The following is a 57671-nucleotide window of genomic DNA, read 5'->3' as shown; positions in this document are numbered from 1 at the left end:
TGCCTCATTTTCGATTGTATTAAGTGTATTGATTAAAAAGAGTGTCGTCTGGTGCAACATGTTTGATAAACAACAAATCTTCTTCCGTTACATCCGGCACAAAAAATTCAGTTCCCCAATGCTCTGAAGAGAAAACATGTTGCTCTCCATTACTTAAAAACACGGAAAACCATGCCAGCCTCTTTTCTCGATTCATAGGGCGCGTGATCAAAAATTCGGCGATTTCAACTGTTAGTACACCAGTAAAAATAGTCATGCCTTCTTTTTTAGTGATTTCAAACAGTCCTGGCACATTTGACGTAAACTCTTCAATGGCGACCACTTCTTCATTCCAACAATGAATTTCAAAACTATCGGATTTGGCTATAAAATACTCCATCAGCAAGAGCCAATAATCATAGTTGCCAATAGCCGGTATTCGTTCTTCTCCTCGATCGTCTGCAAACTCTGTCAGTTCAAACTGCAATTGTGTTTTAAGTTCCATACATTGATTCACCTGCCCTTTTCTTTCTGCAGCTTATGGATGCTATTATTCATTGTTTTTTAGTTGTTTATAATAACTCAAAGCCTCAAGTAAAAATTCTTTATCATAATGTGTTTTTTCATGAATTCTTTCTATCCAATCTTCTAACGTCTCAAAAGGTAAATCAAGATACAGCCCTGTATTCGTACTTAAAAAGCTTTGCCAATTGTCAAATTCCCAATGGACGGTTTCACCTTTTCCCTGTAGTCGAACTTCTACTAGCGGCTCCGGACGGATATGATGTTGCGAATATTCGGCTGCTTCCCAAAAGTATTCACGTTCAATGGGTTCTGTCATATAAACTTGACTAGATTTTTTGCCATTCGGTCGAAAATACACAATCTCAAATCCTTTTTCAACCGGCCGTACTTGCACTTCCGCTCCCGGGAAAAAACCCGTCTGTTTATTGCTATCAAACGCTTCACTCGTAAAGTCGATTAAGATCGGTTGAATCCATTGGTCCCCCAAATCACATAAAAATCTCCGACCAGACTGATCTTCAGCTAGTATGGCTGCATGAGCTTGTTCCGTTTTCAAGTGGCTGCCTATTGGATATGCTTTTATCCCGGCCGCATCAAAAGCTGATAGCAACCAAATCGCCAAATCAAAACAATTTCCTGTAATCTTGTACTGATGGTAATGTGCCTGCATTTGTTCCACGCTACGTTGTTTATTTTTGCCTGAGCGCTGGTAGTACCAAGCCTTGGTCAACGTCTCCATTGGAAAGCCATCAAACTGGTGCCATACCGTAAGAATTGCTGCTGGTGCTTCTATCATTTCCACCTTCTTTTTCTTATTCGCTTGGCTATTACTTCTATTTTTTCTTTAGAAATTCCTTCTCGCAAGGAAAACCACTTTCTATCTAATTTTATGAAACAAAAAAGAACAGGCACATGGCCTGCTCTTTTTTGAGGTGGTGAAGTTAATCCTCCAATAAACTTTTACGTTGACGAATTTGATAATAGTTTAGTTGCTTGAATAACTCTGAAGATGCTCCTTGGTTCACAGCAAATTCTACTCCGCATTCCACTACATCTACTCCTGTTGCTTTTCGCACAATGGATCCTTCAAGCAAAAAGTCTTTCTCTAGTAATTCAAAGCTACAACTTACGCTTTCTCCTATTGGGAGGTTTAGAGGAGAAGAAAATACTAGCCCCCCTGCACTTACATCATAAATCTGAATCGGTAAAAAACTACCACCATATACTGAAACTTTCCCACTCAAAGCTTGATTGAAAATAACTCGAAAAAATTCTCGACGATTTTCCGACATTTCGCCCTCTCCATCCTTGCTCACATATATAAGTTAATGAGCAAACCTTTGATTTCTCCAACTAGATCTAAAGTACCGATACCTTCTTTTTCATTATCCAATATCTGGTCTTGAATATCAATTAATTTTTTATCTATTATTTTTACAATTTGTTGCGGTCTAATACTACCACCTGGGGTATGGCTTTGTTCATCTGATAGATGCAGGCCATATTGAACAGATTCGCTTACAAATTGTTTTACGGCTTGTTTGTAACTGATCAAGTTTTCAAAAGTCCGCTGATTTGCTAGCTTCTGCCCTTGTTTGTCTACATGGTCCATTAAGCGGTTTAATGAGTCGTGATGTAATTTTGACTGAGACTTGTTCATAGCGGTTGAGAAAGGCGTATTCGCTTTATTGCTAGTTAGTTGTTTGGAAATTCTCTCATTCTGAATGGCAGTTTGGCTATCAATGCGCAATTACAACACCCCGTTTCCTTTGTAATTGCCCCGCTTCATGCTGTTCATATGAACAATAAGATCTACTTTGCCATAATCAATTTGTAGCACTTTAGCAATTTGCTTAGAAGAAAATCCTTGTTTAGAAAGTTGCATAATTTTGTCTATCTCTATAGAAGTTTCATAGGGCATGGCTTTCTCAAGAAACGTTGAAACATCTCTTTTTTCCAATTGTTTGATCCGTTCTGATAGTTGCATTTCACTACTTTTTATATAAGTAATCAATTTATCGTAAAGTTCATTGTTTTCTTCTTCGAGTTGCGTTACAAAATTGGCCATGCTTTCATAGACTCCATCTGAGCCCTCATCGGTTCTCTTACTTTTGACTGTCAGCATCAACAAGAGATTTAGCAACAACAGAAAAATACTCGCGGCAATTAATAAATATTCCATTGTCATCACTTTGGCCCCCAATCTGTTTTTTACTTTTAATAATTGTCATGTACAGATAAAACTGAAGCGTGTAATCGAAGCATCGCTTTTGAGTGCAACTGAGACACTCTAGAAACGCTAACGTTTAGAATTTCAGCGATTTCAGTTAACTTCATTTCTTCAAAGTAACACAAAGACACTGTAATTTTTTCTTTTTCAGGCAGTCGTTCAATAGCGCGGACCAACGACTCTTTCATCATTTGTTCTGATAAATGTCGTTCTGGTGAATTCACATGGTAATTTACAAGCTTTCCTTGGTCTTCAAAATTCTCATCGTCCATTGATATCATTGTTGATAAAGCCGCTTCAGAAACGGTTTTATTGAGCTCTGCTTTCGTAATTCCTAAATAAGAGCTAACTTCTTCATCAGAAACCGAGGCGCTACTTTGCTGCTCTAATAACAGAAAGGCTTTTTCAATTTTTTTCACTTTGTCTCTAACAGACCTGGGTAACCAGTCACTTTGGCGGAGTCCGTCAATGATGGCTCCTTTAATGCGCCAAGAAGCATAGGTTTCAAATTTCAAGTCTCTCTCAATATTGAATTTGCTGAGAGCATCAAGCAATCCCTCATAAGCATAACTGCGAATGTCATCTTTTTCGACAGTCTTGGGCAAACTGATCATGAATCGTTGAATCACGTAATCGACCAAAGGAAGATACTGTTCAACTAAGTATTCACCGGCATCTGGGTCACGGTGTTGTTGCCAGTCACTCCAACAGACGAGCTCTTCTTTTGATAATTTATGATTCAGCATGATTTTCACCACCATTTCCAAGCGGTAAAGCCGCTCTTATTTAAATAACATTTTCATGATAAACCCCTTAAGCCCCAATTTATAAGGCATCCGAAGTTGCAGGAATTCACCGGTCATTTGGCGGATTGCTATTGCCGACTCACTAGATGGGTAGGCTAGCATGAGCGGTTGCTGCTTTTTCACTGCTTCTGGAATGTGGGAATCGTTAGGAATAGATCCTAAGGTTCCAATTTCTTTCCCTAAAAATTGCTCAGCTGCTTGCTTGAAATTGGCAGCTGTTTGCTGTCCTTCTTTCAAACTAACGCATTGATTTACCACTAGCTTCATGTGAACATTGGGATCTTTTCCATGGACCATTTTAACAATCGAATAAGCATCGGTAATCGAGGTTGGCTCAGGGGTTGTTACTAAAATCACATCATCCGCAGCCAAAATATATCGAAGGTTCTCATAAGACAACCCTGCACCTGTATCCAATATGATGTAATCAACCTGACCTTGAAGCGTCCCTAATTCTTGGAAAAACTTTTTAAGTTTCAAGTCGTCCATTCGAAACAACTCATTAAAGCCGTTCCCGCCTGAAATAAACAGCAAGCCATTAGGTCCTTCTTCAATGATGTCGTAAACCGTTAAATCTTTTTCAATCATTGAAGCAATAGTTTCCCGTGGCATCTGTCCGAGCAACACATCAATGTTGGCAAAGCCAAGATCAACGTCAAAAATCAGTACTTTTTTATTTTGTTCTACTAGACTTAAACCAAAGTTTAACGCGAAATTGGTTTTTCCCACTCCGCCTTTACCACTCGTAACAGCTAATACTCTCGTTTTTTTAATGGGTTTCAATTCAAGCAATCCAGACTTCTTTTTCAGCATTTTTTCTCTTAACTGGCTCACTTGGTCAAGCATGATTTTCTTCCCCCATGACAAAATCCGCTACCAATTCAGGAGTGAGTGCCAATAAATCATCTGGCACATTTTGTCCATTCGCAATATAACGGATTGGAATATCGTAATGACAAATCAAGTTCAATATGGCTCCCGAAGAGCCCGTTTCGTCTTTTTTAGTTAGTAGCAACTCATTCGTAGAAATCGATTGGAAATTATCTATAATCTTTTTCATGTCTTCATACTTAGCGGTAAGGCTGAGCACTAAGTGCACTTGCACATTGCTATCAGCCGGCAATAGATTCTTTAACTCTTCTACATACTCCGTTTGTTGATAATTGCGTCCTGCAGTATCAATTAAAATAATGTCGCAATCCTGGAAATCCTCAATTGCTTTTGTTAAATCCGCTGACGATTCAATCACCTGGACCGGAATATTCAAAATGCCACCGTAGGTTTTCAGTTGCTCAACTGCCGCGATACGATACGTATCCGCCGTTATTAATCCAACTTTTTTATCGCTATTTAATGTGTGACTCGCTGCAATTTTAGCGATTGTTGTCGTTTTCCCTACACCCGTAGGCCCAATAAAACACGTAATTCTTGGGTTTTCGGTGGTAGGTTGCGTTTGGTTTTCCGCTATCATGCTCATTAGCTTTTCGCGAGCTACTTGCCACGTATTCTCTGTAGCAGGCGCTGTCTCTGACTCGTCTCTCGTCATTAACTTTTCAATTAATTTTTCTTGAACATCAGCTGAAACTTCTTGTTGCGTCAATCGCTCTTTCACTACTTGCAACTCTTTTGGAAGGCTTTCTTGTTTGATTTGGTGCACCATAAACTGCTTAATGTTCTTTAGTTCGTTGATCAAGTCAGCCGAGGTATCTTGTTGCACGTCTAAATCTGTAGGTGGTTCTGCTTCTACTTCTTCAACCTGCTTGCGTTTTTTTGCTGCTCCTGGATCGATAGCAGCCGTAACTTCTAGCTTGTTTTTTTTGAAAAGTCCTAGAAATCCACCCGTTTTGATCTTTTTCGTATTTAGTATTAACGCGTCTTCACCTAAATCCCGTTTGATCATTGGAATTGCTTCAGCCATTGTGCTAACGATATATGTTTTTAATCTCATGAGATGTTCACCACTCCAACACTTTGAATTTCGATTTCCGGTTCTAATTCATTATAGGACAAGATTGGCAGGTCCGGTGCAAAACGCTCAACAAATTGTCTCATGTATATGCGAATTGCAGGAGACGTCAGTAAAATTGGCTGGACGCCGTTTTGCTGAAGCTGTGCTGCTTGTTCTGTGATTCTCTGAAATATCGTCTGGGAAGATTCCGGATCAATGGACAAGAAATTACCTTGCTCTGTCCGGTGCACCGAGTCAGCGAATTTCTTTTCTAGGCTTGCTCCTGCTGTAATGACTTGCAGCGGTTCTTTCGGTGTTGCGTATTGTAAGGTGATTTGGCGGGATAGGGCTTGGCGAACATACTCGGTCAACAAATCAGGATCTTTTGTTTGCGAGGAATAATCGGCTAGTGTTTCCAAAATCGCTAATAAATTGCGAATCGATACTTTTTCTTTTAATAACTTCATGAGTACTTTTTGCACTTCACCAATGGTCATCAAGTTGGGCACTAATTCTTCGACTACCGCTGGGGCTGTTTCGCGCATATTTTCAATAAGGGATTTCACTTCTTGTCTGCCGATTAATTCATGAGCATGACGTTTGATCACTTCGGTTAAATGAGTGGACACAACAGACGGTGGATCAACAATAGCGTAACCCGCCATTTCCGCTTCTTCTTTCATGTCTTCATCAACCCATAACGCGGGCATGCCAAAGGCCGGTTCAACGGTTTCAATGCCTTCTACTGCTTCGTCGTCAACACCTGGGCTCATAGCCAAATAATGATCCAGCATAATTTCACCTGATGCTACCCGGTTGCCTTTAATTTTAATAATGTATTCATTTGGTTGCAGTTGGATATTGTCACGAATGCGAATAACTGGAACAACAATCCCAAGCTCCATCGCACATTGGCGACGAATCATGATGACGCGGTCGAGTAAATCGCCACCTTGATTTTTATCAGCAATTGGGATGAGGCCGTATCCAAATTCAAACTCAATGGCATCGACATGCAGTAAGTCGATAACACTTTCTGGACTTTTCATTCCCTCTATTTCTTTTTCATCTTTGCTTATTTCAACTTCCTGCTTTTCTTCAGATTTCAATGCTTTCTGCATCTGGAAAGCACCGTAAGCGATAACGCCTGCAATCGGACCGACTAGCATTGGACTGATGGGCGTAAATACGGCAAACATCACTAAAGTACCAGCAACAATATAGAGCATTTTTGGATAAGCAAAAAGTTGTCTCGTAATATCTGACCCTAAATTACCGTCTGATACTGCACGTGTCACAACAATACCCATCGCTGTTGAAATCAAGAGAGCTGGAATTTGTGAAACCAATCCATCTCCAATAGATAACAGTGTAAACAACTGAGCAGCTTCTGCGAACGGCAAACCATGGACCATGACACCAATTAATAGACCACCAATAATATTGATGATGGTAATAATGATACCGGCAATGGCATCTCCTTTAACAAATTTACTAGCACCGTCCATAGCCCCGTAGAAGTCTGCTTCTGAGCTAACTTTTTCACGGCGGTTTTTAGCTTCTTGATCTGAAATCATACCAGCGCCAAGGTCAGCATCAATACTCATTTGCTTACCAGGCATCGAATCGAGTGTGAATCGTGCAGCAACTTCGGCTACTCGCTCAGACCCTTTTGTGATGACAAGAAACTGGATAATAACCAAAATCAAGAAAACTAGAATCCCGATAATAGCACTACCACCGACTACAAAAGAACCGAATGTCTCGATTACTTGTCCACCGGTTTGATTGGTTAAAATTGAACGCGTCGTTGATACGTTTAATCCTAATCGGAACAACGTTGTTAACAATAGTAAAGTAGGGAAAATAGAAAATTGCAGTGGTTCTTTTGTATTCATTGCCACCAATAGAATGGTTAAGGCAAGACTGATATTGATCATGATTAATACATCTAACAAGAGCGGCGGAAGAGGGATGACCATCATCACCACAATCATGATAACGGCTACCATGATGGCATAATCTCTGAATTTCACGCGGGTCCCCTCCTCTATCCTTTATTATCGAACTTTTCCTTTTAACCGGTAAATATATGCTAAAACCTCAGCCACGGCCAAAAATAATTCTTCTGGCACCACGTCTCCAACTTCAACTTGAGCATAGAGCGCTCGTGCAAGAGGTTTGTTTTCCATCGTCACAATGCCAAATTCTTTTGCTTTTTCTTTAATCTTTAACGCTAAGTAATCTTTCCCCATTGCGATGATGACCGGAGCCTCCATCGTTTCAGCATCGTACTTAATCGCTATTGCGTAATGCGTGGGGTTGGTGATTAATACATCTGCACTTGGCAAATCTTGAATCATACGGTTCATACTCATTTGGCGTTGCTTGTCTTTTATTTTGGATTTGATCAGCGGATCGCCTTCTGCTTTTTTGTATTCATCTTTGATGTCTTGTTTTGACATTTTAATGCCTTTTTCAAATTCGTATTTTTGATAAATGTAATCCAGGATGGATAAACTCAACAAGATCAGTCCTGCAATCAAGCCCATTTGGAAAACCAGTGAGCCAATAAATGAAAATGAATAGCCAATGCTTTTCTGCGATAAGGTGAACAATTCATCTTTGCCAACCCAGAGTACGCCGAATGCAGCACCTCCGATAATGGCAATCTTCAAAAGCGATTTCCCCAGCTCAACTAAAGCGCGAAGTGCAAAAATTCGCTTAGCCCCTTTTATCGGATCTAGCCGTTCAAACTTTGCCATGATGGGGTCTGTCGTGAAAATCGCGCCTACTTGGATAAAGTTCCCCAGAAAACCAAAGACCATCCCGACTAGCATAATCGGCAACATCAACAAAAATGCATTCATTGCCATTTGCTCAAACAAAGTTCGAATCGTGGCAGGTGTTATTTCCCAGGAAATATATTGCGTAAAATGGATGCGGTAAATAGCTAAAATCCGGTCCATCATCCAGCCACCCATTGAATTCAGCAATATAATTCCACCAATAATAATCATAGCAGCGGCGACTTCCGGACTTTTTGCTACTTGGCCCTTCCGCTTAGATTCCTGACGTTTTTGCGGCGTCGCTTTTTCAGTTTTCTCACCAGCAAAAAATTGCAGATCTAAGGGATATCGGTTTACCACTTACGTTCCTCCTAATAAACTGATCAGTTGAGCCATGCTCACCAAGAGTTTCTCAAAGAGAATCTGCAGGATATAGAAAAACACAGGCATGGTTAGAAAAAGCATGATAAAGCCCACAAAAATTTTCAACGGCAACCCAACAGCAAAAATATTCAACTGAGGCACGGTTTTCGCTAAAATACCAAGCGCAATATCTACTAAAAATAACGCGCCCACAATTGGCAACGCAATTTGTAGCGCAATCATGAACATTTCTACAAATAAGCTTGTCATAAACTGTGCGATATCCCCAGCTTCTACCGAAATGGCTAAACGTTCTACTGGAAATACGCGTAAACTCTGCATAACGCCGTCAAGCATTAAATGATGACCGTTTACAGTCAATAAGAACAACAGCGCCATCATGTATTTGAAATGACCGATAATCGGTACTTGTGCACCCGTCTGTGGGTCCAGTACGTTTGCCATCGAAAATCCCATTTGAAAATCGATAAATGCGCCTGCAATCTGAACCGTATACAACACGAGTGCTGCTGTAAAGCCGAGTGCCAAACCGGTTGCTAGCTCTTTAATAATTAATAAGAAATAAGAAGAGTCCAGTAAAATCGTTTCTCCAATTGGTAAGGTCGAAACAGCAACAAATGCTAAAAAAGCAGCGATTCCCACTTTAAATTGGGTCGGTACACCTCGCATTGAAAAAACGGGAGCTAGTAAGAAAAAGCTTGTCAAACGAACAAGCATTAGTAAAAAATATGGCAGTATGTCAAAAATTTCATTCATATTCGTTTACCCGATTATTCTTGGCAGCTGCTCAAACAAATCTCGTGTGTAATCTAGCAGCAAGGTCAACATCCACGGTCCAAAGACCACCAGTGAGATAAAGACCGCCAATATTTTTGGGATAAACGCCAGTGTTTGTTCTTGAATTTGCGTCATGGCTTGGAAAACACTGACTAATAACCCGACAGCTAACGCAATTAGTAACATCGGAGCAGATATAAGAATAACAGTAAAAATCGATTGTTCGGCTAGTTTGATTACCATATCTGGAGTCATCGTTTTCTTCCTTTCGTCAAAAGCTGACCAGCAGCGATTCGATTATTAAATACCAGCCATCCACTAAGACGAACAATAGAATTTTAAATGGCAACGAAATCATAACTGGCGGCAACATCATCATCCCCATCGCCATGAGTGTACTCGCTACCACCATATCGATAATCAAAAAAGGAATAAAAATAACAAAGCCAATCTGGAAAGCGGTTTTCATCTCACTAATGGCAAATGCCGGAACTAAAGAAGTGAGTGGAATCTCTTCAATGCTATCAGGTTTTTCTAGCTCTGCGTATTTAAAAAACAGGGCTAAATCTTTTTCCCTAGTATTTTTTGCCATAAATTCTTTTAATGGCACAACCGCTGTATCTAGTGCTTCCTGTTGTGCCATATCTCCATCCAAATAAGGTTGAAGTGCCGTCTCATTCATTTCCACTACTATAGGTGACATGATAAAAAATGTTAGAAAGAGTGCTAAGCCAACCAGCACTTGGTTTGGCGGCATCGACTGTGTACCGAGTCCAGTTCGGACAAATGATAAGACGATAATAATACGCGTAAAACTAGTCATCATGATCAGAATGCCTGGAGCTAATGATAAGACAGTTAACAACGCAAGCAGCTGGAGCGTCGATGAGACATCTTCAGGTGACTCGGCACCAAAGTCAATGCCCGGAATATTGATAGAAGATAAAATTTCCGGAATCATAACCGACGTCCTTCCTGCTCGTACAATCCTTGCCCAAATTCTTTCTCAAGTGACTGCTGTTTTGTTTTTTGTTTGTTTAAACTTTGACTGAACAGCAGTTCTAAGCCTTCTTCATGATCGCTTTTAAGATTTTTGCTCTTTTTCTTTCTAAAAGCGCGAAGATTTTTAGAGAGCCCAGATTGCTGCTCAAAATCTTGTTCAATAGTGGTAATCTCTGATGCTTCCGAAAACTCCTTGATCAACGTGACTTCATCACCCACACCGATCAAGTAGATTTGGCCACCTACTTTTATCAATTGCAATGATTTGTTGTTACCAAGAGGTGTTCCGCCCATTAGCTTGACTGCTTGATTAGGTTGAAGATTTTTTTGACGTGCTGCTAAAAACTTAATGAGTCCATAAATCAACACTACGATCAATAATGTATAAAGTGCTAACTGACCGATAATGCCTCCTAGACTGTTTTCTTTTACAGTTGTTTCCTCTACAGACTCCGCCGGCACTTCTTCTGTCGGTGTTTCGTTGTTTAGCCATTCCACAACATTGGGGCTGGCTTGAGCAGATAACGGTACCGACAATACACTAAAAAGTAGAACTGCCATAAGTAGCGACATGTAGACATAGAATAATTTGTTCACTCTTAGTAAACCCCTTTTATCAGTCATTACCGCAGTTTTGAAATTCGTTCAGCTGTGCTCAGTACATCCGTTACACGCACACCGAAATTCTCATCGATGACAACGACTTCTCCGACCGCAATTAGCTTGTTATTGATTAAAATATCGACGGGTTCTCCCGCTAATTTATCCAACTCTATGATGGACCCTTGTGAAATTTCCAGTATGTCTTTAACCATGCGTTTCGTACGTCCCAACTCCACTGTAACTTGAAGTGGAATATCCAGTAGTAAATTTAGGTTGTTTGCTTCTGACGCTGCAATATCTGTGTTGTCAAAGCTCGAAAATTGAACATTTTGTACTGTTGGTGCTTCTGAATCTTGTTCGCCTAGTTGACTGCCTGACACTGACTGCTTTGACATCTCACCTGCCTCCTTTGTTTCTAGTTCTTCTTCGTCAAACGGTTCATTCAGTATAGATACTAAAAGCTTAACAAATGACACTGGCAGGTAAAGACGCATACGAATGTTTTGATTACTGCTAACATTTATTTGGAATTCTGATTCTGTAAACCACTGTTCTTGCGTAAAGTTAGCTGATGAAAAATCTTCACTTTGGTTAATAACGTCTATACCCGTTAAAGAATGGACCATCGCTTTGTCCATTAATATAGACATCGACTGTGCTACAGCTCCAAACATTTGTTCAATCAATTCTTGAACTGCTTTAAATTTAGTATCTTCTTCTGTAATATCCTGACCCGTTGCCAATGCAATATCGAGTTCTCTTTTTGCAACGGATAAAATTTGCATTCCATCAGCAGCTCCGCTATATTCTCCAAGTGCCACATAACATGGTGCTGTTATAGAAGCAAAAATTTCGTCTCTTTCTTTAATAGTCAAAGTTGGTGACGTCACAAAAACTTGTTCAGAAAGCAGTGTAGACAGCTCTGCCGCAGAACTACCGAAAGAAGTGTTTAACAACTCGATCACTGCCTCTTTTTCTGTTTTCGACAATGAACTTTCTGGCATAGTCTTTCCTCCTGTCTCCTCTTGATTCAACAAACTTGCAATTTCCTCTAGGGAATTCGGGTTATTCGTCATCGGAAAAAATTCCTCGCGTTGAGACTTCTGTTACTTGTATTGCCATTCGTCCTTTTGAAACGCCGGGTTGTGCATAAAATTTCAATCTATTATCTACTTGAAGTGTTACAGGGGCATCATATGATTCGTCTAACCGAATGACGTCTCCTTTTTTCAAATTCAAAAAATCTCCAAACTCGATCATGGATTGTCCTAGTACTGCTTTGATCTCCATTTTGGTACCATGTAGTTTTTCTTCTAAAGCTACCAATTCGTGTGCTTCGACCGCTTTCTTTTGATTGGCTAACCAATGTTTTGCAGATAGTTTAGGTAATATCTGTTCTAATACAACGTGGGGCAAACAAATATTGATAATTCCTTCTACATTGCCAATTTTCGTGTTTAATTTTACCAAAATAACCGTTTCATTTGGCGGGGAGGTGGTCAGAAATTGTGAATTGACTTCGATTTCCTTAAGCTCTGGAGACAGTTTCACTACCGATAACCAAGCCTCTTGAAAACAGTCAAGTGCTTTCGAAAACACCCGTTCAATGACGCTGATTTCGATCTCGGTCAACTCATTTTCTTTTTCCATGATATTTCCTTGTCCACCTAGAAGGCGATCGAACATGACATGTACCACGTCCGGAGAAAACTCCATCACCATACTCCCTTGGAGCGGAGCTGCTTCGAAAACACCCATCGTAGATTTTAGCTGAACATTTCCGACAAACTCTTGATAAGAAATCTCTTCGACAAGTTCTACACCAACCTGTACATATGTACGAAGCTGCGCTGAAAAATAAGAAGACAATAAGCGAGAGAAATTTTCATGAATACGAGATAAGGTACGAATCTGATCTTGCGAGAAACGCAAAGCTTTCTTGAAATCGTATGTCTGAACATTCCTTTTCTTCTTGATTGCTTTCGGGCTTTGTTTCCCTAAGGTTGAAAGAATGGTATCCATATTTTTGTCTGATAAAACATCTGTCAACTTGTTCGCCCCCTCATTCGTCCAAGTTCGGCTCATGCAAACGAGGCAAAATGTTCAGTTTCCGGTAATAACCAGTTACTTTATCCATTACTTCCTCTACTGTTTCCAATACATGGATTTTCTTTCCTGTTGTTAACGTCACCAATGTATCGGGTGTCGATTCTATTCGTTCAATATAAATTGCGTTTAAAACGATAGCAGATCGGTTTAACCTAGTTAATTGAATCATATCGATTTGCTAAGCCTCCTCTATTAACGTTTCAAGTTCATAACTTCCTGTAAAATTTCATCAGAAGTAGTAATGGTTCTTGAGTTCGCCTGGAATCCACGCTGCGCAATAATCATTTCTGTGAACTCTTCCGTGAGGTCAACATTTGACATTTCAAGCATGCCAGAGCCAATTTCTGTATTCGCGTCTGCAGCTGTGCCTATGGGATCAATGGGTGGCACCTGTGCCGGCATCTCGTACATTGAACCCCCAATTTTTTTCAGTCCTTCAGGGTTTTCAGGGTTAGAGATCCCAACAAATGCGATAGTAGTTTCATCTCCATTTGCTTGTCTTCCAATTACTTCGCCCGAACGATTAATTCTGAAAGAATCATATGTCGATACATTGATGGGTGCAGTAACAGTAGTAGGTTGCCCATTGACATCAGCTGTTTTGCCTAGAACATTATAGCCTTGAGCTGTAACCAAATTGCCAGCTGTTGTGACACTAAAACTGCCTGAACGTGTTAAGAACTGGTCATTTGTTGTACCAACTGCTTCAGGATCTTGTACTACAAAAAAACCTTTTTCCATAATGGCTAAATCTGTTCCAATTCCCGTAGACATAACCGAACCTGGGTTGTGATTTACATTGATTGCAGAAGTAGTCGTACCAAGTCCAACTTGCATTGGATTCGTCCCACTATTTGACATATTTTGGCTAATTAAATCTTGAAAGTTAACCGTACTTTTCTTATAACCATTTGTATTAACGTTGGCGATATTGTTCCCGATTACATCTAATTTTGTTTGGAAATTTTTCATACCTGATACACCTGAGTACATTGAACGTAACATTTAGTTTTCCCCTTTCAAGAACTGCGTTTTATCGAAGATGGAATACGCAATTTCCTGTTCACCTAATTATTTTCCGTTTTTCTCAATATGAATAATGGAATCGATTGGTACTTTGACATCCGTACCTTCAAGCTCAGCCAGCAATTCCCCATTCTTGCTAGATAAGGCTTTCACCATACCTTCACCTGACTCTGTTTTAGACTGCCACTTAACTGAAGTGCCGATCAAATGCGCATAATCTGCTAATGAAGAACTTCCTTGATTGCTAACAAATTGCGTCATCGTCTTATTTAAGTTGGTCAATTGCTCTAAGCTTGTAAACTGTGCCATTTGGCCAATGAATTCCGTATCTTTCAAAGGCTCCATTGGATCTTGGTGTTTCATTTGAGTCACTAAAATTTTCAAAAAAGCATCTTGTCCAAGTGCATTTGTAGGTTCCTCTTTGGTAGCCGAAGCTGACGCAGTAGCCGTTCCAGTTATCGCTGTCGAAATATTCATCTAAACACCCTTTCTTCTATACGGTGTAATCTACTTTCATCAAGCCTTCAGACAGTGGTTTTCTCGTTTCTCTGACTAAGTCTTCTTCAGATTGAAAATAGCTATTGCTATTACGTGAATTTTTGCCTTGTTGTTGTTGCCTAGATCGTTGTTCTGCATGAGGTTGCTGTTGGCTAAATGGCTGCTGTGGACTTTGCTCTAACACTTCAATTTTCTCTACTTCTACACCTTGTTGAATTAGCGAAGCTCTAAGCTGATTTAACTGAAGTTCAAGCGCTTCTTTTGCCATTGGCGTACTTGTCATAATTTGAGCGGCTAGTTTGCCATTTGTAGAGGTCATTAAAATTTCTAAATGACCCAAATGTTCTGGGAAAATGTTGACGCGCATCTTCATACCTTCAGGACTTTCTGCCAGTCGCATCGAGCTTTTCAGCATTCCACTTAAATCTTCCAAGAGATTTGGTAACCGAACAACAGGAGCAGTCTGCAAATTCGTTTCGGCTTTCATGAGAGTGCTCGCAGACTTTCCAGCATCGGTCGCAAAAGTTACAGGCTGAGCAGGCGATTCTTGAACAACTTTTACCTCTGTTGGTACTTTAGTAGTTTGAATTTCTTCTCCACCTAGAAGTTTTGCAACAGACTTAACTTCTGCTGTTCCACCTTCTTTAAAAACTTCTTGTGGTTCAACAGTTAACTTAGGAACCTCTTTTAGTGGTTTTAGCAATTCACTGACAAGCCGAGGAAGTTCATTTACTGAGTGACTTTCTTCACTCAATGAAAAAATTGGTGAATGTTGTTCCATTGTTTTTAGTAATAGATTCACCTTAGTTTCAGGTGGTTGCTTTTCAAGCATCTTGATTAATTCATCTAGTTGTTTAGAAATTATTATTGAGTCTTTGGGAATTTGAGATTCTCCGGTTTTATCAGTCAATTTACCAAGTAATACTTGTAGTTTTTCAAGCAGCGCAACTAATTTACTTTGATCGTTAGGTGCTTTCACCTCCACTTGATCGATCTCCGTTAATTGAACTTGCTTGTTTTCACTTTGAATTGTTTGCAACTGAAAGATTGCATACTGAACTTCCTGCTGTTCATTTGATTGATTTTTCACTGTCATATCTTGCAAACCTGTTAATTGAGTTTGCTTATTTTCACTTTGAATTGTTTGCAACTGAAGAATTGCGTACAGAATTTCCTGCTGTTCATCTGATCGCTCTTCTAGTGGAATTTCTTGTAAAGCTGTTAATAAAGATGTCAAACTTTCTAACACACTTTCTACTGGCGTTGAGTCTTCGCTATTATTGGACGTTGCAGTTTCTATACTCAATGATTCTAGTAAAGAAGCAAACCCGGATTTAGATGAAATGGATCCTGAAGTAACTTTTGAAAAGGGGCTGATGGTTGGTTGAACTGCTTTTAAAGCTTCCATCTGTTCATATCCCTTCCGCCAAGTTATTCGCTTTCGCTAAGCGGTAAAACCGTGTACTGGCCATTTCATCGAAAAAGCTTTGTTCAGCCGCTTTTTTTTCTTCTTGGAAATGAGTTAATTTTTGCTGCTTCAAGTTTTCCCACGTCTTTTCTTCTTTGGCCTTTTCTTGCAACACCCCTTGAGATGCCGAAACCTTTTTTTGCAAATTCTCTAACTCTCTTTCAGAGGAAAGCGATTGTCCTTGAAGCTGATAAATATAATCTTCTAACATTCGAAGTTCTGAAATATTAACACCACTTTGCTGCTTGGCATTTCTTAATTGTTCGGCATCGTTAATCTTTTTTTGGATTACTCTATTTTGCTGATGCCCTACTTCATGTTGTTTCATGGCTTCAGCCATTTGGATCTGCGCAAAGCCCTTTTCATTTTCTTTTAAATCCAATATCTTTTGAAATCGAAAGTTGAATTGTGTCAGTTTAAATCCCTCCAAATTGTGCTGATAGCCGTTCTACGCTTTCTTCGATTTTAGCTTTTTCATATATGTCTTGTTGCAAGTATTCTTTGATTACTGGATAGGCTCGAATAGCGTCATCAATTTCTTTATTAGCACCACTTTTATAGGCACCAATATTGATAAGGTCCTCAGACGTCTCATAAGCCGCCAATAAGCGCTTAAAGTCCCTCGCCGCTAGCTGATGTTCTTCTGAGACAACTTCGTGCATAACACGGCTTACACTCGCCATTACGTTGATCGCTGGAAATTGACCTTTTTGAGCAATTTTCCGGTCCAAAACGATATGGCCGTCTAAAATCCCTCGGACTGCATCGGCAATCGGTTCGTTCATGTCATCTCCGTCAACTAAAACTGTATAAAAAGCCGTGATTGTTCCTTTGCTCGACGTACCCGATCGCTCGAGTAATTTGGGTAGCAAAGCAAAAACACTCGGCGTATACCCTTTACTAGTTGGTGGCTCACCTACTGCTAAGCCAACTTCTCGTTGTGCCATCGCAAAGCGTGTAACCGAATCCATCATTAACATGACGTTTTTGCCTTGATCTCGAAAATACTCAGCAATAGCTGTTGCGGTCAACGCTGCTTTAATGCGCTGCATTGGCGTTTGATCGGAAGTAGCCGCGACGACCACAGATTTTTTTAGTCCTTCAGGACCTAAATCACGTTCGATAAAATCACGCACTTCTCGTCCACGTTCTCCTACTAGTGCGATCACATTAATATCTGCTTCGGTATTACGAGCAATCATGCCCATTAACGTACTCTTACCGACACCACTACCAGCAAATACGCCAATACGTTGGCCTTGGCCAACAGTCAACAAGCCGTCAATTGCACGAACACCCACTTCTAAAGGTTTATCGATTCTTGGGCGCTTTAATGGATTCGGTGGTGCGTTATTGGTAGAATACTTTTTTAACCCTCGGGGCAATAAGCTTTCGTCAAGCGGCATTCCGGTCCCGTCCAAAACTTTCCCTAAAATAGAAGGCCCTACTTTGATCTGAAGTGGACCTCCCGTCGCAACAACCAAACATCCTGGCCCTACTTGTGAAAGATCCTGTAATGGCATGAGCATAATTCTATTTTCTTTAAATCCAACAACCTCTGCTTCAATCGGCGGCTCGTTGCGATTTGGATAAAGCAGACAAAGTTCACCGATTTTCGCATTCGGGCCACGTGATTCAATGGTTAAACCAATCACTTGAATTACTTTGCCGTGCTTTTTGATTGGTTCGATATCACTCATCAATTCCAGGTATTCATCTTCCCACAAGTTCATCGTTGGTTTTCTCCTCACAGTAAGCGAGTAATTTGTTTTTGATTTCTTCTAGCTGATTATCAACCATGGCATCATAAGAACCGCTCACTGTATGAATTCGGCAACCACCTGGTGTTAAATTCGCTACGGGAATTAGTTTTAGTTCTGAATCTGCTTTAATATAGGTTTTCAATTCCTCTAAAAAGGGAATAATAATCGGATAGTCTTCAGGAGAAACCTGCATCGTGACGTCTTCTGCTTCTTCTACCTGCTTTAAAGCATGCTGAACAATGCTTAATAATTGCTGTGTGTCCTGACTCAACTCATTGTGAATCACTTTTTCAGCAATCGTCACACTTAATGACAACAGAAAAGGCTCTGCCTGCTGAATGATGTTAGCTTTTTCTTCATAGGCTATTTCAAGCAAACGGTTCATCTCGCTTCTTTTTTCAGCGCTATTTTGTTCAGCCAATTGCAATCCTTTTTCAAATCCTTCTTGAAATCCTTTTTGGGTAGCTTCTTGACCTAATTTTTCAGCGTATTGCTGTGATTCTAATTGTTTTTCATGCCACCAGTCATTAATTTCCTGTTGGGCATTTTGTTGATCATTTAACAATTGAGTCTGCAATTCTTCGCGGCGAGACTCTAATCCATGAATTTCTTGAAGCAATTGTTGACGTTGCTTTTTCGGATCAAAGTCCTCCTCACCAAAGACTGCTTTCTTCGCTTCAATTTTTCGAGTTTGGATAATTTTCTTTTCACTTGAATGAGATTGCGAAAGACGAATGATATTAGACAATCATTTCCTCTCCTTCTCCACGCGATACATCGATTTCTCCTTTTTCTTCCATGCTACGGATCAATCCAACAATGTTCGTTTGTGCATTCTCCACATCTTTCAACTTCACTGGACCCATTACGTCAATTTCTTCACGAATAACCTCAGATCTACGCGAAGACATGTTGCGATAAATACTCTCTTTGACTTCTTCACTTGCTACTTTCAATGCAAATGTCAAATCAGCATCACTTACTTCACGCACAATTCGCTGAACAGAACGACTTTCCAAATTGACGATATCTTCGAAAACAAACATACGTTTTTTAATTTCCGAAACCAAATCTGGGTTGTCTTTTTCAAGTTCAGACAAAATGGATTTTTCCGTACCACGGTCTACATTACTCAATACGCGCACAATTGCTTCAACGCCACCTGTTGCTGCATAATCTTGGTTCCCTGTAGCTGTCAGTTTGCGCTCTAAAATTTGTTCCACTTGATGAATAACATCAGGAGACGTACTTTCCATCAACGCAATTCGCCTTGCAACTTCCGCCTGCTTTTCGCTCGGTAACTCAGATAAAATCTTCGACGACTGCTTAGCATCCAAATAGGACAAAACCAATGCAATCGTCTGTGCTTGCTCATGTTGAAGTATGTTCAAGATCTGAGTAGGATCCGCTTTTCGGGCAAAGTTAAAAGGTTTGACTTGAAGTCTGTTCGACAACCGGCTAATGGTATCCATCGCCTTATCTTTTCCTAGCGCTTGCTCAAGAATATTTCGGGCATAAACCAACCCGCCCTCGTTCATATAATCCTGCGCTAAAATCATTTCGTAAAATTCATTTATGACTCTTTCGGTTTGGCTGTTTCTCAACTTCCGGACATTCGAAATTTCCATGGTCAGTTGGTCGATTTCGGGCTCTGTCAGTTGTTTAAATATCTCAATTGAGACTTCAGGTCCTAAACCAACCAATAAAATGGCCACTTTTTGAATCCCCGTCAATTCATTCATTCCTCTAACCATTTGACACTCTCCTAGTCATCCGCCATCCATGACCGCAACAATTTTGTAAAGTCTTCAGGTCGACCTTTGGCAAGCTTTTCAATCGTTTTCCGCTTAGGATTCGCTCTGCTACTAAACTCAGACAAATCGATTTCTTCTTCTTCTTCTATTTCTAATTGATTTGATTTAGCTAAGGCCTGTTCAAAGCCATCAAAGCTATATTCTTCTTCCTCTACATCTTCTTTTTTCTTCTTACGAAGCAATAACAAGGCAATCACAATAATAATTACCAATACGATTGCTGCACCAATTACCATAAGTAAATTATTTGGAATACCTGTTAAAAATGTTACTTCTGGTTCTTCTTCTACAATATCCGGACGTCCTTGGAACTCTGTTGCAAAAACAGAAATTCGATCTTCCAGTTCAATATCAGTTGCTTGAACTTCATTCATGCTTAATGATGTACTCACAGCATTTTTCAATAAATTACTTATATCTGTAATGTTTTCCTGTGATAAACTAGCCGGATTATCAGCAATCGGTGGTTCTACTCCTACATTGATCGTAATATCATCAATAACGTAAGGACTCATTTCAATTTGACGATTGATCCGATTTACTTCACTATTGATCCGCTCTTCTGTGCGTTCAGATTCGCTATTGCCTGTACCGTCGACACCCGGATAATTGGCAACTTCTGTTTCGCCAGTTCCCGCTGCATCTTCAATGACTACGCCTTCGCTCGAATAGGTTTCAATAATTCGTTCCACGCTGATATCCAAACCTTTATTGTTTTCAACATCAACAGGTTCAACTAATTGCTCTTCACGTTTTTCTTTCGTAAAATCGATATTTGTCATAACCGACACGACTACTTTATCCTGCCCAAGCAATAACCCAAGCATTTGCTGCAATTCACGCTGAATATCCTGCTCAATGCCTTTTTGGATTTCGCGATGCTGCTGGTAAACCGATAAGTTAGTATCTAACTGATTTTCATCTTGCACTTCAAACACTTGCCCGTTTTGATCCATAATAACAATTTGATCTGCCGGCAAGCTCGGAACGGATTTACTGATTAAATGGTACAAGCCATTAATCTGCTTTTGATCCAACTGCAACGTCGAATCACCCTTCACTACAATAGAAGCAGTTGAAGTTTGTTCTTCATCTGTAATCCAAATATTTTCTTTTGGAAGCGTAATCATGACGTTGGCTTCGGTTACCCCATCAATTTGCTTGATCAAATACGCCAATTCGTTTTGCATAGCGTCTCGCTCAACCACATCAAAATGACGATCGGTCATACCAAGTCCCATATTTTCACTAAATGTACCGTAATTGACATTGCCGTTTTTCGGAATGCCTTCTGCGGCTAGACTGACTTTCAAATTAGCCAAATGCTCTTCGGGAACGCTGATTGTTTTGCCATCTGCCGATACTTCTACTGGAATAGACTGCTCTTCGATTGCTGTCTTAATCTCGCCGGCTTCAGCTGGTGTCAAATCAGAATATAATACGGAAAAATTAGATTGATTGCTGAGAAATACGAAGACACCAAGAATAATTAAAGTGAGAAAAAAGGAGCCAATTACAGACCACTTTGTAACAGGAGAAAAACTGGTCCATGATTCACTCATTTTTGATTTGTATACCGAAAACTTTTCTTTCATTTCATCAACATCCTACCGGTTTCCATCATACTTGCATTCTCATAACTTCTTGATAAGCTTCAACCACTTTGTTGCGTACCTGCATCGTCATTTGCAATGACAAGCTGGCTTTTTGCGAAGCAATCATCACTTCATGGACATCTTGCACTTCTCCTGTTATCAACTGATTGGTCAATTTATCGGATTCGTTCTGTGCAGCACTCACTTCTTGTAACGCATCTTTAAATATCTGGCCAAATCCTTCAACTTTGTTCTCGGGTTTAACGTTATTGAACAATTGATTTTGTATAAAAGGCGTTTGAATTCCACTTATTTTCTCCATAAGTGCCTCCTTAATGTTCTGTTGTTGGTTGAAATAATCTTCCATTTTATAAATCACGAAGTCATTACTAAATTCTTATTAAAATATTGATATGAAGCAAAACAGCGGAGACTCCCGCGGGATAGCGAAGTGCCGAAATCCACTCGGGCGATCAGCCCGAGTTAGTTCGGCGCAAGCCCGCAGGAAAGCGCAGCTGTTTTGCGTAATATCACTGATGAAATTTATGAACTATTTCCCGATTTCCAATGCTTTCATAAACATGCTTTTTGAAGCATTTAGTGCCGTAACGTTGGCTTCATAAGAACGAGTTGCTGACATCAAATCCACCATTTCTTGCAATGGATCGACATTGGACATGCGGACATAACCGTCTTCTCCCGCATCTGGATGTTCTGGGTCATATCTTAATGTAAAAGGTGTTTGATCTTCTTTAATTCCTGAGGCTTTGACACCCGTTACAGCGGTGTTTCCTCTATTAATGGCTGATTGTAATTGATTGGAAAAAGGGGATGTGCCGCTTTGAGACAATTCCACTGTTTTTCGGCGGTAAGGCATCCATTCGCCGTCTACTAATTCGGCACGATTTGTGTTGGCATTGGCAATATTGGCAGATACTACATCCATACGAAGCCGGTTTGCTGTCAGCCCCGACGAACTGATGTTAAATCCCGTAAATAAGCTCATCTTTTTTATCTCCCTCCATTAATAACTGAACTGAGACTGTTAAGTTTACCGTTGACTCGTTCCGTCACAGCGTTATACCATAATTGGTTTTTCGCCAGTTCGGCCATTTCAACATCCATGTCGACATTATTGCCGTTGTTATTATACTGAGTTGAATTGTTTGTCAATACTCTTGTTGTGCCTACTAACGATTCATTGCCAAATGACACGTGGCGACTATCTGTTTTGTAGCTAGACAAGTTTTGATTGGACATAGCTGTATCCAAAGTTGCTTGGAAATCGACTTTTTTACTTTTGTAATTAGCCGTATCCACATTTGCAATGTTCGCCGAATGAACGCGTTGTTTGAGAGTCGCAGCTGATAAAGCTTGCTCCATCGATTCAATTGATTTAGGGAATATATTCATTGATAAACTCCTTTTTTTAACATTTATAACTAAAATAAAAATCCACCTCTGGGAAAAGATGGATCATAAATCTGTCGATCACAGTTCCTTATTCTCTAGTATAATGTTTAATAAGAATGATAGGGAATAGCTTTGATCTCTTAAATATTTTTGCCATTTCTACAATGAAACTGATCTATTTTATGGTTAAACTAATTATTTTGTACTATTTTCGGAAATGTTATATCAAAGTGATAGTATCATGTTTCAATAATTTTGTATATTTTTCTTTTTAAAATTTTTAATGCTATTTTTTCCATATTAATATAAAAATCACTATTTTTTTTATATTTAAAATGTTATGATACGCGGTAAATATAAGATTCGGTTATGAAAGGAAGAAACTACATGTTTCGTGGATTATATACTGCTACATCAGGAATGATGGCTAATAACAGGCAACAACAAATATTGACGAATAATCTTTCTAATGCAAATACTCCTGGTTTTAAAGAAGATCAAACTGTTTTTCGTGCTTTTCCAGAACAGTTAATTAAAGCAGTTGAAAACAGCAAAAAAGGTACAATAGTCCCTCATAATATCGGCACTTTAACTACTGGAGTGTATACGCAAGAAGGAATTCCTTCATTTCTTCAAGGTCCTTTGAAAGAAACTGGAAACCAGACAGATATTGCCTTGCTAGATGAGCTATTACCAACAAATCCCGACACCCAACAAAAAGGTTCGATGGTTTTTGCGGTAGCTGCAGAAGATGGCGAAGTGCGCTATACCAAAAATGGATCATTTGCTGTCGATACTCAAGGCTTTCTAACAACGAGTGAGGGTTTCTCTGTGTTAGGTGAAGACTTGCAACCAATTCAAGTGGGATCCGCTGACTTTACGGTACAAGAAAATGGTGAAATTCTTTTATCCAACGGCGCTCAAGGGGATCGCTTATGGGTAGGTTATACTGAAAACCCTCAACAGTTTGTAAAAGAAGGTCAAAATCTTTTACGCTGGGCGGGAGCTCCTGAAGCCTCTCCTCAATTTATCGACAACGTCGATTTACTTGATGGAACCCCTAGCTTCATGAAACAAGGGTTTGTGGAACAATCGAATGTAGATCTGACAAAGACCATGACAGACATGATGACCACATACCGCGGATTTGAATCCAACCAAAAAGTAATTCAAGCATATGATCGCAGCATGGAAAAAGCCGTCAATGAAATCGGGCGCGTATAAGGAGGAATTTGACAAGTTGAATATCCAGATGAATACAGCCAGCAACACAATGAGTGAGTTGCAAAAAAAATTAGATTTGATTGGCAATAATATCGCGAACGTCAATACCAACGGGTATAAGCGACAAGAAGCTAGCTTCTCGGATGCACTTGTGCTGTCTCTTGAAAAACAAGTGGGGCAAAAAAATGAAGTTGGGCGCATTACGCCTTACGGTTTACGCATCGGTGCCGGTGCGGTTCTTTCGCAAACAGCCGTCCGCAACGACCCCGGCTCTATTAAACAAACGGACCGCCCTCTAGATTTCATGATTCAAGGAGAATCTGCTTACTTCCGTATTGCATCAGATGGCGACACGCTTTATACAAAAGATGGATCCTTCCAAGTACAGCCTATTTTGAATTCGACGCAAGTTGGCTTAGTAACAGCGAACGGTGATGCCGTATTAGGCGCTGATAACCAACCGATTGTTTTCGACGCTGATTTTGAAAACATTCGCTTGAATGGACAAGGAACTTTAGAGATCTCTTATAAAGACTCGGACAAGCAACCAACTGAAATTCAAATGGGCGTTGCTCAAATTAACCGACAAGATTCATTAGCGAAAATCGGTGAAAATCGATTCCGCTTAAATGGGACAGAAGCTGAACAAATCGCGAACGGCAATTTACAGTTTATCGATTTGTCCCAACCCAATGACGGATCTATCCAAATTAAGCAAAACGCTTTGGAAATGTCCAATGTCGATTTGACCGAGGAAATGACTGAACTGATTACCACTCAACGATTGTTTCAGTCACAAGGTAGAGCCATTTCTTACGCAGATGACATGATGGGCTTAGTCAATACCATTAAAGGATAACGAAAAAGCAGGCACCCCGCGGGGTGCCTGCTTTTTTATTGGTGAAATATTGTTTGGATATTCCGTAAAACAACTACGCTTTCCGCGGGCTCGCGCCCAAGCCTCCTCAGTCGCTATGCTCCTTGCGGGGTCTCGGTCGTCTCGCTATTCCGCAGGAGTCTCCGTTGGTTTGCTCCATATCCTACTAGTGCGAAGTTGAACCTTTTGTTATTTTGTGACTCTTAGAAGAAAGAGTGGAAGGCGGCGACTCCTGGGGGAATAGCACGAGCTGAAGACCCTGGACTGAGCGCAGCGAGGGAAGCGGCTGAAGCCGTGCCCCCCGGAACGCGTCCGCCTGGAGCGATTTCTACTCACTCATTATCTCAAAAAGTCCATCAAACTTGGTTGAATAATTTTTGATGTTGCTGCGAGGCTTGCTTGGTAAACACTTTCCTCACTCTTTAATCTGATAACGGCTTCTGCGTAATCGACGTCTTCGATTCTTGATAACATCGATTGAAGTTCCAAGTTACTATCGAGCAAACGATTTTCAACGGCTTCTACACGATTTTGACGTGCGCCGTTTTCTGCGCCTACCGACAATAACCGGTCCATTGCTGCATCAACTTTAGCCAAATCATTAGAATTTCCAGCTTTTAAGTTAGCAGAAATGGTTTCTAATGTTTTGAAAAGGTTTGTTTCATCATTCGATGCCCCGAATAGTTCATCTGGTAAGACACTCGATTTAATGTTAATGCCTTCTCCTATAGTGAACTTGCGAGATTCTAGACCTGTGCTGTCAAAATCATAATTCCCTTTTACAGGAAAAGGTGATTCTCCTGTTTTCTGACCATTAAATAATGAACGGCCATTAACTTTTGCATTGGCTAATCCACGCATTTGCTCAGTTAGTTCTCCAATTTCAGCATCAATTGCCTGACGATCAAGTTCAGAATACGTATCACTATTTCCTTGAATCGCCAATTCGCGTACACGTTGCATGGCATTCACCATTGAATCAATGTTTTGACCGGTTTCGTCCATCCACAACTTTGATTCGCTAGTATTTCGTTCAAACTGAACGTTTGCTGCAAGAGTGCTTTTCAAGTTCATCGCTTTACTGACTCCGTTTGGATCATCTGATGGCCGGTGAAGTAATTTGCCACTCGATACTTGATTGTTGGTTTTTTCAAAGCGGCTCAAGTTTTGGCTCATATTGCGTATGGAATTCTGGTTTAGCATCTGTTGCGTGACTCTCATGTTTTTCCCTCCACGTTCCTTCTGCTATCAGTTAGCCATTCGGTTAATAATGGTATCCAACATTTGATCCGTCATTGATACTAACCGTGCTGCGGCATTATAGGAATGTTGGTATTTTACTAAGTTGGCCATTTCTTCATCGAGCGAAACACCCGTTACGGATTGTCTCCGGTTTTCTGTGGCTTGAAGTGTTGTGCTGTGATTGCTAACTGCATTAACTGCCGCTTGGCTTTGCGCACCTAGTTGACTGACAAGCTTTCTGAAATCACTTTGGGCTGCTACTGCTGTTTTTCCCGTTGCTGGTTGTTGTGTTAAAGGACTCGCTTCATAATTCACTTTGAGCTCAGACAGTTTAAAGTCTGTGGCATTGCCAACGAATAGCGCTTGATCCTTGCCACCTGTTGTTGACATGCCATTCGCTTCTACGAAATCGCTAACCACTTTAGTCAAGTTTGTCTGATAACTTGTTGCGGCATCCATTGACTCGCTCAATCCTGCCAATTTGCCGCCGTAAATTTCATTTTCACCGGCGCCGGTTTTGTAATCAATTTCAGATACAATTTCTCCGCTTACTAATGATTGGTTGTTTGAAGTAAGACTGATGGAGTAGCTACCATTTGATTTTTCGTCCACTTTAATGGACATCAAGGTCGATAGCTCTTCTACTAGAGCATCGCGCTTGTCTTTTAAGTCATTTGACTGACTGCCATTGCGAACGATGCTTTTATTGAGTTCTGCAATTTGTTTTAAATAACCGTTTGCCTCGGCAACTGTATCTTGTGATTGGAGTGTTAACTCATTTTTTAAACTGTCCATTGATTTATTCATGGTCTGGGCAACATCGATAAAGCCTTGTGCACGCTCTTTCACAATTGCTTGTGCAGATAAACTATCCGGCTCATTCGCCAAGTCTTGCCAAGCGCTATTTAAGCTATCCATTGCACTGCTTAAACCACTATCACTCGGTTCGTTAACGATGGTTTCTAAACGATCTAGCGTTGTTTGTTTTGCTTGCCATTGTCCGAGTGTTTCGGAATGGTCACGAAATTGCTGGTCGAGAAAACGGTCTCTTACACGGGTAATCGAATCGATCGTAACGCCGGTTCCAAGCTGGCCTGTGTTCGCGCCTTGGGCTGTCCAAACGCTTAAAGAAGGAGAAGCACTTGAATTTACTTGCTGACGTGAATAGCCTTTCGTGTTTACGTTGGCAATGTTCTGTCCAGTCGTTGAAAGGCTTGCCTGACCAACGGATAAGCCGCGTTTTCCTAATTCTAATCCATGAAATGTTGAAACCATGATTCTTTGCCTCCCAACAATTTCTAAGCTCTTGTATCGAAAAAGCCTTGATTGTTTGATTGTGGTTTTTGTTGTCCTGCTGGTGATTGATAATTATACTGTTGTTGTTTTGATTTTGTTACTTCCGTAATCATATGTTGAACAAAGCTCATCGAATCTTCAAGCAGTTTTTCGTTGGTTTTGTTTTTTGCTTGAAGTTCAGTCAAAAGCGTTTGTAAAGTTTTCAATTGTAAGTGAAGATCTTGCTTTACATCTTCATCTGGAATCTGCTCTGCAAACTGACTAAATGTCAGTCCAGGATGCTCTTCCAACACGTCGGCTACCAGTTGCTGCCGCTCGTCTTCCAATTGGCCAAGCTGCTTAACCAGCTTTGCTTCTTCTTTCACAAGCTCCGTTAGTTCATCGACTTTTCGTTCGATCAAAACTGTCTGCTTGCGCTCGGCATAACGGATAAGCTGTTTTTGTATGCTGATCAATTCGTCCAGCGTGTTTACTACTAAGTTCAGCATCCGATATCCTCCTCTTTAAAAAGCTCTTTTATTTGTCGAACCAAAACTGATGGACTTTATCGGCGACTTTGCCTGCATCCACTTGGTATTCACCTGATGCCACTTGCGCTTTTAATAACTGAATTTTTTCTTGTCTTTCAATGTCCACGCTAGCATTTTTTTCGAACATCGCTTTCGCCTCATTTGAAATTTGTAGCTCGTCTTCTTTTTGCAACGGCTTGGTTTTCGCTGCCGGAGTTACTTGCATTTTTTGATAAGATTGAATAAAGGAAGAACTATTTGTTTTATCGATATTCATTCCTTCACCACCCTGTCTTTTATTTTTTGTTGCCTTGTCGCATTTTCCATAGTTGTGGCTCCCCGGACATTTCTGGCGAGCCCTCAAACTTTAATGTTCGTTCGATTTCTGTTGAAAACGAATCAAAGCAATTATGGCAAAGCATCTGCCTTTTTATGAGCTCACCACAATGTTGGCAAGGATACCCTAGATTGGGAAAATCCTCTGCGTAAATCCGGCCATTGCGGATAAAATCCGTAATTTGTCGTACCGATATGTTCGTAGCCCGACTAATTTCGTGAATATCCGCGTCGTGATTGCTGCTATCTTTCAGAAAATCATTTATTGCATTAAAATCATTTTCAATTTCTTTAAAACAGTCTATGCAATAGTCAGTGTAGTCCTTTAGGAATAATATACCGCAAAATCGGCAATTATCCAGCTGATTTGCTCCCACATGTACTCACCTGACCTTCTCTATCTATTTATATCGGCAACTTCGCCAAAATGTTTAGCGAAATTTAATATTATTGCATTTTAAATTCCGTAACGAGTACGCGTTCGACTTTCCCTTTTTCCATAACTTCTGTCAAGCGCCCAGTTAGTTCTTCTTCGATCATAGTTATGCCACTTTCTCCAAGCAACTCTTCTTTCGTAAAACTAGCAACAGTCGCAATAACTGCGGCACGTACTTCAGCAGTACGCTTTTCAGCTTCTTCTTTTGTATCTTTGTCACTCAACAAAATATTAAACTGAACAATCCCAAAATTCCCAGAAGACGCTAAGTTTGTGGTGATAATATCTGTGTCGATACTCAACTCTTCGACTTCTTCAGCGCTTAACGATTTATGCTCTTCCGCTTTTTCCTCTTTAGGCATAAAGTACAAATAAGCACCCGCACCAATCGCTGCCACCACGACAAAAGCGACAATTATTTTTATTATTTTCCCCATAATGCACCTCTTATTCTTCGGTTTCTATTTCAAAAGGTGAGATCAATACTTCAACGCGGCGATTTTCCGCACGCCCTTCAGGAGTATCATTTGAAGCGATTGGCTGATATTGACTATAGCCCGTCGCACTGAATTTCTGCGGACTCAGTTTATCGTTTTCAAGAAGGTTTCGCATAAAGTTAATAGCTCGCGCTGAACTCAATTCCCAATTGGTTGGAAATTCTTCTGTCCCCGTTGGAATATTGTCTGTATGCCCTTCGATAAAAATCATGCGCGGTGGATCTGTAATCAACAAGTTGGAGATCTCATCTATAATCTCCTCAGAGCCTTCTCGAATAGTGGCACTTCCCGATTCGAAGAGCACCCCTTCTTTAATAATAATTTTCAAGCCTTTTCGCGTCATATCGGTTTGCAAACGAGGCGCTAGCCCATTTTCATCGATATACGTATCAATCTTGTTTTGAAAATCTAACAACTCTTCCTGATCTTTTGCTTCAAATACTTCTTCCGGGCTTTCCCCAGTAACCGGATCTTCACTCAACTCTGCAGTTGGCGATGTCTCAAAACTTTCAACAGGAGCTTGTTCATCTAATACGCCAGATCCACCTTGCAACTCGCTATTAAATGATTCTGCAATCGCATTAAATTTTTGAGCATCTACTTGGCTTGAGGCAAACAACACGATAAACAAGGCAAGCAACAAGGTTAATACGTCGGCATAGGGCAAGAGCCACGCTTCATCTACATGTTCTTCATGCTTTTTTTTACGCTTCAACTTCAACACCGCTCTCTTCTACGTCAGGTTCAAGCACACGGTCTTTCGCTGGTAAGTACGTTAATAATTTTTCTTCTACAGTTCGGACTGGCAAGCCTTCTTGCACGGCAAGCAAACCTTCTAGCATAATCATTTTTGTTTTGACTTCGGCTTCTGATTTTCGTTTTAGTTTGTTGGCAAATGGATGCCACAATACATAACCTGAGAAAATCCCGAATAGAGTTGCGATAAATGCGGCGGAAATGGATTTACCAAGTAATGCTACATCATCTAAGTGACCAAGCGCCGCAACGAGTCCGATAACGGCACCGAGTACGCCAAGTGTTGGGGCGTAGGTACCGGCTTGTGCAAAAATCTTTGCGCCCAGTTCATGGCGTTCTTCCATTGCTGCGATTTCTTCTTCCATCAAATCGCGAATGTGTTCTTGTGACTGACCGTCTACAACCATTTTCAAGCCACGCTGCAAAAATGGGTCTTCTACTTCTTCTGATTTTTCTTCTAATGCCAATAAGCCTTCTTTACGTGCCAGCATTGCCCATCCCGTAAACATCGGAATCATTTCCTTAACGGGAATTTTTTTCTGTTCGCTGAAAATCACTTTGAACAAGCTCGGGATTTTTTTAATTTCATCCATAGGAAAGGCAACAAGAAGACAGGCGATGGTACCCGCAAAGATAATTACTAGCGCCGCTGGATTGTAAAGTGCGATCGGGTTTGATCCTTTTAGAATCATCCCGCCGATCAACACGACAAATCCCATGATGACTCCTATCCAAGATGTCTTGTCCACGTTTATACCTCATTTCATTTACCTGTGTAGTTTTAAATCTCTTGGTGATATTTTTCTTCTTGGTGAAAGGCTTCGCTTCAAGCGGACGCGTTCCGCGGACGAAGCGCTGAGCCTCCTCGTCGCAAGCTCCTGCGGGGTCTCATCACTCCGTTTTTCCACAGGAGTCGCCACCTTACGCTCATTTTTCTAGTTTCTAAAGGTATAGTTAAATAATATTTTCCCTACTTAACTTTCCCCACATATTTAGCATCGGCGCGTCTTCGGGCTAAGCGAAGCAAGAAGACTGGCGTTCTTTGCCTGGCTTCTTGCGAGAGCTATGCCCAAAGCGCAGATGCGGCTTAGAATCAACTTATTTCTTCACCAGAGCCATGGCTTGTTTCCATGTGTTGCGCATGTCTGCCATTAAGGTTTCTACTTCTTCTAGCGCTTCTACATCGTTTTTCATGTTGGCTTCTAGAAGGCGGTTGTACATGTATTCATACATTTGCTCAAGACCTGCTGACATGTCGATGTCTGTGTTTAATGTGCTGCGCAGTTCTTGGATGATGTTTTGTGCTTTGATGATGTTGGTATTTTTTTCTTGGAAGTTTTTATCGTTCATTGCTCGTTTTGCCATTTTTATAAATTTCACAGCGCCTGTATAAAGCATTAACGTTAGTTCCTGTGGTGATGCTGTCATGGCTGAGTTTTGTTGGTACGTTTGGTACGGATTAATAATTGCCACTCTTTTTCCCCCTTGCTTAGTTGCGCTTGTCGATAAAAGAACCTGCAGTAGCCATTTCTTGATAGGCTCCGCTATATTTTTTGGAAATTTCTTTTGTTTGGGTAATGCGTGTGATTTGTGTAAAAAACGATTGGTGCAGTCCGTTGACCAACGGTTGAAGTTTTTGATCGATCTCTTTTAATTGTTCAATAATCGAATGTTCTTCTTCTGACCACCGGAAATTCCGTTGTTTCATGAAAGTTTCCAACTGACGAATGGTTTCTTCACGTTGAGTAAATAGCCTTTCAAGCGATTCGACAATTCCGTCTTCGTTGTCTTCCATTCGGGAATTGATCTGTTGCGCTTTTTCATAAATTTCACGCGCTTGTTTGAGGAACGCATACATGATTGGTTTTGAATCACTCATCACGAACCACCAAACAAGCTTTGTTGCATCCATGTGCTTTGGGAGTTCATCTGGCTCAACGCTTTTTCCATCGCGGTAAATTGCTTCCAGTAGCGATCTTCAATAGTTATCAGACGGTCTTGCCAGCGACTAATTTCGGTATCCATTCGTTTTAGTTTTTGGGACAACGTACTGTTATCGACCGAACTTGAAGGGCTACCTGCTTTTGCGCTTAGTTTTGTGATGATATCGTTCAGCGTATCGTAAACACGCGCGCCTACTCCATCTCCAGCTGCGTCTCGCGTAGTGAAGAGCGCCATCACTTCATCTGGTTTGTTAGTTAGTGCTTCGCTCAGCTTGTCTTCGTCGATAAATAATTTACCGCCTTCTGTATAAGATCCGGTATTGATGCCGATTTGCGATAAATGACTGAGATTGCCATCTGCAAGTCCAGATACTTTATCCATAAAAGCTCTTCGTAAATCTTCTAAAGCCGATTTCATGATTGGGTCGTTGCGCAATAAACCACTGCGTGCTTTTTCTTCCCATAATTCGATTTCATTTTCCGTTAGTTCACTTTTTTGTTCATCAGATAAAGGTTGGAAATCTGTATAGCGTTTTTCGATGACTTTTTTCTGTAAGTCATCAATTGCTTTATTATACGATTCAACGAAATCCTTGATCAGTTGGACAGGTTTTTCCGGATTGGATTGAACGCTTACTGAAGTTGACTCCCCAGCGGCATCGATCGCCATTAGTTGGATAGAAAGGCCGTTAACCGTCGTTTGATTGCTGGTAAGTCCGTCGACTCTGATTCCGTCAACTGTGACGGAGCCATTTGTAGCGGCGGTCGAAGTTACTTTGTCTTGCGCTTCTCCAGTAATTTTCTCCCCAAGGTCGTCGCTTCTCTTTCCTTTTTCGTCGGTAAACTCGAGACTAAAATTTTGTGCCGACCCTAGTTCTTTTGATGCCATGAAAAAGCGCGATGTGGTGTTATCAAAATTGACGCGTAGAGCAGGCTCACTCCCTGCAGTGGCATCTTGCATTTTTTTTGCAACGGCTGCAAATGTCATATCTGCCGTAATCGCTACTGCAACATCTCCGGTAGTTCCTTTGACCGTGATCGTTCCAGCTACACCAATTAAATCCGTTGATTTTGCAGCATTTCCATCCATGTTTTCGATACCTAGTTCAGATGTCATTTTTGCTGAAGTAGCGAGTGCATTGACTCGTACATCGTAGCTGCCGTTCATCGCTTGAGTAGTTGCTGTAATTTTCGCGCTGCTAGAGCCTGTTGTTTCTGCTTTATAGGCGTTAAATGTCGACTGCAAACGAAGATTGCTGGCGCTTGTGCGCAAACTGGAGAAGGTAAGATTTTGCTCTCGCACTGCTTCTTGCTGCCATTCGGTAAATGTCTTTTGTTGCACCAATTTATCCATCGGCATTTTTTGGACAGTCATCATATCTTTAACGATTGATTCGGTGTCCATACCTGATGCTAATCCGCTAATGCGCATACATGATTCACTCCGATCTTATAATTTCTCGTCTACCATCAGGCCCGCAAAATCAGCCATCGAGGCGTACATATCTAAAAACTTCTTATTGGGAATTTCACGTAAAATTTCTTCTGTCAGCGTATTCACGACTTGCACATAATAAACATTTGTCTCTTCATGAAACTGAAATTTCACATTAGTCGTAGTTGAGTCTAAAAACTTGTTCATGCTATCGACTTTATCGGTAAGTGCTTCTTTTGTAATGGCTTTATCCGCCTCTTGGTATTGCCTTTCTTCTGAAGCGATTGGTTGTTTCGGAACTATTGGTGTTGGTTCGCTAACTCTCGGGAATTCTATCGAAGGCATTTTTGTTATTTCCATGTAGGTTACACTCCTCTTCCTCTAGATCGACTAAAGGGCTCTATATAGTAGTTATCGGCAGAAAAGCAGATTTTTTTAGTAAAAAAGCAAAAAAAAAATAAGACAGGTTTGTGAAAATCAACCCGCGCTGGTCGCTTTGGGGATGACTCCCGTAAGAAGCCAGGAACATCACCTGTCTTCTTGCTCCGTCTACCCCGTGGACGCGCCATCGCTAGCGTCTATGTCAAAAGAACATCAAGGTTTTTTATGAAAAAGAGTCAAAAAAAAGAGGTACTGGAGCCAATTCATCCCCAATACCTCATTTGTCTACATGATTAAGTTTGTAAAAACTTGCCCTATTTTATGTCAGTTTAGAATATTGGCTACTGACACCTTTTGTCCAGTGGTTGTTTAGCCCGGTTGGATCGTTCGCTGCTCCAACTGGCGCGTATTTTGCTCCGATTTTCGCAATGGTGTCTTTGCCTTCGTTTAAATAATTTTGACGCAAATTACGTGCCATGTCGAAAATACTGTCTTCTACAGAAGCGTAGCTTCGCAAGCCATTTTTGCCCATCATACCAGCAACATTGTTTTTATCGTTAACTGCACGTGACGAGCCGTTGCCCGTTTCATGAATGGCGATCGCAGACAATAAATTCGGGTCCAAATCGTATTTTTTTCCTGCATTGATAAAGTGAGCAGCAGTACCACTCAGTTTGCCATCTAATGTATTATCCAGTTTGATAAATTGCGTCGGCTTAAATTTCAAATCACTCGTATCGGTCGCAGCGGTTGCAACTTCTTGTGTATTGAGCGGTGGAATTGAAATTGCTGGGTTGTATGAATTTGTTAGTGGAGCGGTTAACGGTGTTGTTAAAGTTGGCAATGGCATTTGTGTACCTGTCTGTGAAGCTGTGGAATTGTTTTCTTCGATGCTTTCCATCATAGCGTTCATCAGCATCGCAAAAAATGTACTCGGACTTGTCGAACTGCCGATCGTACTGCTGCTGTCGCTTTGACTTAATTCCGGCATCGATTTAGCCATCGTTGCAATCGTATTATATAAAAGGAAATTCGAAGAAATTGGACTGGTCAATCGGTTCTCACACCCTTTGTTAGCGTAATCTTGTTTAGTGTACAAGATATTGAGTGAAAAAAGAATAGGATAATTGTGGGAAAGAACATTTTTTATATTAATATCTGAAAACTCGAGCAGGAGTTAGACACTTTAACTCTTTTGTTGTAAAATAATAAGAACAAACGTTCTTATTACAGATAGGAGTGATAGAATGGATTTACTCTCGCTAACATCAACTGAACAAAATGTCTTGATCGCTAGTATTTTAGGAGACGGTGAAATCACTAAGAGATATCCAGGTTCTCGTCGAAAAAATAACAGTTATAGAGAACACTTCAGCATCCAACAACTAGACTATCGAATTTGGAAACGAAATCTATTGCCATCCGCTTTCTATTTTAATCAATCACGTTCTTTACTTCTTTCCCCATCGCTTCCCTTGCTAACACAAATGTTTGAGCACTTTTACAATTCTAGCGGAGATAAGATAGTTTCTTTAAAAATGCTTGAGTTATGTAAATCTCCTTTGTTTCTCACGACTTTGTATTTAGATGATGGTTCGTTATGCATTTCTGTAAGTCGGAACGAATTAAAGAAAACCATCTATTTGACACCACACATTTACCTATACTTACAATCTCTGTCTTTTGAAGATTTATGCAAATTAAAATTACACATAAGCACTCATTTCGGAGTCGAGTTTACTACTAGTAAGAGGCCTGATGGATTTGGCTATATATTAAAAACGACTAAAGTTAGTGAAACTATGAAGTTCCTAAAAGTAGTCGGTGACGCCTCAAAAGACTGCCCTTCTATGTTTCATAAAACCGATTGGGGTTTTCGTTTTCAAAAAGAAATGGAGCGTTACAAGGACTCTCATCCCGGCTACGAAGTGATTGTGAGTTCATCAGATCGGGGAAAAAATTATACAAAAGAAGAATGTGAAATACTATCTCAAATGAAAAAAGAAGGAAAAACAGATAAAGAAATTGCTCTTTATCTAAACCGCACGTACTGGTCTATTGTTTACAAATGGAGAGAGTTACGTGAAAATAATGTCTTATTTACATCTTCAGATTAAAAGGCATAGTTGGCGAATGGCAATGGAGACGACTCCAGCGGAAACAGCACGCGGTGAAGACGGTGTAACCGGCTGAGGCCGTGCCCGCGGAAAGCGTCCGGCGCAATGGACATGAGCTACTACTTATGAAAAGAAAAAAAGAGTTTCCTACAAAAGTCATTTTTCATGACCTTTTGAGGAAACTCTTTTCATATTATGCTCTAAAATCAATTGAACTTCCTACATGTGGTCGAACAGATTGCTCGAGCATCTTCACAACCTCTTGACCATTTGTTTCCGCTTGATCAATCGTCTTTTTCATCACCGAAACACTCGCTTCAGTCTTTACGCTTGCTTGGCTCATTGCCATCGATAAAGCAGCGATATCCATGGACGCGCCTCCTTATAGAAAAAGGAGCCTAAATTCAGGCTCCTCGATTTCTTAAAATTAACGTAGCAATTGTAGTACTTGCTGTGGTGCTTGGTTGGCTTGCTTTGCCACTATGTCTTTCGAGCATAGAATAGACTATATCTTCACCCTCACATTTGAGGGGCTGGGCACTTCGAATGGCGCTTGCCACCCTACGGATTTCATCGCCATAGCTTTTGCCTTAGACGGTTTATCCTAGTCGTTGAACCTTCCCCAGAGTTTCCTCACAGGAGCTTGGCTGCTGATTATCCATTGGTTCATCCTCATCATTTTCAAACCGTCACGCCGACCGTTTCCAGTTACGTTGTGGTTGATGGGGTTTTAGGAAGTTCCAGCAATTCACCCAGTTATACTCTAACCCGTTACCCGGTTAGACGCCCTAAAATCAATTATCTCAACAGTTGTAATACTGATTGAGTCATTTGATTGGATTGAGCCAGCATTGCTTGTGATGCTTGTGCAAGAATCGAGTTCTTCGTTTGTTCCATCATTTCTTTCGCCATCGTGCGAACATTTACTTTCATAAATGACTAGACTATATCTTCACCCTCTAGTGTTAGTAGGGGCCGGGCACTTCGGATCCACAGTACTGATGTATACTGCCTCACCTACGGATTTCATCACCATAGCCTTCGCCTTAGATGGTTTATCCTAGTCGTTGAACCTTCTCCACTCTTTCGAGACAGGAGCTTGGCTGCTGATTACCCAATCTTTTATTTTCTCAAACCGTCACGCTTGTCGTTTCCAACTACGTTGTGGCAATAAAAGCTTAAGGGCTTTCCAGCAATTCACCCGGTCGTAATCTCTGGCTGTTACCGGCCAGGACGACTGTACCTCCACTCGCTTACGCGGCTTCGGCATAATCAACGTCACGGATTCTTGATTCCGCAGCTGTTAGGTTTTCAGCAGATGTGTTTAAGTTATTAATTGTATGGTCAAGACGGTTTTGAGTTGCTCCTAATTTTGAACGCTCTGAGGATACAGACTCAATTGCTGTGTTGATAGCAGTAATAGTAGCAGCAGCTTGTTCATGGCTCGATACATCAACAGCTTTAACTGTAAATGTACCATCAGCAACAGGGGCTACCATTCCAAAAGTATCATTCAAGTCGATAGATCCTTTTGATGTATCTGTAAAGGTAATTACTGAGGTTGCCGCTGCATAAGTCCCGATTTTTTCCCCATCTTTCAGGACGTCAGTACCAGAATTAGAAATTGTGTACGTTCCTCCTGCTAGGTTCGTATTTGTTTTTCCGGTATCTAAGTCTTTCGTAAGAGAGGCTTTGCCATCTTTGCCGATAGTCACTGTATCACCCACATCAATTGCACCGAATGTATATGTCGATCCTCCGGCAGTAGTTAAAGTTGTTCCACCAGTAAGGGCAGCCACTTTTTGTCCTGCAGCATCTACTAAATCGCTACCTTTAATGCTATATATTCCTTCGGTTAGTTTCGCAGTACCGGTAGCGGCCACACCAGTCTCAACTTCTACTCCTGCAGCAAGACCAAGGCTTGATGAATTTATAGCATTGATAGTCAAATCTAATTTTTGATTTTCATTTGCTCCAATTTGAAAAGAGCTTTTGAACGATCCATCTACTAATTTTTGTGTATTAAACTCTGTAGAAGTTGAAATTCTATCAATTTCTTTTACTAATTGACCCATTTCTTCTTGCAGTACTCTTCTGTCTGAACCTGCATTTGTATCATTGGCAGCTTGTACAGCCAATTCACGCATGCGTTGAAGAATATCTTGAGTTTCACTTAAAGCACCTTCTGCAGTTTGAATCAAAGAAATACCATCTTGAGCGTTGCGAGAACCTTGCTCTAATCCGCGAATCTGACCGCGCATTTTCTCAGAAATTGTTAATCCTGCTGCATCGTCTTTCGCGCTGTTGATGCGAAGTCCTGAAGATAATTTCTCCATGTTGTTCATTTGTGCGCTTTGAGCCGAGCCCATTTGTCTGTGTGTGTTAAGTGCTGCGATATTGTGATTGATAATCATTGTGTATTACCTCCGTGTAATGTTTTTTTATTTTTTGTAAGCGTCCAAATCCTTTTGCACTGCCTTACATAAGTTATTATCGGAGGGCTTTTTAAAATGTTTAGTGTTTTTTGAAAATATTTCTTATTTATTTTTATTCACCAAAAAAAGCCTGCATACTTCACAGGCTTTGAGCTATTTCTTCCGCATACTCAAAAAATCACTCAAGTTGATAACGTTTGACGTAGCTTGTTTATTTTCTTCTTGAATTTCCAAATACACTTCTTTTCGGTGGATGGTGATTTGCTTTGGTGCGTTAATGCCAAGACGCACCATGTCGCCTTCGATCGAAGTTACAGTGATTTCAATGTCGTCGTTAATGACGATGGTTTCACCTTTTTTGCGTCCGAGTACTAACATCGTTTACACCTGCCTTGCAGCGGTGTTGTCTGCTTGAAATAACGCCTGCTTGATTTGGTAATCTTTGTTGTTCAAGACGATTTGCATGCCTCGTTGTTTTGTATTGTTGATGACCAGTGGTGCTTTTAAGTTTGTCGTGGCACTGCTTATATCGCCTTTGACAGTGACCGTCGTCAACACGATGGCATCTGTCGGCTCTTCTAGTTGCAACCGCTCCACCATTTGCTCTTCTAGTTTGATGTCATAGTCTTGGAAAAACGTAAACGGATCGACTAAGAAAAAGCTCACTTCCATGTGTTCTACCGACTGCAAGAAAAAGAATGGAGACTCGCCTTCTGCGTCTGCCGGGATTAATACATAGTCTTTAACCTCTTCAAATCCTGGAATGCCTTTATCAAACGTAATAACGCGATCTTCTGCTAGTTCGATTTCTCCGAATTGTTCTGTTTGAATGTTCATGTCTGACTCCCTCCGTAACAATAAATTGCTTCGTAACCTAAAGATATCTTACAAGGCATGGATGCACAATCAATTTTTAATGGGTTCGCTCAATCGCACTCTGACCAAATCCACCGCTCCGTCAATTCCTTTTAACACAGCCGAAAATTCTTCTAACGCTAAACCGTCACCCGTCAGTAAGCTCGCCGACATAGGTTGCGCCAACACATCTCGACTAATAACAATGTCGCCGCCTTCGCCTTGCCCTTGAATGCGCGCGGCGATGTTCACGGTGCGTCCAAAATAATCGAGTCGGTCATTGGAATTCACAGCAATCGCCGCTCCGCTATATAAACCAAGCCTTAATACAATTTCTTCTTTTGCGGTTTGATTAAACGCGGCTAAGTTTTCTTGAATAGCCAGTGCTGCTCGCAGTGCATCTTCGGGTTTGTGGAATACGGCCATGACAGCGTCGCCAATTGTTTTGACGATGCTGCCGGAATTCCCGGCAATGTGTTGCGTTAAAAATTCAAAATGGTTGCGTACTTGGCCGTAAGCACTCGAGTCGCCGACAGTTTCGTACAACATCGTTGAACCTTTTAAATCGGTAAACAAAATCGTCACGTGGCCAATATCGATTTTTTGACCAGGTGACAACACTTCTGAGGAAAATAAATCTCTGAACTCTTGCATCGCTGTCACTTTGGCGGCGGTTACGGTTTGCGCAGTCCAATCTGCGTTTTCTAACGCCACGACGATGTCTGCGCTACTGGAGTTTGTGACCGAAACATCACTCGATCCTGACACCGAATCATGCGACCAACCCAGATCAGAGTAAACAAGTTCGTTTGATTCCGCGCCAGTGTCTACCACTACCCGGTCGTTTGCTTGAATCACACGAAAACGCAATGCTTTTTCATTTCGGGGAATCATAAAGCTCTTGGTCTTGCCTGACTCGATAATTTGTTGTGCTTGTACATGTGGCGTAATCGTTGGGCCACCGATGCAATACACTTCTGCGTAAGCTGTTCGGACTGTGGGGTGAACTGAGAAGTTCAACTCGACAAACTGATCAAAATCAGCATCGTAATTCACGCCGCATAAATCACAGTGAAACTGCTCTTCTAGTTGCGACAGTGAACTGTGTTCGACTTTTGAAACGCGGCAATTTGGACAAATGACATTCCAACTCAGATTTAACATGCCTGCTTTTGTGGCATACAGCAAAACACGCAAAGTTTCATCTAAATCAGTTTGCCAATGATGGGCTAATTCGACAGGCTCGATTTGCGCAACGTCTCGGTCGTCACGCTCGGCTAAATAGCGATGCAACAACTCGACAAACTTGTCGTCAATCGGCGATTTCGCGAGTAACGCTGACAACCGCTCCAGTTCTGGCAAATTGATTTTGCCCTTACTCGGCTTTTGCGGGGCTTCGGATATTTTTTTTGCTCCAGATTGCAAGTAATCATCCAAATAGGTCATCATTTTCTTCACGGCGGGAATTCCGCTGATCAACACGCCTGTGTAACCAATCGGGTTGAGCGGTAAAAAAGAAGCCGTCAATTTGATTCGCGTGCCGTTGTCCACTGTATCGAATAGTTCGGCTTGCATGCTGTACTGTTTGAGTGGGCCTGATAAGTAACGGCGTTCAACGGTGTAGCTGTCGTATTTTTGCCATTGAAACGGAAACTCTTGCCATTTGATCGGCACAAGTCCTAATGCTTTCGCATAAGCTTCTCGGTAAAAGATTTCCGTACCGTCTTGCTTTGCAGGGCTGAACGTTACGGGGAACAACCCGACATACAAGTTCATTCGGTTATTATCTGCTAACAATTGCCAAGCGGTTTTTCGGTCCAACGCTATGTCTTTTTCTAACACGTATGTTTTCGTTTTAAATTTCATTTTTTCACTCCTAAGAAATTGCGATGGCAATGGCCAGTAATATAATGTGGAAAATTTGGTCTGCCATAATCGACAACCAACCTTTTTCTGGACCTTTCGCCAGTTGAACGCGCTCTACCCAAAACATGACAAAGGTTTTTCGGTCTAAAACAATATGGCCAAGAAAAACGATAAGGAGTGCTAGCAACGACAATCCGCCTGAAAACTCACCAAACAGGGCAATGACGGCTGTGTAAATCGACACATGCGTTAATAACGGCAACCATTTTGTCGCTTTGTATTTAGCCATCCAACTTGTTTGCAACAAAAAGTCCCCGATTAAATGCCCAATCAATAACACATCAAACTGACTCATAGTCGGTAGCCTCTCTCCTGCCCTGCTTCATATTGCTCGATTTGGTAATCGCATTCTTCTAAAATCGCCGCAAATGCATCAACTACTTGAGCGTCAAACAAAGTTTCTTTGCAGCGACGCAACTCTTCTACGCCCAGTTGATAAGACAATCCCTTACTATAAGAACGAGCCGTCGTCATGGCATCAAATGTATCCGCGACTCCCACAATGCGTGCGAACAACGGAATCGCATCCCCAGCTAAACCATGCGGATAACCAGTGCCGTCAAGTCGTTCGTGATGAGACAAAGCTGTTTCTACTGCATGAACCATGGCGTCTTTTGGTTCCACACTTGATAAAATATCTGCCCCGATCACTGTATGTTGCTGAATCGCGGCATATTCTTCTGCCGTTAAACGGTCAGGTTTCCGGAGAATGGCATCTGTTATGCCAATTTTTCCGATATCGTGTAGCAATGCCGCTTTATATAATTCTTCGCAATCTGCTACACTTAGCTCGAGTTTTTGCGCGATCCATAAGGAATATTTTGCGACTCTTTCTGAATGCCCTGCCGTATAAGGGTCACGTGCGTCTAACACTTTTGCTAATGTGCGAATCATGCTTAAGAGCATTTGCTGTAATTCTTCGTACATTTGACTGTTATGAAGGGCTAATGCGGACTGACTCGACAGCGCATCCGCTAAGCGAATATCTTGTTCAGAGAAAAAAGCGATGTCTTGTTTGTTTAACAGCTGCATCGCTCCAAGAACCTTGCCTTTGACGGCTAACGGCACAGTAATCATCGATTTAGTGATAAACCCACTCGACTGATCAACGCGTGCGGTCCAGTCTGGATTGTCAGCCACGTTTTCGATTAACTGCGCTTGTCCTGTACGAATGACTTTGCCGACGATGCCTTCATCTTTATCCAATTCGATGTTTAGTATGGTAGCCGCTGATGGCCCGTACGCCGCTGATACTTTGATTTTTTGGCGTTTTTTATCCAGTACCCATAGCGTGCCTGCTTCTGCGCCGACAATTCGCACCATTTGTAGCAATATGCTCTCAAGCACTTCGCCCATTTCCAAGTTTGAATTTAACTGTTTGGACGCTTCTAGCAACGTAACGAGTTCTTGAACTTTAGATTCTAATTCTTTTATATGGGTCATGCTGTTCCTCCGATTGCTTGTTTCTTGGATCTTTAGCATTTTATTGTTTTTGTTTAGTATTTTTTTATTTCTTGTCGATCATATCTTTTTGTGAAACATTAAGCAATATTATCCATTATTAAAATAATGCCCAGTCCATCCGCACCACAGCCTGGCACATCTTCGTTATTATTCTTTTTCCTAAAGAAATTATTTTCTGATCTAAATTTCATTGTCCTTTCGAATTAGATGTAAGCTATACTAGTTTTTGTTGCGTGGTTAATGTAAATACGTATTTTTGCAAAATTCACTTGCTAAACAAACGCAGTAATTACCAATTATATGAAATAAAATTTTTATCAATTCGCGTATATTTTTGTGATATGATATGTAAACACTAAGCTATAATATGGTTAACCTTCTAGAATAAGCTCATTACACTACCTATTTTGTAAAGGAGGCTCCTCTTTTTTCATGGCTACTTTTTTACTTTCCGATACTTTGCTTGTGCTATTATTATCTTTTATTTTATTAGCTCTTCTATTATTTATTGGTTTACTTGTTGTTCATTTACGAAATAGCCAAAAACTCCAGAAAAAAAGCAACTCCACTGAATTAGAGCTGAAGTTCGAGTCGGTATTCGAATCGACTTCTGATGCGGTGATTGTCGCCGACCACCAAGGAACCATCTTGCAATGGAATTTAGGCGCTGAGACCATTTTTGGCTTTAAGAAAAAAGAAGCTATTGGGGTTAACCTAGAAATTATTATTCCAGAGTCTTTAATTGACGGTCATCGTAAGGGCTTACAACGTTTTTCGGAGACAGGTGTCCCTAGTGTGATTGGCAGACGTGTCGAGTTAGTAGGTCGTCGCAAAGACGGTCTGGAGATTCCGATTGAAATGTCTGTGGGGACATGGAAAACGGAAGATGGATTGTTTTTCAGCAATATCATTCGTGACATCACCGAGCGAAAAGACACAGAAGCAAAAATCAATAGCCTTGTTTACCGAGATCCGTTAACGGGCTTGCCAAATCGACGGATGTTTAGTGATCAACTGGCGTCAAAAATCCAGCAACTGAGCGGTAGCAACCAAAGTCTTTCCTTGTTATACATCGATTTGGATCACTTTAAATTGATCAATGACACATATGGACATTACACTGGCGATCAAATGCTAATTGAAGTAGCCAAACGTTTCCAGAGCATCGCGCATGCGGATGATACGATTTCCCGTCTAGGCGCAGATGAATTTATACTATTATTGCCGAATACTGATAGTTTCACAGCTACTGCCCATGCACAGAAAATATTAGAGCTGTTTAAACAACCTTTTCGATTTCAACAAGAAGATTTGTATGTCACACCTTCCATCGGCATTAGCATCTTTCCGAATGACGGAACCGATTTGGATACATTAGTAAAAAATGCAGATATCGCACTTTCTCAAGCAAAAAATCAAGGCAAAAATAATTTTCAGTTTTTCACAGAAAAAACAAACCAAACTGCCCTTCGAAAATCGAAGTTGGCTATTGATATCCGAAAAGGTTTGGAATACGGCGAATTCTTTATCCATTACCAGCCACAAATCGATTTAAAAACCGAAAAAATAGTCGGCTTGGAAGCTTTAGTTCGCTGGGTACACCCTGTACTTGGGAACATCTCACCCGCTGAATTTATTCCGGTGGCAGAAGATACTGGAAGCATTATTCAAATTGGCGAGTTTGTATTGCGTCAGGCTTGCCTGCAAAACAAGGCTTGGCAGGACGCTGGATTGCCGCATTTTCGCGTAGCAGTCAATATTTCGTCTCATCAGTTTTCACGATGTAATTTGATGGACACAGTTCATGTTGCACTTTCTGAGTCAGGGCTTGATCCTAAATATTTAGAACTTGAGCTAACAGAGAGCATCATTCAAAGTTCTTCTAGTGCCATCTCGACGATGCAAACACTAAAAACCATGGGCATTCATTTGTCGATTGATGATTTTGGTACCGGCTTTTCATCACTGCGTTATTTAAAGCTGTTCCCAGTCGATACCTTGAAAATCGACCAGTACTTTATCCGGAACATTATTACCGATCCGAAAGACGCCGCACTTGTTGATACCATCATAAAAATGGCCGACAATTTACAGTTGAACGTCATTGCTGAAGGTGTTGAAACGCTAGACCAACTGCAATTTTTAAAACAAAAAAATTGCAACCAAGCACAAGGATATTACTTTAACCGCCCGTTGCCACCTGAAGAAATTGAACGACTTTACCAACCGGCCTCTTCGCCAATTAACTAAAACCATAAAAAAGCCACGTTCCTCAGCTAAAGGACGTGGCTTTGCTTTTTTATTTTATGCTTTCCAATGCTTGTTTAACCGTCGCATAAGACTCTGTATCCATCATATCAATGCCACTGTGAACAATCGCTTGAACAAGGTCTGGTCTTAATCCGGCGATGACCACATGAATGCCCATCAATTGAAGTGTGCTACCAATTTGCTGAAGCGATTGCGCAACGTGATCATCAATCGTCAATACACCTGAAAAATCCGTAATCACGTGATGAACTTTTTTCTCTGCGATTCTTGGGATTACATTATTCATAATATGCGCAATTCGGTAACTGTCTATCACCCCAATTAGCGGGAGCACTACGACATCTTCTAATACCGGCACAATCGGTGCTGATAGATTCAATAATTCAACACGCGTTTCCGCCTGCTTTCTTTCCGAAAGCTGCTCAAATGCAAAAATGGTCTCATTTAAACTTACATCAAGGACTGCATGAATGGCTTGAATCGCTTTAGCGCTTTCAACAACCGTTAAATTAAATTCTACGCTCAACCGTGTAAAAATCTCTGAAAACACTTTGCGCGTTACTGGGTACCGAATCGCAATCATTGAAAGAGCACCGCCCGAAGCGATTTGCATCTCCGCATTTTTTTTACTCCATTCGATTAACGCGTCCGGAACTTCAATTTGTCCACTCTCGAGAAGAGCTTGTCCAAAAAACTCAAGCAACTGAACATACATCCCAGCAGCCCGCTCTTTTTCCCACTCTGGAATGGTCAAGCTCATTTCCTGCACCACCGATTCAACCACTTCCGCTGATAACGATCCAGCATTTTCACTTATGTATCTGGAAAAGTCTTTAAAAGAGGACATTTGTTTCACACCTTTACTTATGTTGTCTCTATTATATCATTGGCTAAGACGGAAGATGAGAACGAATTACCAAACTATAAACGATAAAAATGCTCTTTTTTTACGGTCACTCAAGGATTCGGAGCACTTCGTCCTTGGCAACTGGCACCGCGACGTCCTGTCGCGCCAGTTGCATCACCCACATCCTGTGGGCCTAAAGCGTCCGCTTAGTGCTCCGAATCCCATATAAAGACGAAGAAATGATTTAATATCTTTTGTTATAAAACTGAAAGACCCTTCTGAAATTTATCCAAAAGGGTCTTTCCTAAAAGCTATTATTCAACTGTTACTGATTTTGCTAAGTTACGTGGCTTGTCAACGTCACAGTCGCGGTGAAGCGCTGCGTAATAGCTGATCAACTGCATCGGGATAACCGATACCAGTGGTGATAGCAATTCGTTTACTTTTGGCAAGACCAGGCTATCGCCTTCTTCTTGTAAGCCTTCCATCGAAATGATACATGTGTGCGCACCGCGTGCCGCTACTTCTTTCACGTTACCACGGATGTTCAAGTTAACCGCTTCTTGCGTTGCAAGTGCGATAACCGGTGTACCTTCTTCGATCAATGCAATCGTACCGTGTTTTAATTCGCCGCCTGCAAAGCCTTCAGCTTGGATATACGAAATCTCTTTTAATTTCAATGAACCTTCAAGTCCAACGAAATAATCCATTACGCGGCCGATAAAGAAGCAGTTACGTGTTGTCGACAAGAAGTCTGTCGCAATTTGTTCCATTTCTTCTTTAGAATCCACTTGTGCTTGAATCGCATTTGCAACGATTCCCAGTTCTTGAACCAAATCAAAGCCAATATCAATGCCGCGTGCTTCAGCTGTTACAGCTGCTAAAATCGACAATACTGCCAATTGTGCAGTGTATGCTTTTGTAGAAGCAACTGCAATTTCTGGACCTGCATATAACAATAACGTATGGTCAGACTCGCGTGAAAGTGTAGATCCGGCAACGTTTGTAACTGTTAATGACGCATGACCTAGCTCTTTAATTTTCACCAATACTTGACGGCTATCCGCTGTTTCACCTGATTGTGAAATAAAGATGAACAATGGTTTTTCCGACAACAATGGCATATTGTAACCAAACTCACTTGATACATGTACTTCAACTGGAATTCCAGCTAATTTTTCGATATATTCTTTACCGATCAATCCAGCGTGATAGCTTGTTCCAGCCGCAATAATGTGAATGCGGTCAGCTGCTTGCATTGCTTCTAAAATTTCTGGTTTGATCGTTAACTTATCATTTTCGTCTTGGTATGCTTGAACGATTTTGCGGACAACTGCTGGCTGCTCGTCAATTTCTTTCAACATATAATGCGGGTATGTGCCTTTTTCAATATCGCTCATGTCGATTTCTGCAGTAAATGGTAGGCGGCTTACCGACTTGCCATCCAATGTTAAAATTTCCACGCTGTCTTTGCGGACAATAACGATTTCTTGGTCCATCAATTCAACAAACTGGTCAGTCAATTGCAACATTGCCATTGCATCAGACGCTATAACGTTGAAATCTTCGCCAAGTCCTACTAATAACGGGCTTTTGTTTTTTGCTACAAAAATCGTTTGCTCTTCTTCAGCGTCAAGCAATGCAATTGCATATGAACCCTTTAATAAAGTAAGAGTTTTAGTAAACGCTTCTTGAGTTGTTTGACCTTCATTGACAAATGTACCGATCAACTGAACGATAATCTCTGTATCCGTATCTGACTCCATTTCCACGTCAGCTAAATAATCGCGCTGAATGTGGTGGTAGTTTTCAATAACACCGTTGTGCACAAGTGTGAAACGGTCAGATGTATTTTGATGCGGGTGAGCATTCGCACGTGTTGGTTTACCATGAGTAGCCCAACGCGTATGACCGATCCCAGTTGAACCCATAACATCATTTTCTACAACGCCGCGTAAATCTGCGATACGTCCTTTTTCTTTAAATACTTTCACGCCACTACCGTTGCGGACAGCAATTCCTGCTGAATCATAACCGCGGTATTCCAAACGCTCTAAGCCTTTTAACAAAATTTCCTTTGAATCATTTTCTCCAATATATCCTACAATTCCACACATAATTAAATTCCTCCATTTGTCTCGTTCAGATAAGTGTTTGAGCCTATCCATCTTGTTGGCCAATCGATCACTCGACTGTTTTAAGAATGGACATCACGACCAGGCTTCATGGCCGGAAGGGATCCGCCGAAAATTCGATACTCCTTCTCCTCGTCTACTAGAGATGACTTGTCCGTCCAATTTCTCTAGTACAGGCGCTATAATTGTTTTCCTCTCACTCAACTTCTATCCTCCTTTTTCAGTGGCCGTAAACCGACTCTACTATCATACAGTCTCAACACAATCCCGTCAATTAAAGCAAATAGTTATTTAGGTCTATTTCATCACCTTTTTCCGTATACTGGTCTATTTGACTGTCAAAATCCATTTTCGAAGCTTTAAAAATTTGATAAATAACAGGCTGTTGTTAGTTTTATGGCTTTTTGTTTCTAAAACCACTCACCTGCAAGCTACGCAGCAAACTAGCGGAGACTCCCGCGGGATAGCGAAGTACCGAAATCCACTCGGGCGCATAGCCCGAGTTAGTTCGGTGCAAGCCCGCAGGAAAGCGTAGCTAGTTTGCGGAGTAGCTAGCCATACTTAGAAGAAAGCGTCCGTTTGTAGCGCTTTCTTCGTCTTCTACACCCACACTTCCTTTCCTTTACCCCAAATCTCCCTCTCAAAATCAAAAATCCTAAAAAAAAGCCCGTAAGCAAAGATGCTTACGGACTCGGAATAATTGATTTGATTAGCTTAAACCCATTTCGCTGCGTACTACCACTGCAATGCGTTCTACATAGTTTTCGCAGTCTTCTGCTGAAGCTGCTTCTACCATAATACGTACCAATGGCTCTGTACCTGAAGGACGCACAAGCACACGACCGTTGCCATTCATTTCTGTTTCAACTTCAGAAATAACTTCTGCCACTTTTGCGTTATCCGTCACCGCATGTTTATCGGTCACACGAATATTCACAAGTTTTTGCGGGAAAATCGTCATTTCAGATGCCAATTCAGATAATTTCTTGCCTGTAATTTTCATAATGTTAACTAACTGAAGACCCGTTAATAAGCCATCACCTGTTGTATTGTAATCCAGGAAAATAATATGACCTGATTGTTCGCCGCCCAAGTTGTATTCATTTTTCTTCATTTCTTCTACTACATAACGGTCACCAACAGCTGTTTTGTTACTCTTCATGCCGTGGCTTTCCAATGCTTTGTAAAAGCCCATATTGCTCATTACAGTTGAAACGACAGTATCTTTTTTCAAACGACCTTCTGAATGCAAATGCTTCGCACAAATATACATAATTTGATCACCGTCTACGATTTGGCCTTTTTCATCTACTGCAATCAAGCGGTCACCGTCTCCATCAAATGCTAAGCCAATATCTGCACCTTTTTCAAGGACAAGCTCCGCTAATTTTTCAGGATGCGTAGAACCCACGCCAGCATTAATATTCAAGCCGTTTGGCGAAGCACCCATTGATGTGATGTCTGCATCTAAATCCGCAAATACATGCGTTGCAAGTGTAGAAGTGGCACCGTGTGCACAATCAAGCGCTACTAAAATACCATCAAACTCTTCATCCACTGTTTGTTTTAAGTATTGAAGGTATTTTTGTCCGCCTTCAAAATAATCGGTGATGCTTCCAAGGTCGCCACCAGTTGGACGTGGCAATAGATCTTCAGCGCTATCTAATAACGCTTCAATTTCTGCTTCTTGTGCATCCGACAATTTAAAGCCGTCTGAACCGAAGAATTTGATGCCATTGTCTTCTACAGGATTATGCGAAGCTGAAATCATAACGCCCGCTTCTGCACTCATGACACGCGTCAAATACGAAACGCCTGGAGTGCTTATAACGCCAAGGCGCATGACTTCCGCTCCAACAGAAAGTAGTCCGGCAGCCAAAGCGCCTTCTAACATTTCACCTGAAATTCGTGTATCACGGCCAATTAGCACTTTTGGTTTGTCTTTTGCGCTTTTTGTTAAAATGTATCCGCCTATACGACCTAATCTAAAAGCCAGTTCAGGTGTTAACTCGCTATTGGCAACTCCCCGTACTCCATCTGTTCCAAAATATTTTCCCATTACAATATTCGCTCCTTCAGTCAGTTGCTACTATTTTTTTAATCTATTTTTTCTCCATATTACTTTTGTCTATTAGTCTACTGGCAATTGTGCAGAATCATCGCTTACCACTTCTGCTTCCACTGTTACTTGAGCTGGTGAAACTGCCGAAGCGCCAGCCGGAATGCTCAACTCTACGTCTACTGTATTATCTTCTGCAGTAATACTGGCAGCGTCTACTTCTACTACATATTCTGTCATTTCATCGACAACTGTTTTCGGACCGTAAATCCGGATTTCATTGGTGGATGTGGTCCAATTGGTGATGCTAATACCTGCTCCAACGTTTCCAGTCGGTTCAATTCTGACAGGTACTGTTTTGCTGTATTCGACAACTTTAACAGCCACTTCAACTTCTTCCGGTTCGATTTCCGCATTTTCCAGTTTCGTCAAATCTTCTGCTAGTACCCGTACACGTGCGGCCGTCGTAAAAGATTCATTTACACCTTGCTCTCCAGAAACTGTGGCTTTTACAAAGCTGATGGCGTCAATCATACTTTTAGGACCCGTCACCACCACTGTTTCTGGTTCGACCGTCACTTTGTCTAAAACAAAGCCTTCTGCTAGCATGCGATCGTTAATATCGGGGTCAATCCGAAATTCCTGCGACACCCGCTCTTCAATCACGACGTTCACAAATGCAGGATCCACTCGACTCGTTAATTGATCCGAGACATTTTCAGTTTGAATCGGGACTTGGTGTTCGCCAAGCGGCAAGTTACGCAAATCCACAAATAACGTAAAATCTTCTAACTGAAGCGCTGCTTGAACAATGCTAACTGGACCCGTTAAATGCAAGTCAGCCGTTTTTGGCACACCGCTAACCATAAGGTCATTGTCATGATATACCTCAAGATCTACATCTTCAATCACTTCCGACACTCGACTAGTGTCCGCCGACCCCGAGGAATTATCTTCCGCTTGTACGGAGAAGAACAAAAGGAAGGCTAGTAACAGCGCCGTACTACGCAAAAACCAGCGATTGTCCATCATCTTATCCATTCTTTTTCCTCCTCCAATTCCACCAAGAAGAAGTGACTTCTTGCTGTGCTACTCCGAACCAAATTCGGCGCAACTTCACTTCGAAGTCTTCGAGTGATAAATTACGGTGCAAATCACCATTCGCCGTTAAGCTGATGGCACCGGTCTCTTCTGATACAACAATTGTAATCGCATCGGTCACTTCACTAATGCCAAGAGCGGCACGGTGACGTGTTCCGAGCTCTTTGGAAATAAACGGACTTTCAGACAGCGGCAAATAACAAGCGGCTGCGGCAATCCGGTTTTTTTGAACAATCACCGCTCCATCATGCAACGGCGTATTCGGAATGAATAAATTGATCATCAGTTCAGATGTAAGGTCCGAGTTCATCGGAATTCCCGTTTCAATATATTCACTCAAACCAGTTTCGCGTTCAATCGACACCAATGCTCCGATTCGCCGTTTCGCCATATAACTGACAGACTTGGACATCGCCTCGATTAGGCGGTTGCGTTCAGATTCTTCGTTCAACGTACTGCTGGAAAACAATCTCCCACGACCAAGCTGTTCAAGTGCACGGCGCAGCTCTGGTTGGAAAATAATAATGATCGCTAAAAAGCCCCATTCCAATACCTGTTGCATAATCCAACCCAATGTTTCTAGGTTGAGCGCTTGCGTCACGAGGCGTGCAATAATAATGACAAAGATTCCTTTCAGCAATTGAACGGCTTTCGTCCCTTTGATGACCGTTATCAATTTATAAACAACGAACCAAACCAATAAAATGTCGATGATATTTCCTAGAAGTCTAAATGGTGTTTGGTCTGTTAAACTTTCAAAAAAAGGCATCTGCAACCCTCGCTTTTCTACATCTGCATATACGTTTAGTATATCATAAGTGAATTAGGCTTGCCTTCATAGAAAAAACCCATCCTTTAGGAGAGGATAGGTTTAATCGTTTGTTTGATTGTCATTTGTTTCAAAAATAGCGGCTGCATCTTTAAATCCTTCTTTAATCGTAAACCATAGCCATTCAAAAGCTTGATCGATTTCCTCAATTTCTCCGGTAATCACACCGCTCGATGCCATATACTGACCATTGACGATCGTGACATCTCCTTGAAGCTCACCTTCTACCCGTAAATCGCCATTGCGTACAGTCAAGTTGCCTACCACTGTTTCCCCTTCAGGAACAATAACAGTCTGCCCTTCTACAACTAAATTCGGTTGCTTAGTAAATGAAAACTGTTGATCATCGTTAAAGTTTGTAAACAACGCTGTGCTCATTAACACACAAAACAACGCGGCGGCAGCAAGCATCGGATGTCTTCTTAACCAGCGTTGAATACCCGCATGCTGTCTTTCTTTCGGCAACCGTCCCATTGTCTTTTGGACAAAGTCGGAAGGAGCCTGTATATGAGATGCACTTTGGACAAATGCAATGGTTTTGCTTAAAGCTTGGTACTGCTCTCTGCAATCATGGCAGCTCTCCAAGTGTTCTTTTAATTGCTGTTCCTCGCTTGGATTAATATCCCCATCGAGGTAATGATTCATTAACTCTAACACGTTTTCCGGACACGTATTCATCGTGCTCGCCTCCTACAAATTGCTCAATTGCTTGCGAAGAGCTTCTCGCCCTCGGTGTATACGCGTCTTTACCGTTCCTAACGGCAAATCCAAAATTTCACTGATTTCCGCGAGCGGCAATTCTTCAATATACTTTAATACAATAGCGGCACGGTACTTATCTGGCAAGCGGCTGATTTCGTACTGTACCCGCTCTTGAACTTCCATCCTCATTAACTCTTCTTCTGGAAGTTCATCCTCATTGGCAATTTTCGAATACATATTCAAACCTTCCGTCCCGCGCACTTCAGCATCCAAATGATAATCCGGCTTTTTCTTACGGATTCGGTCGATGCATAAATTGGTGGCGATGCGGTATAACCAAGTAGAAAATTTCCGATTTTGATCAAACGTATGAATATTTACATACGCACGCATAAAAGCTTCTTGAGCAATATCTTCTGCTTCCTGCTTGTTGCCAAGCATGCGGTAGCACACTTGAAACAGCTGATGCTGGTAAAGCTCCACGATTTCGGCGAATGCGTTCTGATCGCCCTTTATTACTTTCGCTATTCGTTTATTCACTAACGCATCCATGATCTCATTTCCCTCCGCCTATGCGGCTGTACTTTATATACGTATCTCTATAAAAAAAGTTTCAATTATTTTTTCTTATTCTATCGTATCAGACAATACCCAAATAAATCCAACTAATTTTTTAACGATTTAGATTTGATAAAGTTGCTAGTTATAGCTATTTTTTATTTTTTATCCCCAAAACCTTAGCTCGAGCGACTTTAAATAACAAAAGACCGGAGACAACTCCATTGAGTTGTCTCCGGTCTTCTATCTAAATGAACTTACAATAATTTTTCACCGAACAATGAACCGATTAACGCAACTGCTACATCAGCCGTGCGGTTTTTCTCGTCAAGAATCGGGTTTACTTCTACAAATTCAGCAGACGTAATGATGTTTGCATCATACAACATTTCCATTGCTAAATGACTTTCACGGTAGCTAATGCCGCCTGGAACTGGTGTCCCAACGCCTGGTGTGTACATAGGATCAATTCCATCAAGATCTAATGATAAGTGAACCGCGTCTGTGTTGCGCTCTTCTTTCAAATAACGGATTGACTCTTCGATTACTGCGTGCATGCCCATTTTGTCAATTTCGTGCATGCTGTAAACGCGAATGCCGTGTTCTTTGATTAATTCGCGCTCACCTGGGTCTACTGAACGAGCTCCGATGATAACAATGTTTTCAGGTTTCACTTTTGGTGAATACCCGCGAATGTTCGTTAATTTTTCATGACCATGTCCAAAGCTTGCTGCAAGCGGCATGCCGTGGATATTGCCTGATGGTGATGTATCGCTTGTGTTCATATCTGCGTGTGCATCATACCAAATAACGCCTAAGTTTTCATGACGTTCTGAAATTCCAGCAAGTGTACCAATCGCAATACTGTGATCGCCGCCTAGTACTAATGGGAAATTCCCAGCTTCTGCTACGTTAAATACTTTATCGCCAAGTGCTTCTGTTGCTTTAGTAATCGCTTTCAAATTACGTAAATTTGTTTCTGTATCTACACTGCCGTCTGTTTGACCAATCAGGATGTCCCCTTCATCTGTAACGCGATGGCCTAACTCTTCGATGCGGTCTACAACACCTGCATAACGGATAGCGCTTGGTCCCATATCAACACCACGACGAGTTTGACCGTGGTCCATTGGAACTCCGATAATAGAAATATTTAATTTATTCATTATTTTATACCCCCTTAGCAAGATAGACTTATTGTAACCGCTAAGGTCTCTTTGGCTCAACCGAACAATTTTACGTATATTTATTCGCTTTTTTAGCCAAATCTTTTTTCACTTTTGGCCACTCTTTGTCGATAATGGAGTAAACGACTGCATCTCGTGGTTTACCATTTGACCGTATTCGTTCATTTCGCAATACGCCTTCTTTAACCGCTCCGATACGTTCAATCGCCTTCTGCGAGCGTATATTTTCAGCATCTGTCTTAAATTGAACACGAATCATGCCGCGTTCTTCAAAACAATAGCTAAGTAACGCACGTTTAACGGCTGTATTGACATGCGTTCGCTGTGCTGACAGTGCATAAAATGTTGCGCCCATTTCACAGCTTTTATTGGTTTCGTCAATTGCATATATACGTGTTGTTCCGATAACTTCTGCTGTTTCCGGGTTTTCTACCGCAAAAATAAGTACATTCGACTGATTCATACCCGCCTCTAACCAGGCTACCATATCTTCAAAAATTTCTACTTGATTGAGCATATGCTCAAAAATTTTCGGTGTATACAAAGCCCACAACGCTTCAAAATCATCTCTTTTTAATAACCGCAAACGAATGCCATCTGATTCAATAATCATCCCGATCTCTCCTTTTTAAGTAAAGTATACCGATTGGATGCGTTCTAAAAAATCTCGCTCGAGTGTACCCATTTGTTTCGCTAAAAAATAAGTAGAGACTGTGGGGAGGGAAAACAGATCGAAATTCGCTTCCATTAAGCGACCTTCCACCAATTCCCGCCGCACCATGGATTTTGGCAAAAATGATATGCCGAGTCCTTCTTGAATAAAGCGTTTCACAATATGCGCTTGTGTCACTTTCATCGTTCGCACTCCGGGTATGTGTAGGCGTAATTTCTCTAGCAGCTCTTCCCAAAAAACAGGATGATGATGCGTAAACAAAATCGATTTCCGCAACGTTTCCTCTATTGAAATCGCTGGTCCTGTTTCATCATCATAAGCGTCTCTCGGCAAAATAAATAGCAGTGGGTCTTCATACACAACAAGCGGTTCAATCGTGCGACCAATAGGTGGCAAAGCAGAAATTCCAGCAGATACTTCCTCTGCTTCAACCAAATCTTCTATAGCTTCAGATTCTTCTACACGGATTACTAGCTCGACTTCTGGATGTTGTTCGGTAAAAGACCGTAGTACATAAGGTAAAACCGTTTCTGCCATTAACGGAGAAATCGCCAATGTCCATTTCTTCCGGTATCCTTGCGCAAAAGCATGTAATTCTTCCACACTGCCATCTAATTGCTCCAATACCTTTTGTGCTTTTTCTTTAAAATGCCTGCCTTCTTCTGTTAAAGATACCCGGTTATGGCTACGCTTAAATAAAGAAAGCCCTAAATTTTCTTCTAATAATCGAATGTGAACTGTTACACTAGGCTGCGACATCAACAGACGCTCTGACGTTTTTCTGAAATTCAAGGTTTCTGCCGCATCCACAAAGGTTCTCAACCATTGAACTTCCATGACATCCCTCATTTTGATTAATATTTTTAATTGTCTTAATTATATATCTTTAATTTTTATTATCAATCGGTAGGAGTAAACTAAAAGAAAAGGAGGAATTCACATGTTTCAACAAGGATTGAAAGGCGTAGTAGCTGTTCAAACTGCGATTGCTTCTGTAGACGGAGACTTAGGTGAATTACGCTATCGTGGAGAACTTGTAGACACGGTTATCCAAGGAAAATCATTTGAGGAAACAGCTTATTTTCTTTGGTATGGTCAATCGCCCAACTCCAAACAATTAGAGCAACTTCAACAACAATTACTTTTTTACCGCCAACTACCTGCGCATATTGTTCAAATTACGCAGCTTTTGCCAAAAGAAATTTCTTTAATGGATGCCATGCGGACATTGGTATCCGCTTATACACATACCAAATTTCAAACCTTATCAGCTCAAGAGCAAGCCATCGCACTTACAGCAGCATTGCCGGTAATGACCGCAGCTTTTTACCGCATTCAAAACGGACAGCAACCCGTTGAACCGAGAGATGATTTAGGACACACCGCTAATTATCTTTGGATGATCACCGAACAACAGCCTTCTGCTGTACAAACAGAAGCGCTCGAAACTTATTTAAAACTAACGATGGAGCATGGCATGAATGCTTCAACTTTTGCAGCGCGTGTCACCATCTCGACCGAATCGGACTTAGTATCTGCCATTACTTCAGCTCTTGGCACGATGAAAGGTCCACTTCACGGCGGTGCCCCGTCAGGCGTGATCGATTTACTGGATACGATAAAAACAGAAGCGCGCATCGCTCCAGTTATCGAAGACAAGTTAAATCGCGGGGAAAAAATTATGGGCTTTGGTCACCGAGTTTACCGTACAGAAGATCCACGGTCCATCATCCTTCGAAAAAAATGTCTAGAACTTCAAGGAGAAGATGCGTGGCTCGATTTAGCAGTGACAGCAGAATCTTATATTGTTGAAAAGCTCAATGAACGCAAGCCCGGTCGCGCACTTTACACCAATGTAGAATTTTATGCAGCAGCGATTATGAGATCTATCAAAATGCCAACTCAGTTGTTCACACCAACTTTTAGTGTGGCGCGCATCGTGGGATGGACAGCTCATACACTTGAACAACAAGAAAATAACGTCATCTTTCGCCCACAGTCCGAATACATCGGAACCTAAAAAAAAACCCGTATCCATGAATGGATACGGGTTTTTTACACATGGATAGTACAAATACACATGGAACAATGGAGCCTAGGGGGCTCGAACCCCTGACCTCGTCACTGCCAGCGACGCGCTCTCCCAGCTGAGCTAAGGCCCCGCGCTGAACAGGCGCAAGGATGTTAAAAGAATGAGCCATGAAGGATTCGAACCTTCGACCCTCTGATTAAAAGTCAGATGCTCTACCAGCTGAGCTAATGGCTCATAATAAAAAATGGCTGGGGTACCTGGATTCGAACCAGGGCATGACGGGATCAAAACCCGTTGCCTTACCGCTTGGCTATACCCCATCGGTACTGATAATAAAACTGGTGGTGGGGGGCAGATTCGAACTGCCGAACCCGAAGGAGCGGATTTACAGTCCGCCGCGTTTAGCCACTTCGCTACCCCACCGTATAAAGTTATGAAAAAAATGGTGGAGGATGACGGGATCGAACCGCCGACCCTCTGCTTGTAAGGCAGATGCTCTCCCAGCTGAGCTAATCCTCCAAAATGGTGACCCCTACGGGATTCGAACCCGTGTTACCGCCGTGAAAGGGCGGTGTCTTAACCGCTTGACCAAGGGGCCTTGCATAATAAAATCGTTTAGTTCATTTCCTATTAAAGAAACTCTGTAAAAAAACAAAAGCTTCCAACCGGATTCGAACCGGTGACCTCTTCCTTACCATGGAAGCACTCTACCTGCTGAGCTATGGAAGCAAGGTAAAAGAATCATTAGGAATAAAAAATAAACATAGAATAGCCCAGCGACGTCCTACTCTCACAGGGGGAAACCCCCAACTACCATCG

64 protein-coding genes and 7 tRNA genes are annotated in these 57671 nt (G+C 41.3%); 5 read left to right on the top strand and 66 right to left on the bottom strand.

Annotated elements, in window-relative coordinates; genetic code table 11:
• Positions 1–19: 19 nt before the first annotated feature.
• The 28 genes from MLE13_RS15085 to flgB all read right to left on the bottom strand — a co-directional run bounded on the left by MLE13_RS15085 (position 20) and on the right by flgB (position 22729).
• Positions 20–484 (bottom strand): hypothetical protein, encoded by a 465-nt coding sequence (locus MLE13_RS15085; protein WP_240750528.1) that lies wholly within the window; start codon positions 482–484, stop codon positions 20–22.
• A gap of 45 nt (positions 485–529) precedes the next feature.
• Positions 530–1300, bottom strand: coding sequence for a hypothetical protein (locus MLE13_RS15080; RefSeq protein WP_240750527.1), 771 nt, complete (start codon positions 1298–1300; stop codon positions 530–532).
• Positions 1301–1445: 145 nt separating this feature from the next.
• Positions 1446–1796 carry a PilZ domain-containing protein gene (locus MLE13_RS15075; RefSeq protein WP_240750526.1) on the bottom strand — a complete coding sequence of 117 codons (351 nt, stop codon included), beginning with the start codon at positions 1794–1796 and terminating at the stop codon, positions 1446–1448.
• Between the two features lie 20 nt (positions 1797–1816).
• Positions 1817–2254 carry a YaaR family protein gene (locus tag MLE13_RS15070; RefSeq protein WP_240750524.1) on the bottom strand — a complete coding sequence of 146 codons (438 nt, stop codon included), beginning with the start codon at positions 2252–2254 and terminating at the stop codon, positions 1817–1819.
• Positions 2255–2692, bottom strand: a complete 438-nt coding sequence (locus MLE13_RS15065) for a DUF6115 domain-containing protein (RefSeq protein ID WP_240750522.1) — start codon at positions 2690–2692, stop codon at positions 2255–2257. It lies immediately after the preceding gene.
• Positions 2693–2721: 29 nt separating this feature from the next.
• On the bottom strand, positions 2722–3480 hold the full coding sequence (locus MLE13_RS15060) for a FliA/WhiG family RNA polymerase sigma factor (RefSeq protein WP_240750521.1): 759 nt from the start codon (positions 3478–3480) through the stop codon (positions 2722–2724).
• Between the two features lie 36 nt (positions 3481–3516).
• Positions 3517–4386: a MinD/ParA family protein gene (locus tag MLE13_RS15055; protein WP_240750520.1), complete on the bottom strand. Its 870-nt coding sequence runs from the start codon at positions 4384–4386 to the stop codon at positions 3517–3519.
• Positions 4379–5488, bottom strand: a complete 1110-nt coding sequence (gene flhF / locus MLE13_RS15050) for a flagellar biosynthesis protein FlhF (RefSeq protein ID WP_240750519.1) — start codon at positions 5486–5488, stop codon at positions 4379–4381. Before flhF ends, MLE13_RS15055 begins: the two co-directional genes overlap by 8 nt.
• The gene (gene flhA, locus MLE13_RS15045; protein WP_240750518.1) at positions 5485–7524 is read right to left on the bottom strand and encodes a flagellar biosynthesis protein FlhA; all 2040 of its coding nucleotides are present in this window, start codon (positions 7522–7524) and stop codon (positions 5485–5487) included. The genes flhF and flhA overlap by 4 nt, the downstream gene beginning before the upstream one ends.
• Positions 7525–7548: 24 nt before the next feature.
• Positions 7549–8637 carry a flagellar biosynthesis protein FlhB gene (gene flhB, locus MLE13_RS15040; protein ID WP_240750517.1) on the bottom strand — a complete coding sequence of 363 codons (1089 nt, stop codon included), beginning with the start codon at positions 8635–8637 and terminating at the stop codon, positions 7549–7551.
• On the bottom strand, positions 8638–9417 hold the full coding sequence (gene fliR / locus MLE13_RS15035; protein ID WP_065527513.1) for a flagellar biosynthetic protein FliR: 780 nt from the start codon (positions 9415–9417) through the stop codon (positions 8638–8640). It abuts the gene before it with no gap.
• A gap of 6 nt (positions 9418–9423) precedes the next feature.
• Complete coding sequence (gene fliQ, locus MLE13_RS15030) at positions 9424–9693, bottom strand: flagellar biosynthesis protein FliQ (protein WP_049693911.1); 270 nt, start codon at positions 9691–9693, stop codon at positions 9424–9426.
• A 16-nt stretch (positions 9694–9709) separates the two neighbouring features.
• Positions 9710–10399, bottom strand: coding sequence for a flagellar type III secretion system pore protein FliP (gene fliP / locus MLE13_RS15025; RefSeq protein ID WP_240750516.1), 690 nt, complete (start codon positions 10397–10399; stop codon positions 9710–9712).
• Entirely contained in the window at positions 10396–11037 is a 642-nt protein-coding gene (locus MLE13_RS15020; protein ID WP_240750514.1) for a flagellar biosynthetic protein FliO, read from the bottom strand. Before MLE13_RS15020 ends, fliP begins: the two co-directional genes overlap by 4 nt.
• A gap of 26 nt (positions 11038–11063) precedes the next feature.
• Complete coding sequence (gene fliY / locus MLE13_RS15015) at positions 11064–12119, bottom strand: flagellar motor switch phosphatase FliY (protein WP_240750512.1); 1056 nt, start codon at positions 12117–12119, stop codon at positions 11064–11066.
• Entirely contained in the window at positions 12109–13092 is a 984-nt protein-coding gene (gene fliM / locus MLE13_RS15010) for a flagellar motor switch protein FliM (RefSeq protein WP_240750510.1), read from the bottom strand. Before fliM ends, fliY begins: the two co-directional genes overlap by 11 nt.
• Before the next feature lie 13 nt (positions 13093–13105).
• A complete protein-coding gene (locus MLE13_RS15005; RefSeq protein WP_240750508.1) occupies positions 13106–13321 on the bottom strand; it encodes a flagellar FlbD family protein in 216 nt (71 codons plus the stop codon).
• Between the two features lie 23 nt (positions 13322–13344).
• Positions 13345–14157: a flagellar hook-basal body complex protein gene (locus MLE13_RS15000; protein ID WP_240750507.1), complete on the bottom strand. Its 813-nt coding sequence runs from the start codon at positions 14155–14157 to the stop codon at positions 13345–13347.
• Between the two features lie 66 nt (positions 14158–14223).
• On the bottom strand, positions 14224–14655 hold the full coding sequence (flgD, locus tag MLE13_RS14995; protein WP_240750506.1) for a flagellar hook assembly protein FlgD: 432 nt from the start codon (positions 14653–14655) through the stop codon (positions 14224–14226).
• Positions 14656–14671: 16 nt separating this feature from the next.
• Positions 14672–16084, bottom strand: coding sequence for a flagellar hook-length control protein FliK (locus MLE13_RS14990; protein ID WP_240750504.1), 1413 nt, complete (start codon positions 16082–16084; stop codon positions 14672–14674).
• A gap of 4 nt (positions 16085–16088) precedes the next feature.
• Positions 16089–16574: a flagellar export protein FliJ gene (fliJ, locus tag MLE13_RS14985; protein WP_276323957.1), complete on the bottom strand. Its 486-nt coding sequence runs from the start codon at positions 16572–16574 to the stop codon at positions 16089–16091.
• A complete protein-coding gene (gene fliI / locus MLE13_RS14980) occupies positions 16561–17877 on the bottom strand; it encodes a flagellar protein export ATPase FliI (protein WP_240750500.1) in 1317 nt (438 codons plus the stop codon). The genes fliJ and fliI overlap by 14 nt, the downstream gene beginning before the upstream one ends.
• Entirely contained in the window at positions 17858–18655 is a 798-nt protein-coding gene (locus MLE13_RS14975) for a FliH/SctL family protein (protein WP_240750498.1), read from the bottom strand. Before MLE13_RS14975 ends, fliI begins: the two co-directional genes overlap by 20 nt.
• Positions 18648–19661, bottom strand: a complete 1014-nt coding sequence (gene fliG / locus MLE13_RS14970) for a flagellar motor switch protein FliG (RefSeq protein ID WP_240750496.1) — start codon at positions 19659–19661, stop codon at positions 18648–18650. The genes MLE13_RS14975 and fliG overlap by 8 nt, the downstream gene beginning before the upstream one ends.
• An 11-nt stretch (positions 19662–19672) precedes the next feature.
• Positions 19673–21316, bottom strand: coding sequence for a flagellar basal-body MS-ring/collar protein FliF (gene fliF, locus MLE13_RS14965; protein ID WP_240750494.1), 1644 nt, complete (start codon positions 21314–21316; stop codon positions 19673–19675).
• 25 nt (positions 21317–21341) lie between these two features.
• A complete protein-coding gene (gene fliE / locus MLE13_RS14960; protein WP_065527523.1) occupies positions 21342–21638 on the bottom strand; it encodes a flagellar hook-basal body complex protein FliE in 297 nt (98 codons plus the stop codon).
• Positions 21639–21866: 228 nt separating this feature from the next.
• Positions 21867–22322 (bottom strand): flagellar basal body rod protein FlgC, encoded by a 456-nt coding sequence (flgC, locus tag MLE13_RS14955; protein WP_008431742.1) that lies wholly within the window; start codon positions 22320–22322, stop codon positions 21867–21869.
• Between the two features lie 5 nt (positions 22323–22327).
• Positions 22328–22729, bottom strand: coding sequence for a flagellar basal body rod protein FlgB (flgB, locus tag MLE13_RS14950; protein ID WP_240750492.1), 402 nt, complete (start codon positions 22727–22729; stop codon positions 22328–22330).
• A gap of 387 nt (positions 22730–23116) precedes the next feature.
• Here flgB and MLE13_RS14945 point away from each other — a divergent pair, with 387 nt between their 5' ends.
• Entirely contained in the window at positions 23117–23953 is an 837-nt protein-coding gene (locus MLE13_RS14945) for a flagellar hook-basal body protein (protein WP_240750490.1), read from the top strand.
• A 16-nt stretch (positions 23954–23969) separates the two neighbouring features.
• Positions 23970–24812, top strand: coding sequence for a flagellar hook-basal body protein (locus tag MLE13_RS14940; RefSeq protein WP_240750488.1), 843 nt, complete (start codon positions 23970–23972; stop codon positions 24810–24812).
• Between the two features lie 357 nt (positions 24813–25169).
• Here MLE13_RS14940 and flgL read toward each other — a convergent pair whose 3' ends face one another.
• The 13 genes from flgL to MLE13_RS14875 all read right to left on the bottom strand — a co-directional run bounded on the left by flgL (position 25170) and on the right by MLE13_RS14875 (position 34715).
• Positions 25170–26051: a flagellar hook-associated protein FlgL gene (gene flgL, locus MLE13_RS14935; protein WP_240750487.1), complete on the bottom strand. Its 882-nt coding sequence runs from the start codon at positions 26049–26051 to the stop codon at positions 25170–25172.
• Between the two features lie 27 nt (positions 26052–26078).
• Positions 26079–27347: a flagellar hook-associated protein FlgK gene (gene flgK / locus MLE13_RS14930; RefSeq protein ID WP_240750486.1), complete on the bottom strand. Its 1269-nt coding sequence runs from the start codon at positions 27345–27347 to the stop codon at positions 26079–26081.
• Between the two features lie 23 nt (positions 27348–27370).
• Complete coding sequence (locus MLE13_RS14925; RefSeq protein ID WP_240750485.1) at positions 27371–27856, bottom strand: flagellar protein FlgN; 486 nt, start codon at positions 27854–27856, stop codon at positions 27371–27373.
• 28 nt (positions 27857–27884) lie between these two features.
• Entirely contained in the window at positions 27885–28154 is a 270-nt protein-coding gene (gene flgM, locus MLE13_RS14920; RefSeq protein WP_008499217.1) for a flagellar biosynthesis anti-sigma factor FlgM, read from the bottom strand.
• 19 nt (positions 28155–28173) lie between these two features.
• The gene (locus MLE13_RS14915; protein WP_240750483.1) at positions 28174–28590 is read right to left on the bottom strand and encodes a flagellar protein; all 417 of its coding nucleotides are present in this window, start codon (positions 28588–28590) and stop codon (positions 28174–28176) included.
• A gap of 70 nt (positions 28591–28660) precedes the next feature.
• Positions 28661–29086 (bottom strand): flagellar basal body-associated FliL family protein, encoded by a 426-nt coding sequence (locus tag MLE13_RS14910; RefSeq protein ID WP_240750481.1) that lies wholly within the window; start codon positions 29084–29086, stop codon positions 28661–28663.
• Between the two features lie 10 nt (positions 29087–29096).
• Complete coding sequence (gene motB / locus MLE13_RS14905; RefSeq protein WP_240750479.1) at positions 29097–29867, bottom strand: flagellar motor protein MotB; 771 nt, start codon at positions 29865–29867, stop codon at positions 29097–29099.
• Entirely contained in the window at positions 29851–30651 is an 801-nt protein-coding gene (gene motA / locus MLE13_RS14900) for a flagellar motor stator protein MotA (protein ID WP_240750477.1), read from the bottom strand. The genes motB and motA overlap by 17 nt, the downstream gene beginning before the upstream one ends.
• 349 nt (positions 30652–31000) lie before the next feature.
• Positions 31001–31375, bottom strand: coding sequence for a flagellar export chaperone FliS (gene fliS / locus MLE13_RS14895; protein WP_240750475.1), 375 nt, complete (start codon positions 31373–31375; stop codon positions 31001–31003).
• Positions 31376–31391: 16 nt separating this feature from the next.
• Complete coding sequence (locus MLE13_RS14890) at positions 31392–31781, bottom strand: flagellar protein FliT (protein WP_240750473.1); 390 nt, start codon at positions 31779–31781, stop codon at positions 31392–31394.
• Entirely contained in the window at positions 31781–33277 is a 1497-nt protein-coding gene (gene fliD, locus MLE13_RS14885) for a flagellar filament capping protein FliD (protein ID WP_240750471.1), read from the bottom strand. Before fliD ends, MLE13_RS14890 begins: the two co-directional genes overlap by 1 nt.
• Positions 33278–33295: 18 nt before the next feature.
• Entirely contained in the window at positions 33296–33640 is a 345-nt protein-coding gene (gene flaG, locus MLE13_RS14880) for a flagellar protein FlaG (RefSeq protein WP_240750470.1), read from the bottom strand.
• 340 nt (positions 33641–33980) lie between these two features.
• Positions 33981–34715 carry a glucosaminidase domain-containing protein gene (locus MLE13_RS14875; RefSeq protein ID WP_240750469.1) on the bottom strand — a complete coding sequence of 245 codons (735 nt, stop codon included), beginning with the start codon at positions 34713–34715 and terminating at the stop codon, positions 33981–33983.
• Between the two features lie 193 nt (positions 34716–34908).
• Here MLE13_RS14875 and MLE13_RS14870 point away from each other — a divergent pair, with 193 nt between their 5' ends.
• Positions 34909–35778, top strand: coding sequence for a DNA endonuclease (locus MLE13_RS14870; protein WP_240750467.1), 870 nt, complete (start codon positions 34909–34911; stop codon positions 35776–35778).
• Positions 35779–35971: 193 nt separating this feature from the next.
• On the opposite strand, the gene MLE13_RS14865 is transcribed toward MLE13_RS14870, so the two are convergent.
• The 8 genes from MLE13_RS14865 to MLE13_RS14825 all read right to left on the bottom strand — a co-directional run bounded on the left by MLE13_RS14865 (position 35972) and on the right by MLE13_RS14825 (position 42437).
• Positions 35972–36148 carry a YjfB family protein gene (locus MLE13_RS14865; RefSeq protein ID WP_240750465.1) on the bottom strand — a complete coding sequence of 59 codons (177 nt, stop codon included), beginning with the start codon at positions 36146–36148 and terminating at the stop codon, positions 35972–35974.
• A 428-nt stretch (positions 36149–36576) separates the two neighbouring features.
• Positions 36577–36711: a flagellin gene (locus MLE13_RS14860; protein WP_038702006.1), complete on the bottom strand. Its 135-nt coding sequence runs from the start codon at positions 36709–36711 to the stop codon at positions 36577–36579.
• A gap of 320 nt (positions 36712–37031) precedes the next feature.
• Positions 37032–38192 (bottom strand): flagellin, encoded by a 1161-nt coding sequence (locus MLE13_RS18010; protein WP_276323956.1) that lies wholly within the window; start codon positions 38190–38192, stop codon positions 37032–37034.
• A gap of 174 nt (positions 38193–38366) precedes the next feature.
• Entirely contained in the window at positions 38367–38591 is a 225-nt protein-coding gene (gene csrA / locus MLE13_RS14845; RefSeq protein WP_008431704.1) for a carbon storage regulator CsrA, read from the bottom strand.
• A 3-nt stretch (positions 38592–38594) separates the two neighbouring features.
• A complete protein-coding gene (fliW, locus tag MLE13_RS14840) occupies positions 38595–39050 on the bottom strand; it encodes a flagellar assembly protein FliW (RefSeq protein ID WP_240750464.1) in 456 nt (151 codons plus the stop codon).
• A gap of 69 nt (positions 39051–39119) precedes the next feature.
• Positions 39120–40934, bottom strand: a complete 1815-nt coding sequence (locus MLE13_RS14835) for an adenylate/guanylate cyclase domain-containing protein (protein ID WP_240750462.1) — start codon at positions 40932–40934, stop codon at positions 39120–39122.
• A gap of 10 nt (positions 40935–40944) precedes the next feature.
• Positions 40945–41289 carry a DUF3307 domain-containing protein gene (locus MLE13_RS14830; RefSeq protein WP_240750460.1) on the bottom strand — a complete coding sequence of 115 codons (345 nt, stop codon included), beginning with the start codon at positions 41287–41289 and terminating at the stop codon, positions 40945–40947.
• The gene (locus MLE13_RS14825; RefSeq protein WP_240750458.1) at positions 41286–42437 is read right to left on the bottom strand and encodes a GAF and HD-GYP domain-containing protein; all 1152 of its coding nucleotides are present in this window, start codon (positions 42435–42437) and stop codon (positions 41286–41288) included. Before MLE13_RS14825 ends, MLE13_RS14830 begins: the two co-directional genes overlap by 4 nt.
• Positions 42438–42890: 453 nt before the next feature.
• Here MLE13_RS14825 and MLE13_RS14820 point away from each other — a divergent pair, with 453 nt between their 5' ends.
• The gene (locus MLE13_RS14820) at positions 42891–44708 is read left to right on the top strand and encodes a putative bifunctional diguanylate cyclase/phosphodiesterase (protein ID WP_240750457.1); all 1818 of its coding nucleotides are present in this window, start codon (positions 42891–42893) and stop codon (positions 44706–44708) included.
• A gap of 49 nt (positions 44709–44757) precedes the next feature.
• Here the strand turns inward: MLE13_RS14820 and MLE13_RS14815 are convergent, their stop codons facing one another.
• From MLE13_RS14815 to MLE13_RS14770, 10 genes are all read right to left on the bottom strand, one after another.
• Entirely contained in the window at positions 44758–45576 is an 819-nt protein-coding gene (locus MLE13_RS14815) for an STAS domain-containing protein (RefSeq protein WP_240750455.1), read from the bottom strand.
• A 314-nt stretch (positions 45577–45890) separates the two neighbouring features.
• On the bottom strand, positions 45891–47693 hold the full coding sequence (glmS, locus tag MLE13_RS14810; protein WP_240750453.1) for a glutamine--fructose-6-phosphate transaminase (isomerizing): 1803 nt from the start codon (positions 47691–47693) through the stop codon (positions 45891–45893).
• 727 nt (positions 47694–48420) lie between these two features.
• Positions 48421–49770: a phosphoglucosamine mutase gene (gene glmM, locus MLE13_RS14805; protein WP_240750451.1), complete on the bottom strand. Its 1350-nt coding sequence runs from the start codon at positions 49768–49770 to the stop codon at positions 48421–48423.
• Between the two features lie 72 nt (positions 49771–49842).
• Positions 49843–50811, bottom strand: coding sequence for a CdaR family protein (locus MLE13_RS14800; protein ID WP_240750450.1), 969 nt, complete (start codon positions 50809–50811; stop codon positions 49843–49845).
• Positions 50804–51640 carry a diadenylate cyclase CdaA gene (gene cdaA, locus MLE13_RS14795; protein ID WP_008431691.1) on the bottom strand — a complete coding sequence of 279 codons (837 nt, stop codon included), beginning with the start codon at positions 51638–51640 and terminating at the stop codon, positions 50804–50806. The genes MLE13_RS14800 and cdaA overlap by 8 nt, the downstream gene beginning before the upstream one ends.
• A gap of 102 nt (positions 51641–51742) precedes the next feature.
• Positions 51743–52378 carry an anti-sigma factor family protein gene (locus MLE13_RS14790; RefSeq protein ID WP_240750449.1) on the bottom strand — a complete coding sequence of 212 codons (636 nt, stop codon included), beginning with the start codon at positions 52376–52378 and terminating at the stop codon, positions 51743–51745.
• Positions 52379–52390: 12 nt separating this feature from the next.
• On the bottom strand, positions 52391–52954 hold the full coding sequence (gene sigW / locus MLE13_RS14785; protein WP_240750446.1) for an RNA polymerase sigma factor SigW: 564 nt from the start codon (positions 52952–52954) through the stop codon (positions 52391–52393).
• 263 nt (positions 52955–53217) lie between these two features.
• Positions 53218–54126: an arginase gene (gene rocF / locus MLE13_RS14780; protein WP_240750444.1), complete on the bottom strand. Its 909-nt coding sequence runs from the start codon at positions 54124–54126 to the stop codon at positions 53218–53220.
• A gap of 70 nt (positions 54127–54196) precedes the next feature.
• The gene (locus tag MLE13_RS14775) at positions 54197–54760 is read right to left on the bottom strand and encodes a GNAT family N-acetyltransferase (RefSeq protein WP_240750442.1); all 564 of its coding nucleotides are present in this window, start codon (positions 54758–54760) and stop codon (positions 54197–54199) included.
• 15 nt (positions 54761–54775) lie between these two features.
• The gene (locus MLE13_RS14770; protein ID WP_240750440.1) at positions 54776–55657 is read right to left on the bottom strand and encodes a LysR family transcriptional regulator; all 882 of its coding nucleotides are present in this window, start codon (positions 55655–55657) and stop codon (positions 54776–54778) included.
• A gap of 103 nt (positions 55658–55760) precedes the next feature.
• Here MLE13_RS14770 and MLE13_RS14765 point away from each other — a divergent pair, with 103 nt between their 5' ends.
• Positions 55761–56840 carry a citrate synthase/methylcitrate synthase gene (locus MLE13_RS14765; protein WP_240750438.1) on the top strand — a complete coding sequence of 360 codons (1080 nt, stop codon included), beginning with the start codon at positions 55761–55763 and terminating at the stop codon, positions 56838–56840.
• 69 nt (positions 56841–56909) lie between these two features.
• Here the strand turns inward: MLE13_RS14765 and MLE13_RS14760 are convergent.
• The 7 genes from MLE13_RS14760 to MLE13_RS14730 all read right to left on the bottom strand — a co-directional run bounded on the left by MLE13_RS14760 (position 56910) and on the right by MLE13_RS14730 (position 57581).
• A tRNA-Ala gene (locus MLE13_RS14760) sits at positions 56910–56982 on the bottom strand.
• Positions 56983–57013: 31 nt separating this feature from the next.
• Positions 57014–57086 (bottom strand) — tRNA-Lys (locus MLE13_RS14755).
• An 11-nt stretch (positions 57087–57097) separates the two neighbouring features.
• Positions 57098–57172, bottom strand: a tRNA-Gln gene (locus MLE13_RS14750).
• Positions 57173–57191: 19 nt separating this feature from the next.
• Positions 57192–57275: transfer RNA gene (locus tag MLE13_RS14745), tRNA-Tyr, on the bottom strand.
• Between the two features lie 20 nt (positions 57276–57295).
• A tRNA-Val gene (locus MLE13_RS14740) sits at positions 57296–57371 on the bottom strand.
• A 4-nt stretch (positions 57372–57375) separates the two neighbouring features.
• Positions 57376–57450 (bottom strand) — tRNA-Glu (locus MLE13_RS14735).
• A 58-nt stretch (positions 57451–57508) separates the two neighbouring features.
• Positions 57509–57581 (bottom strand) — tRNA-Thr (locus tag MLE13_RS14730).
• Between the last annotated feature and the right edge of the window lie 90 nt (positions 57582–57671).

This window comes from Planococcus halocryophilus (genome assembly GCF_022489025.1).
In the GTDB taxonomy this organism is placed as follows: Bacteria; Bacillota; Bacilli; order Bacillales_A; family Planococcaceae; genus Planococcus; species Planococcus halocryophilus_A.
This window is presented reverse-complemented; position numbering and strand designations above follow the sequence as displayed.

Bases quoted from the DNA above. Each gene is read 5' to 3' on its own strand.
- MLE13_RS15085 (WP_240750528.1), bottom strand. From the start codon at position 484: ATGGAACTTAAAACACAATTGCAGTTTGAACTGACAGAGTTTGCAGAC.
- MLE13_RS15080 (WP_240750527.1), bottom strand. From the start codon at position 1,300: ATGATAGAAGCACCAGCAGCAATTCTTACGGTATGGCACCAGTTTGAT.
- MLE13_RS15075 (WP_240750526.1), bottom strand. From the start codon at position 1,796: ATGTCGGAAAATCGTCGAGAATTTTTTCGAGTTATTTTCAATCAAGCT.
- MLE13_RS15065 (WP_240750522.1), bottom strand. From the start codon at position 2,692: ATGACAATGGAATATTTATTAATTGCCGCGAGTATTTTTCTGTTGTTG.
- MLE13_RS15060 (WP_240750521.1), bottom strand. From the start codon at position 3,480: ATGCTGAATCATAAATTATCAAAAGAAGAGCTCGTCTGTTGGAGTGAC.
- MLE13_RS15055 (WP_240750520.1), bottom strand. From the start codon at position 4,386: ATGCTTGACCAAGTGAGCCAGTTAAGAGAAAAAATGCTGAAAAAGAAG.
- flhF (WP_240750519.1), bottom strand. From the start codon at position 5,488: ATGAGATTAAAAACATATATCGTTAGCACAATGGCTGAAGCAATTCCA.
- fliR (WP_065527513.1), bottom strand. From the start codon at position 9,417: ATGAATGAAATTTTTGACATACTGCCATATTTTTTACTAATGCTTGTT.
- fliQ (WP_049693911.1), bottom strand. From the start codon at position 9,693: ATGACTCCAGATATGGTAATCAAACTAGCCGAACAATCGATTTTTACT.
- fliP (WP_240750516.1), bottom strand. From the start codon at position 10,399: ATGATTCCGGAAATTTTATCTTCTATCAATATTCCGGGCATTGACTTT.
- fliY (WP_240750512.1), bottom strand. From the start codon at position 12,119: ATGACGAATAACCCGAATTCCCTAGAGGAAATTGCAAGTTTGTTGAAT.
- MLE13_RS15005 (WP_240750508.1), bottom strand. From the start codon at position 13,321: ATGATTCAATTAACTAGGTTAAACCGATCTGCTATCGTTTTAAACGCA.
- MLE13_RS15000 (WP_240750507.1), bottom strand. From the start codon at position 14,157: ATGTTACGTTCAATGTACTCAGGTGTATCAGGTATGAAAAATTTCCAA.
- flgD (WP_240750506.1), bottom strand. From the start codon at position 14,655: ATGAATATTTCGACAGCGATAACTGGAACGGCTACTGCGTCAGCTTCG.
- MLE13_RS14990 (WP_240750504.1), bottom strand. From the start codon at position 16,084: ATGGAAGCTTTAAAAGCAGTTCAACCAACCATCAGCCCCTTTTCAAAA.
- fliI (WP_240750500.1), bottom strand. From the start codon at position 17,877: ATGAACTTGTGGGAAGATGAATACCTGGAATTGATGAGTGATATCGAA.
- fliG (WP_240750496.1), bottom strand. From the start codon at position 19,661: ATGGTTAGAGGAATGAATGAATTGACGGGGATTCAAAAAGTGGCCATT.
- fliF (WP_240750494.1), bottom strand. From the start codon at position 21,316: ATGAAAGAAAAGTTTTCGGTATACAAATCAAAAATGAGTGAATCATGG.
- fliE (WP_065527523.1), bottom strand. From the start codon at position 21,638: ATGGAGAAAATAAGTGGAATTCAAACGCCTTTTATACAAAATCAATTG.
- flgC (WP_008431742.1), bottom strand. From the start codon at position 22,322: ATGAGCTTATTTACGGGATTTAACATCAGTTCGTCGGGGCTGACAGCA.
- flgB (WP_240750492.1), bottom strand. From the start codon at position 22,729: ATGAATATATTCCCTAAATCAATTGAATCGATGGAGCAAGCTTTATCA.
- MLE13_RS14945 (WP_240750490.1), top strand. From the start codon at position 23,117: ATGTTTCGTGGATTATATACTGCTACATCAGGAATGATGGCTAATAAC.
- flgL (WP_240750487.1), bottom strand. From the start codon at position 26,051: ATGAGAGTCACGCAACAGATGCTAAACCAGAATTCCATACGCAATATG.
- flgK (WP_240750486.1), bottom strand. From the start codon at position 27,347: ATGGTTTCAACATTTCATGGATTAGAATTAGGAAAACGCGGCTTATCC.
- MLE13_RS14925 (WP_240750485.1), bottom strand. From the start codon at position 27,856: ATGCTGAACTTAGTAGTAAACACGCTGGACGAATTGATCAGCATACAA.
- flgM (WP_008499217.1), bottom strand. From the start codon at position 28,154: ATGAATATCGATAAAACAAATAGTTCTTCCTTTATTCAATCTTATCAA.
- MLE13_RS14910 (WP_240750481.1), bottom strand. From the start codon at position 29,086: ATGGGGAAAATAATAAAAATAATTGTCGCTTTTGTCGTGGTGGCAGCG.
- MLE13_RS14890 (WP_240750473.1), bottom strand. From the start codon at position 31,781: ATGAGTGATTCAAAACCAATCATGTATGCGTTCCTCAAACAAGCGCGT.
- fliD (WP_240750471.1), bottom strand. From the start codon at position 33,277: ATGCGCATTAGCGGATTAGCATCAGGTATGGACACCGAATCAATCGTT.
- flaG (WP_240750470.1), bottom strand. From the start codon at position 33,640: ATGGAAATAACAAAAATGCCTTCGATAGAATTCCCGAGAGTTAGCGAA.
- MLE13_RS14870 (WP_240750467.1), top strand. From the start codon at position 34,909: ATGGATTTACTCTCGCTAACATCAACTGAACAAAATGTCTTGATCGCT.
- MLE13_RS14865 (WP_240750465.1), bottom strand. From the start codon at position 36,148: ATGGATATCGCTGCTTTATCGATGGCAATGAGCCAAGCAAGCGTAAAG.
- MLE13_RS14860 (WP_038702006.1), bottom strand. From the start codon at position 36,711: ATGAAAGTAAATGTTCGCACGATGGCGAAAGAAATGATGGAACAAACG.
- MLE13_RS18010 (WP_276323956.1), bottom strand. From the start codon at position 38,192: ATGATTATCAATCACAATATCGCAGCACTTAACACACACAGACAAATG.
- csrA (WP_008431704.1), bottom strand. From the start codon at position 38,591: ATGTTAGTACTCGGACGCAAAAAAGGTGAAACCATCGTCATTAACGAC.
- fliW (WP_240750464.1), bottom strand. From the start codon at position 39,050: ATGAACATTCAAACAGAACAATTCGGAGAAATCGAACTAGCAGAAGAT.
- MLE13_RS14835 (WP_240750462.1), bottom strand. From the start codon at position 40,934: ATGAAATTTAAAACGAAAACATACGTGTTAGAAAAAGACATAGCGTTG.
- MLE13_RS14830 (WP_240750460.1), bottom strand. From the start codon at position 41,289: ATGAGTCAGTTTGATGTGTTATTGATTGGGCATTTAATCGGGGACTTT.
- MLE13_RS14825 (WP_240750458.1), bottom strand. From the start codon at position 42,437: ATGACCCATATAAAAGAATTAGAATCTAAAGTTCAAGAACTCGTTACG.
- MLE13_RS14820 (WP_240750457.1), top strand. From the start codon at position 42,891: ATGGCTACTTTTTTACTTTCCGATACTTTGCTTGTGCTATTATTATCT.
- MLE13_RS14815 (WP_240750455.1), bottom strand. From the start codon at position 45,576: ATGTCCTCTTTTAAAGACTTTTCCAGATACATAAGTGAAAATGCTGGA.
- glmS (WP_240750453.1), bottom strand. From the start codon at position 47,693: ATGTGTGGAATTGTAGGATATATTGGAGAAAATGATTCAAAGGAAATT.
- glmM (WP_240750451.1), bottom strand. From the start codon at position 49,770: ATGGGAAAATATTTTGGAACAGATGGAGTACGGGGAGTTGCCAATAGC.
- MLE13_RS14800 (WP_240750450.1), bottom strand. From the start codon at position 50,811: ATGGATAAGATGATGGACAATCGCTGGTTTTTGCGTAGTACGGCGCTG.
- cdaA (WP_008431691.1), bottom strand. From the start codon at position 51,640: ATGCCTTTTTTTGAAAGTTTAACAGACCAAACACCATTTAGACTTCTA.
- MLE13_RS14790 (WP_240750449.1), bottom strand. From the start codon at position 52,378: ATGAATACGTGTCCGGAAAACGTGTTAGAGTTAATGAATCATTACCTC.
- sigW (WP_240750446.1), bottom strand. From the start codon at position 52,954: ATGGATGCGTTAGTGAATAAACGAATAGCGAAAGTAATAAAGGGCGAT.
- rocF (WP_240750444.1), bottom strand. From the start codon at position 54,126: ATGAATAAATTAAATATTTCTATTATCGGAGTTCCAATGGACCACGGT.
- MLE13_RS14775 (WP_240750442.1), bottom strand. From the start codon at position 54,760: ATGATTATTGAATCAGATGGCATTCGTTTGCGGTTATTAAAAAGAGAT.
- MLE13_RS14770 (WP_240750440.1), bottom strand. From the start codon at position 55,657: ATGGAAGTTCAATGGTTGAGAACCTTTGTGGATGCGGCAGAAACCTTG.
- MLE13_RS14765 (WP_240750438.1), top strand. From the start codon at position 55,761: ATGTTTCAACAAGGATTGAAAGGCGTAGTAGCTGTTCAAACTGCGATT.